Origin of the sequence: Rhodococcus sp. NPDC060090, from assembly GCF_042729855.1 — a bacterium.
In the GTDB taxonomy this organism is placed as follows: domain Bacteria; phylum Actinomycetota; class Actinomycetes; order Mycobacteriales; family Mycobacteriaceae; genus Rhodococcus.
In genome coordinates this window covers 114,639-170,753 of record NZ_JBHWXB010000010.1, presented here as the reverse complement: position 1 = coordinate 170,753, position 56,115 = coordinate 114,639, and the positions used below count along the sequence as shown (strand labels likewise).

Here is a 56,115-nt window from a genome sequence, read left to right as displayed (position 1 = left end):
TCGAACCGAGCCCCCGAATCGCCTCCATGGCCCCGATCGTCGTGATCACCGGCACCGGTGTCAGCACCCTTCCGAGTTCCTGGACGACCACGCATGTCTCGAGGAAGCTGAAGCCGCTGCCACCCAACTCTTCGGGGACGTGGATACCGGGCACCCCCATGTCGGATGCGAGCAGCCGCCAGGTTGCCGAATCGTATCCACGGGTTTCGGCCACCTCGCGTACCTTGGTTATCGGTGCGCGTTCCGACAGGAGCCTGCGCAAGGACGCGCGGAATTCTTCTTGATCCTCGTTGAATTCGAAGTACACGATTGTTCCGTTCTGCCGTAGACCGGCGGAATCTCAGATCAGGCGGTCTTTCGTCGCCCGATGTCCTGGAACGGGCCGCTGTCGAGCCTCGGTTCCTTGGGGAGACCCAGCAGCTGCTCGCCGATGATGTTGCGCTGGATCTGCGAGCTGCCGCCGTAGATCGTGGCTGCACGCGAGTAGAGGGCGATATCGTCCCAGCAGCGCGAAGAGTTCTCTGTCCCGGGCTGCGGGGTGACCAGAATTCCGTTGTTACCCTGCCCTTCCGGAGTCAACGCTTCGAGTCCGAGGATCTCGAGCCCGACCTCGGTGTAGCGCTGGAAGAACTCTGCCCAGTAGATCTTGGAGAACGAGCCGTCGGTGCCGGGGCGCCCGCCCGCGAGCAGCTTCGTCAACGCGCGGTAGCCGCGGAAGCGCATCGTCTGCACCCGCTGCCAGCACCACGTGAGTTCCTGACGGATATGCGGATCCGACGTGAGACCTCGTTCGCGGGCCAGTTCGATGAGACGGTCGATCTCGCGGCCGAACCGGACCGCGTCGGTGGTGGCACGCACCCCACGCTCGAAGCCGAGCAGGGTGTTCGTGGTATTCCAGCCTCCGTTGACCTCACCCAGCACATTCGCTGCTGCGGTGCGCGCATCGGTGAAGAACACCTCGTTGAAGGCGGTGTAGCCCGCGGCGTTGACGATCGGACGGACCTCGACACCGGGCTGATCCATCGGGACCAGCAGGAACGACAGGCCCTTGTGCTTGACGGCCGTCGCGTCTGTCCGGCAGATCGCGAAGATCCAGTTGGCGCTACTGCCCGCCGAGGTCCACGTCTTCTGACCGTTGATGACCCACTCGTCACCGTCGAGCACCGCACGTGTCCGTAGGCCCGCCAGGTCGGAGCCGGCCTCCGGCTCCGAATACCCCTGGCACCAGGAGATTTCACCGGACAGCGTCCTCGGAATGAAGTATTCCTTCTGCTCTTCGGTACCGAGGACCGCCATGGTGTTGCACAGGAGTTTGATGCCGAGCGTGTCGTTCTCGGTCCCCTCCGGAACCCCGAGGCGCATCAGTTCCTCATTGAGCACGACCTGCTCGATATCGGACAGTCCACCGCCGCCGTATTCACGCGGCAGGGACACCGCAAGCAGGTCGTTGTCCGACAGCACTTTTCGCCACGCTTCGAGGAACTGCTCCTGCTCCTCTCCGGGAAGGGCGCCGATCCCCTTCCAGTCGTCGGGGAGATTCGATTCGAGAAGTTCACGAAGCGATGCGCGATACTGCTCCGCCTCCGGCGGATAGGTGATGTCCATGGTCAGTCTTCCTTCGCTGCTGCCGTGGGCAGTGCACGATCGGACGGCAGTGCACACACGGATGCCATGAGTGAGGTCACCTCGTCGGAGGTGTAGCCGAGTTCGGTGAGAATCTCCTGCGAGTGCTCACCCAGCACCGGCGCGCCGCCCTTGAACGCTCCGGGGGTGTCGGACAGGTGCATGACCATGCCGACCTCGCGGCACCAGCCGTACTCGGGATGGTGGTGCTCGACAACTCGGTTCGAGTCGAGAGCCCATTCTTCCCAGAGCAACTCGGGCATGATCGGGTAGTCGAGCGGGATTTCTGCAGGTACGTTGTTGCTGTCGAGAGCCTTGAACGCGTCCTCGCTGCCGAGGGCGGCGAACAGGGTGGTCAGGGCCTCGGCGAGTGCGTCGGCGTTGGCCGCACGGGCGGCGTTCGTCGCGAAGCGCGCATCCGTCGCAAGCTGCGGATTGCCGAGCGCGCCGGCGAGACGCGTGAACGCCGCGTCGCCGAACACAGCGATCGCGATCCAGCCGTCCGCCGTGCGGTACAGGCGGTAGAGCGGCGACCATCCGGTCTGGTCGGCATCGAGTTCGTGTGCGGGAAGAGCTTTTCCGTCGAGGGTCACGGAATGCTCGCTGACGACGAACAGGCTCGAGTGCAGCTGCGGGCTCTCGACGGACTGCGTCTCGCCCGTGTTGAGACGGTGATTGAGAGCGAGCAGCACCGTGACGGCGCCGAGGAATCCGTTGTACAGGTCTTCGTTGCCGATGACGCGACGGATCGGCGGGTTGCCCTTGCCGGAGCCCTCGAAGTTGAGCCCGACCATGCCGGACACCATCGGCGCGAACGACTTCAGGCTCGACTTCGGTCCTGCCGAACCGAATCCCGGAAGGTACGCGTAGATGACGTCGGGGTTGATCGCCTTCAGCGTCTCGTAGCCGAGCGCGATCTTCTCCGCTTTGCCCGGCCGGTAGTTGTGCATCACCACGTCGGCGTCGGCCACGAGACGATGCGCGATCTCCTGCCCTTCGGGCGACCTCAGATCCAATGCGATGTTGCGCTTGCCGCGGTTGGCGCCTTCGAACAGGTCGCCGAGCGGGCGCATCTGGTCGCCGATGAGCGGCTCGATCTTGATGACGTCGGCGCCGAGATCGGACAGCAGGCGAGCGCCGAATCCGGTGGCGAAGTAGGAGCTGAAATCGAGGATCCTCACGCCCTGCAGCGGCCACGTCACCTGAGCGGGCTTGTCGGACAGGGGTGCCCAGACATCGGATCGAGCGATCTCGGCCGTGCGGGAGTTGTGCTCACCGACCTTCGGCGCAGGCGCCGGTGTCGCAGGCTTCGTCTTCTCGAAGCGGATCACCGGGCCGATCTGCTTGATCGTGCCGTGTTCGTCGTCGGGCAGTTCGATCGGCACGCCCGCGAACGTGACCTGGTCGTCCTCGAAGATGTCCTCGGGGTGATTGAGCGGCAGCGCAGCGATGTCCGCCGCGTGCAGCAGTTCGAGCCATTCGTCGCGGTTCCGCTGCGCGAACGTCTCGGGAACCTGGTTACGAGCGATATCGAGTTCGACGTCGTCGAGCGGCACTGCCATCTCGGGTCCGTCGATGGTCTGGGTCCGGTCACCGAATCCGAGGATGTCCATCGTGCGCTTGTACGCGCCGGGACCGCCGGTATGAACGATGAGCCACTTGCCGTCGGCGCACTTGAACGGGTCGGTGATGAGGCGTTTGTTGCCGAAGCCCTTTTGCGTACCGCTGCGGGCGAGGTACGAGATGTCCTTCTCGTTCCACCACCAGTTCATCGACGCGATCGAGAGCATGCCGTCGAGCAGGGAAGTGTCGAGTTTCTGGCCGGTGCCGTTGATCTTTCGGGCTCGCAACGCCGACAGGATGCCGATCGTCGTGATGAACGCGGTGCCGTACGACACGGTCGGGTGGCCCATGAAGATGGGGCCCTCGCGGTGCCCGGTCTGCTCGGCCATCTGGCCGAGGCGGGCGTTGAGCAGAGCCTCGTAGCCGGGACGCGCCGCGTGGGGCCCGACGTTGCCGTATCCGGTCACCGACACGTAGACGAGTTCCGGGAACTCGGCATGCAGCTCGTCGTAGCCGAGCCCGAGCGCGTCCGCCTTGCCGACACCGAACGACTCGACGAACACGTCGGCGTTCGCGATGAGGCCGCGGATCGCTGCACGTCCCGCCTCGGTGTTCGGGTCCGCTTCCACGCTCCACTTGCCGCGGTCGGTGGACTTGCGAACGTTCGCCGTGGAGTCCGGGCCCCCACCGGGGCGCTCGACCTTGATGACACGGGCTCCGTAGTCGGCCAGCATCATCGTCGAGATGGCAGCAGGCATGCCCCAACTCGCATCGATCACTACGAGTCCGTCGAGTGGACCAGCCATTGCGCGCTCCTTCTTCTCGTACGATGCCGCGTCTGACGCAGCCATGTTTCTTCGGTGTCAGCTAGTCGGACGAAGGCAGTGGCTTCGCCGTGACGAGCTCCATGGGCGTCCCGTGGCAGGTGAACTGACCCTCGCCCTTCTTGACGCAGATGATCTGGGTTTCGCAGGTGGCGCACGTGTAGCGCTTGCCGACCTCGTTCATGTGAACTCCTGGGGGTGTGGTGATGACGACCGAGACGGGGTCGGCTATCGGCCGAACGTGATCTCGAGGGCTGCGCCGCAGCAGGTCAGCGACGAGCCGCCTGCCTTGGTGACGATGGCTTCCGAGCCGCAGTTGTTGCAACGCAGACGGTTGCCGTTCGCAGCTTCAGTTCCCTCGGTGTTCCCTGCACTCATGTCCACTCCTTCGCCGTGTGATGGTTCGGGGCGGCAAATGTGCGCCTGCATCCCCGGGTGAACGTTACCTAGTTCACTATAATGATGCTCATAGATTAGGGCAAGTGTTCGCGGTGAGTACTTTCCCGAACCGACGACGACGCCCCCGCCACCGCGCCCCTACAGGGCCACCAGCGCGAGGGCGTCGACACACCCAGTGTCAGGACGACGCTCAGCCGCCACTCGAATGATCGGGCAGGAACGTCGAGATCTCCGGGAAGAAGATCAGGATCAGGACGACGACGATCGCCATCGGCAGGAACCATGCAGCGGCGACGAACACATCCTTGAGCGGAATATCCTTGCCCAGGTTCACCTTCGGATCCTTCACGATCGAATGGACGATCATCGCCAGGATGCCGACCGGCGGCGAGAGGATCGCGAGCTCACCCATGAAGACGACGAACGCACCGAACCACAGCATCGAGATGTCGAGACTCTCGAGCGTCGGGATCAGGATCGGCACGGTGAGCACCATCATCGGCAGCGGATCCATGAAGGCGCCGAGGATCAGGTAGACCACCATCATCAGCAGGAGGAATTCGACCCGCCCGAGGTTCATATCGGTGATCAGATCGGCGAATCCGTTGCTGATGCCGGTCAAGGTCATCATGCGGGAAAGCGCCTCGACGCCGACGAGCAGGAGGAAGACCGCACCGACCGTCGAGACGGTACCGATCGAACCGTCGAGGAGCGCGCGACTCGCGCCGCCGGTCTTGCGCTTCCAGATGAAGACGACACCGACCGAGCAGAGCGCGGCAACCGCGCCGGCCTCGGTGGCGGTGAAGATGCCCGAGAACATTCCACCGATGATCACCATCACCAGGACCGGAATGGGCCAGATCGACACGAGGCTCTTGAATCGCGTGCTCCACGAGACGCTCGATGCCTCGATCCGGCTTTCCTTCGTCCCCGCGACGTCCTTGGCGAAGACGGCAATCAGGATGATCGCCATCGTGAACATGAGCGAGACGAGGATGCCGGGGCCGATACCGGCGAGCAGCGCCTTACCGACGGGGACCTCGGCGATGCCCGCGTACAGAACGAGCAGGATGCTCGGCGGGATCAGCTGACCGGGTAGGCCTGCGACCAACACCGCGCCGACCGCGAGTCGTCGGTCGTATCCGGCCTTGAGCATCTCGGGAATGCCGATGCGGCCGAGAGCATAGGTGGTTCCGGTCGTGGACCCACTGACCGCAGCGAGACCGGAGCCGGCGATGTTGGTGCCCACCGCGAGACCGCCCGGAAGCCAGCCCAACCACTGACGCGCTGCGGTATAGAGCGAATCGGTCATGCCGGAGCGCCACAGCAACAGGCCCATGAGCACGAACATCGGCACGACGCTGAGGGTCCAGCTCGCCACCTCGTCGTAGGGAAGAGACGTGAGCGCACTTGTCACCGTCCGCTCGCCACGCATCGCGTAGAGGCCGGCGAACGACGGGACGATCATCGTCAGTGCCACCGGAACCCGCAGGCACAGCAGCGTAATCATCATCACCAGCGCTGCGCAGCCGATCGCGACCGGAGTCAGCGGCATGAAGATCGCGGCAGTCGACCCCAGTAGCAGCACCATCAGAGCACCGAACAACACCCATGATCGGGTCGAGAACTTCTTGCTGGGACCGACAACCGGTGGAGTGGGGCTCGAGTCCCGCGCTTCGGCAGTGGTAGTGGTAGTCATTTGCTCTCCGAATTCGGCGCGGTTGCATTCGGCGCGGTTGCAGAAGCGGCGGATACACCGGCTTCTTCATCGATCTCGTCGGTGATGCGGGCTACCTCGGCGTCGGTCGCGTCGACCGAGTCCTCCCCTCCGCGGAGGGCACGCACCCCTGCAAGGGCGAACTGCACGCACAGGACACCGAAGGCGATGGGAACGAGGAAGTACACGGGCCACGCCACGACGGTCGAAACGCCTGCAGTCTTTCCGATGTCGCGGGAGTGGAGGGCTTCTTCGAGGCCGAACCACGCAAATCCGAAGAAGACCACGACACCGAGCATGTATCCGAAGAACAGCACTGCTCGTCTGATCCGCGTGGGGAAGTAGTGCGCCACGAGGTCCGCGACGATGTGCTCTCCCCTCGCCTGTGCGGCCATGAAGCCGAGCAGGGCGATGATCGGGACATAGATGTACTGGGTAACTTCGAGCGTGTTCGGGATGGGCGACGACGCGAGCGCTCGCATGAGCGCGTTCGCCGTCACGTGGAGCATCATCACGAACAGCACGATGACTGCAGGTATCTCGATGAGCAGCAGTAGCCGACTGTTCGGCTTGCTCGAAGCGCTCGGGGATGCGCTCATGTCAACTCCGCTGATGTGAGTGGGGTGGGCGTGCGGGACGCCCGAAGGTCATGTCGTGAGTAGCTGGACAAGTGCGGTGAGTACTTCGCCGACTCGACCGAGGTCGATGTCTTCGATCCCGACCTCGGACTCGACGCTGCAATGCATCATGGTTTCGCCTACCTGTCGTGATCCACATCACTTGATGTGTCATATCATTCGCCTAGATTCGTCGAGAGTCAAGCTTTCATGCGAATGATTTGCCTGTACTGCATATCCAGCGACCCCACCTTCGAAGCGATGGAGCTTGACGGGCCGAGATCGGCATCACACAATCACAATAGATGATCACCATTATCTGCAATAGATGTCAATGTCGAACCGAGGACCGATGACTCCCACCGAGACCCCACCCAAACCCCTACCACTCGCCGACGAGACGACAGCACCCTATTGGGAGGCCGCCCGCGAGCGGCGCCTGGTGGTGCAACATTGCGACTCCTGCGCCCGCTACCAGCATCTTCCGGCAGACGCGTGCACAGCCTGCGGCGCCTCCGAGCTGTCATGGGCGGGCATGTCGGGTCGCGCGACGCTCTACTCCTACACGGTGATGCACGACGCCCCGGCTCCCGGCTTCGCCGATCACCTGCCGTACATCGTCGCGGTCGCCGAACTCGAAGAGCAGGCGAATCTGCTGATCACCACCAACCTCGTCGACGCCGACGCCGATGACCTGCGGATCGGGCTGCCCCTGGAAGTGACGTTCGAAGAACTCGCACCCGGCGACGTCGTGCCCCAGTTCCGACCCGCATCCCAACCGAGGAGTGCCTGACATGTGGGAATACCGTGACCAGGTCGCGATCGCCGGCATCGGCTACACCGAACTCATCCGACGCAATCCACGAAGTCTCCTGTCGTTGACGGTCGAAGCCACCGACGCAGCCCTCACCGATGCCGGCCTGACCCGCGCGGACGTCGACGGACTCGCAACCACCCCGACCATGCCGGTCTACGGGGGCGAGAAGGGCAACCGCGACGGGATCGACGTCGTCACCCCGGGGCACCTCGCCGGAGCGCTGAGGGTCCGAGACAACATCACGTGGCTCGGCAACACCATGCCGATGGTCACCCACGCCGCCATCGATGCAATCAACGCACTCGTCGCCGGGACCTGCACGCACGTCGTCCTCTACCGGGCCCTGCACATGCCGCAGGGCAGGTACTCGAACTTCGCCTCCGCGCGGGCAGGCGGCAAGGACCAGTTCTTCGCGCCGTACGGCTTCTCGATGCCTGCCGGCTGGGCAGCCACGGCCGCCCGCCGCTACCTCGACCTCGCAGGTGCAACGCGAGAATCGTTCGCGCGCTTCGTCGTCGACAACCGTGAACGCGCTCACCTGAACCCGAACGCGTTCTTCCGCGGCAAGACTCTGACGACGGACGAATACCTGTCGTCGCGAATGATCGCCGACCCCATCACCATGCTCGACTGCGACCTGCCAGTCGACGGCGCCGTCGCGATCGTCCTCACTCGCGCCGACCGCGCCCGCGACCTACCCAATCCCCCGGCATTGATCTCGGGGTACGCCGCGAGCAACCATATCGGGGCCACCGGGGTACCCATGACCCTCGAAGACATCCTCGCAGGATCCGAAACCACCGGCGACCGGTTGTGGAGTGCAGCCGGAATCGGCCGCGACGAAATCGACATCGCGCAGTTGTACGACGGATTCTCGATCTTCACGTACACATGGCTCGAAGGGATGGGTTTCTGCGGCCGCGGAGAGGCCGCCTCGTTCATCGACGACGGCAACGCCCGCCCCACCGGGTCACTGCCGCTCAACACGGGCGGTGGGTGCCTCGCCGAGGGCAGACTTCACGGCATGACACAGCTGACCGAAGCGGCCTACCAGGTGACCGGTCGGGCCGGGGAACGACAGATTCCGGGCGCGAAACGGTCCGTCGTCACCGTCTCCAACGGATTGGCAGGGTCGACGGCGTTCGTCATCTCGTCGGACAACTGAACCGGAAAGGGGCCGGAGCGTTCACGCTCCGGCCCCTTTCTACCGCATCAGTCTTCGAGACCCGCCAACTGCGCCGCGAACTTGCGACGCGCGAGCTCCTCGAGCTCGGGCAGGTGGTAGCTCGGGAACAGACCGTCGTGCGGTGTGGCGTCGCGCAACAGCTGCCGGGCCAGACCGACCTTGTGGATCTCGGTCGCGCCGTCGGCGAGACCCATGTGGTAGCTCTCGAACAGCCATTTGCCCAACGGAAGTTCCTTCGACACACCCAGCGACCCGTGCAGTTGCACCGCGCGGGAGGTGACGTCGAGCAGCACCTTCGGCATTGCGGCCTTGACCGCGGCGATGTCCTTGATGACCTTGCGGTAGTCCTTGTACCGGTCGATGCGCCACGCGGTGCGCAGCACCAGCAGCCGGAACTGCTCGAGCTGCAACCACGAATCGGCGATCATCTCCTGGACCATCTGCTGGTCGCCGAGACGCTTGCCACGCGTCGTACGCGACACGGCGCGCTCGAGCATCATGTCGAGTGTTGCCTGGACCAGGCCCACCGTGCGCATCGCGTGGTGGATGCGCCCGCCGCCGAGGCGGGTCTGCGCGACCTCGAATCCCTGGCCGACGCCGCCGAGGATGTGGTCCTTCGGGATCCGCACATCGGTCCACCGCGTGTAGGCGTGGGTTCCGACCTCGTAGTCGTGACCCCACACGCCGGTGTTCCGGACGATCTCGAGCCCGGGAGTGTCTGCCGGCACGATGAACTGCGACAAGCGCTTGTGCGGCTCGGCCTCAGGGTCGGTGACCGCCATGATGATGTAGAACGAAGCGAAGCGGGCGTTGCTTCCGAACCACTTCTCGCCGTTGATGACCCATTCGTCACCGTCGAGGACGGCGTTGGTCTCGAACTCGACCGGGTTCGACCCGCCCTGGGGTTCGGTCATCGCGTAGCACGAGACGATCTCGTTGTTGATCAGCGGCTTCAGGTACCGCTCTTTGAGTTCAGGCGTGCCGTAGTGGGCGAGGATCTCGGTGTTACCCGAATCCGGTGCCTGCGCACCGAACACGATCGGACCCGAGTGGGTGCGCCCCACGATCTCGTTGAGCAGCGCAAGCTTGAGCTGCCCGAATCCCTGGCCGCCGAGTTCCGGTCCGAGGTGCGTCGCCCACAGGCCCTTCTCCCGCACCTTCTCCTGCAGTGGCGGGATCAGCTTCTGACGCAGCGGGTCCTTCAGGTCCCACGCGTGGGTGATCACCTTGTCGACGGGCTCGACTTCGCTCTTCACGAATTCCTCGGCCCAGTCGAGGACCTCTTGGTACTCAGGATCTGTCTCGAAACCCCAGCTCATGCGCGTTCCTTTCTCGAAAAGTATTCGGTGCGTGCGGTTCAGCGCATCGCGGTGCGGCCGCCGTCGACCGGGATGATCGCGCCGCTGGTGAAGGTGGAGCCGGGGCCGGCGAGGTAGAGCGCGGCGCCGATGATCTCGTCGGGGTTGCCTGCGCGCTGCAGCGGAAGTGTCTTGAACTTCTCCGCGACGACGTCCATGTCCCACGACTTACTGATATCGGTCAGGAACGGACCGGCCATGATCGCGTTGACGCGCACAGTCGGCCCGTACTCCTGCGCGAAGCCCTTGGTGATGATGTTCAGTGCAGACTTGGCCGCCGCGTACGGCAGGTCGCTCGGCGTGGGTCGTTCCGACGCGATGGAACTGATGTTGATCACGGAGCCTCCGCCTGCCTCGACCATGCGCGGGGCGACCAGGGTCGTCAGACGGAACGCGCCCTTGAGGTTCACGTCGAAGACCTTGTCGAACAATGCTTCCGTGATGCTGCCGAGGGAGTCGTAGAGCGGCGACATGCCCGCGTTGTTGACGAGGATGTCGATCTTGCCGAATTCCGCGTACACCTGCTCGACGAGAGCTTCCTGTGCATCCCAGTCCCCGACATGGCATGCGATCGGAAGGGCTTTACGTCCGGTGGTCTCGGTGACCTCGGCGGCGAGCTTCTCGCAGCTGTCGATCTTGCGGCTGACGATGACGGTGTCGGCACCGGCTTTCGCGAACGCCAGCACCATCTCGCGCCCCAGGCCCCGGCTTCCGCCGGTGACGAGTGCGACTTTGCCTTCCAGTGGCAGTGCCTGGTCGGTCATCGTGTTGCCTCCTTGTAGGACGAGATGATCCCGCCGGATTCGCGTGTCTTGCGGTCCTGGTCGGCAGGATCAGCGGTGAGTGGTACTACTGCCTTGCCGGTCGCGGTGCCGTCGAGCATGCCGAGGAACGCATCCCACGCACCCTCGACACCGCCGCGGAACTCCGTGTGGACACCGCGGACCGCGCCGATGCGCAGCCACTCGGCCATCCGCTCCTCGAACTCCTCACGCGCATCGAGGTGGTCGCGGAGGAGGAAGCCCTCCATCCGTGCCCGGCGCCAGACGAGTTTGATGAGGTTGTTCGGCCCGGGCTGCGGGGTTGCGGAGTTGTAGATGCTGATCATCCCGCACAGAGCGATCCGCGCGTGGTCGTTGATCACTCGGATCGCGGCCTCGAGATGCTCACCTCCGACGTTGTCGAAGTAGACGTCGAGTCCGGTTGCTCCTACCTCGGCCATCGCCACGCGCAGGAGATCCTTGACGGAACCGTCGTGGTAGTCGAACGCGGCATCGGCCCCGAGTTCACGGACCAGAGCGACCTTCTCGGCGCTGCCTGCACTGCCGATCACGGTGGCGCCCCGCAGTTTTGCTATCTGCACGACGGTGGACCCGACGGCCCCGGCCGCGGACGACACGAACACCACGTCGCCCGCCTCGATACGTGCGATTCGCTCGCACCCCACCCACGCTGTCATTCCGGGGATCCCCATGGGTCCGAGATGGTCGGCGGGCGCCAGATCGTCGTGCGCCAGCACGGTGCACTCGCCTGCCGGCACGAGAGAGTGTTCACGCCAGCCGTACTCGTGCTTCACGAGCGAGCCGGCGGGAACCGACTCGTCGGCAGAGTCCGTGACGCGGCCGATCACGGGGGCGAGCATCGGCTCGTCCAGCGGATACGGCTCGGCGTAGTTGACCTCCCCGCCGATCCTGCCGCGCATGTACGGCTCGACGGACATCACGAGGTTCTCCACCCGCACGAACCCCGGCTCGGGAGAGCCGACAACAATATCGACGAGCTCCACATCGGATGCGCTCGGGCGACCCGACGGCCGGGAACGCAGTACCCACTGGCGGCTGGGAACAGTAGACACAGGACCTCGATCTCAGACGGATTCGGCGGTGACCTGCGCGACCAGGTCGCGGCGCACCAGCTTGCCGGTAGCGGTCTTGGGGAGTTCGTCGACGAAGACCACGTCGTCCGGGGTGCGGGATCCACGCAGTCGCTCGCGGCACCACGTGCGCACCTCTTCCGGCTCGGCATGGGTGTCGCCGACCGGCACGATGACGGCGCAGATCCGTTCGCCCCATTCGTCGTCGGGGATACCGACCACGGCGACCTCGCGGACATCGTCATGGCGGACGAGGACGTCCTCGATCTCGGCGGGTGCGATGTTCTCGCCACCGCGGATGATCGTGTCGTCCGCGCGACCACCGATGAACAGGAACTCGTCGTCGATCCGGGCGCGGTCGCGGGTGGGGAACCAGCCGTCGGCGTCGAGTACCGAGCCCTTGCCCATATATTCGCCGCTGACCTGCGCGCCGCGGACCCACAGGAGCCCGGTGTCGCCGTCGGCCAGCACGGTGATGTCGTCCTCTGCGCGGATCTGCGCCTCCATGCCGGGCACGATCCGTCCGACGGAGGACAGACGATGACGCAGGGCGGGATCGGAGAGTGCCTCGCGATGATCATCGGGTCCGAGCACAGCGATCGTCGAACTGGTCTCGGTCAGTCCGTAGGCGTTGACGAAACCGGTGTCGGGGAATGCGACGAGAGCTCGTTCGAGGACGGGCTGGGCCATCCGGGCTCCGCCGTACGCGAGCGACGCGAGCTTCGGAGCGCCCGCAGATTCTCCGCCGAGATGTTCGACGACGCGGGCGAGCATCGTGGGCACCACCATCGCGCTCGTGACCTCTTCCTGACGTACGAGATCGAGCCATCGCTGCGGCGCGAAGTCGGGCAGATACACCATGCGGCGACCCGCGTAGATGTTGCTCAGGACCGCACCCATTCCCGCGATGTGGTAGGGCGGTGTGCTGATCAGCGTCGCCTGTTCCTCACCGGCAGAACCGAATTCGACGGTGTTGAACAGGTACGACGTGAGGTGGTGATGACGGAGCAACACGCCCTTGGGCGCGGAAGTGGTGCCGGAGGTGAACAGCACGACCGCGGCGGCATCGTCGTCGGCGGGCAGGTGATCGGACGGTCCGGCCGCGCGTGCGGCGGCGAAGAATTCGTCGCTGGTCAGCAGGTGTTCGGCGGCGCCCTCGAGCTTGTCCCTGTAGGCGGGGTCCGCGACGATCAGCGGCGTGTCCAGCTGAGCGACGAGGTCGCGCAGCTGCTCGGTCGCGAGCCGGTAGTTCAGGGGCGCGATCGGGATTCCCGCTTTCGCCGCCGCGAATGTGAGGACGGGCAGGATCGGCCCGTTGACGCCCACGAAGACGAGGTGCGCTGCGCCTCGTTCTTTCAGGACGGTCGCGCCCCCCGACGCCACGTCGTCGAGCTGAGCATAGGTCAGCCCCGACTCGCGGCGGCCGATGGCCACGCGGTCCGGGACGACCGAGGTCGCCATGTCGAGAACCATTTCGATACCCATTGCACCACCTGAATTGAACGATCCGGGGTTGTCCGAGCCCTCGCCGGTCCACTTCCGCAGCAGCCGGGCGCCGTCCTCGGACTCTAACAATCATGCGCCTGAATGTGAAGCTAATCATGACAATGGTTTGCACGAATGTGTAGAGTGCGGTGAAGAGTGGCCCCGGTCACCTACCTGTACATCCGCTCCGCGGCGGGCCCGCGCCCCGGACCATGATCGAAGACGAGGTGAACCCGATGAGCGATCGGGAGATGCTGGACGTCGGCACCCTGACGTCCTGGCTCGACAGTAAGGGCGTCGGCACCGGGCCGATCACCGATACCGTCCCTCTGACCGGCGGAACCCAGAACATCCTGGTCCGCTTCGTCAGGGACGGCCGCGAGTACGTGTTCCGCAGGCCACCGCTGCACAAACGCAGCAACAGCGACGAAACCATGCGCCGGGAAGCGCGGATCCTCACCGCCCTCGGCGGCACCGACGTCCCCCACCCCCGGCTCGTCGCCGCATGTGACGATCCGGACGTCATGGGCTTCACCTTCTTCGTCATGGATGCAATCAGCGGTTTCACCGCCACCACCGACGTGCCGGAACCGCACGCGTCGTCGGTGGAGTTGCAGCACGCGATGGGCCTGGCCATGGTCGACGCCGCGGCAGCACTCGGTCGCGTCGATCCCACAGCGCTCGGACAAGCACAGGTCGATCGCGCCGACGGGTGGATCGGCCGTCAGGTCGGACGCTGGCGCAAGCAGCTCGACTCGTATCACGAGCTGGACGGCTGGCCCGGACCCGATCTCGACGGGGTCGACGAACTCGGTGCGTGGCTCGACGAACACCGCCCCGCCGAGTGGAGCAAAGGCATCATTCACGGCGATTTCCACTTCGGCAACGTCATGTTCCGGCACGAGAGCCCCGAAGTCGCCGCTGTCGTCGATTGGGAGCTCGCGACGATCGGTGACCCCCTCCTCGATCTCGGGCACCTGCTCGCGACGTGGCCGGACCCGAACGAACCCCGCACGAAAGGCCTGGCCCGCCGACTCGACGGCCTGCCGTCCCGAGCAGAACTCATCGCACGGTACGGCGAGACGAGCGGCCGCGACATGACCGGATTCGACTGGTACCAGGTTCTCGCCTGCTATCGACTCGCCATCATCCTCGAGGGCACCCACGCCCGAGCGTGCGCAGGCAAGGTCGACGAAGAACTCGGGAAGCGCTTCCACAGCGTGTCCCAGGCCCTGCTCGACCAAGCACGCGCACTCGTCTCCACATCACCGCAGGCCGTCTGAGCCTGTTTCAGGAAGGATTCCCCGTGACAACTGATCCCCGGGCAACCACCGAGTACAAGTACCTGCAGTACGAGACCCACGACGAGGGCACCATCGCCCGCATCGTCCTCGACCGCGTCAAGTACCGCAATGCCCAGAACCGCGGGCTCCTCGTCGAGCTCACGGCAGCATTTCTCCGTGCTGAGGCCGACGACGACGTGCGCGTGGTGATCCTCGCGGGCAACGGCCCGGTCTTCTCCTCCGGGCACGATCTCGGCAGCCCGGACTACCTTGCCGAGCGGAACCCCGGGCCCGACCAACACTGGTCGTACGCCTGCACCGGTGGCACGAAGGACGCCGTCGAGTCGCGGTTCCACCAGGAGTGGCACTACTTCTACGAGAACACCCGCCGCTGGAGGGATCTCCGCAAGATCACCATTGCCGAGGTGCACGGAAACGTCTTCTCCGCCGCGCTGATGCTCACGTGGGCCTGTGACCTCATCGTCGCTGCCGAGAACACGCAGTTCGCCGACGTCGTCGCAACACGACTGGGTATGTGCGGTGTCGAATACTTCGGTCATCCTTGGGAATTCGGCCCACGGAAGGCCAAGGAACTGCTCCTCACCGGCGACAGCCTCGACGCCGAGGATGCACGTGCGCTCGGCATGGTCAGCAAGGTCTTCCCCGCGGAGGATCTGACTGCGAAGACCCTCGAGTTCGCTCGCCGCATCGCCCAGGTGCCCACGATGGCAGCGCTACTCGTGAAGGAGTCGGTCAACCAGAGTCAGGACGCGATGGGCTTCTCCAACGCGCTCGACGCCTGCTTCACCATCCATCAACTCAACCACGCCCAGTGGACCCACCTGTCCGGCGGCAAGGCAGTGGTGGGGACTCCGGAACTCGGGATGCCCGACTGGAAGACGGCACCGCCGATCAAGCGGGCGGATCCGCACACTCCCTGACGCAGATCAGGATTCGGTGCGTTTCACCAGTCGCTCGTAGCGTTGTCGGGCTGCCTGCGTACTTCCCAACCCGAGTCCGAAGGCGATTTCCTGCCAGGTCATCCCCCGTTCACGGGCGATGCCGAGAACCAGCGCCTCCAGCTGGTCCATCTCGACCCTGGCCTTCGGGATGAGCCCCAGAGCGGCCGTGATGTCGGCGGCATCCACTTCGGGTTCTTCGGGCCCCGGCTGGTGGACGCCGCCGGCGAGTGCGGCGACGATGCGGATCGCGCCGAGCGGATCGAGCATCTCCGGATGAGATTGACGCGCACGCTGTTCCGCGGTGGCGCCGTGACGTTCGGCGATCCGGAACAGGCCGGCGTACTCGCGGTGAGCTCGGTCGCGACTGGGGTTCGGTGGGGTGAATTCGTCGTCTGTCATATACACAGCGTGAGCCGTGAACATCATGTTGTCAACTAAATGTTTCGCACATGATGTTCACGGCTCATCGCATGGCGCTCAGGACGGACGGTGTTCGAGCAGCACCTCGTCGAACAGGGTGTCGACGAATGCCGTGGTATCGAGCTTTTCAGGGCTGTACCACTCGGCGAATCCCGCGTAGTCGACAGCGTCGTCGTAACCCAGATCGGTCACCGTCGTCTTCCACTTCGCTGCGGCGTCGCGCACCCGCGACACGAATTCGTCGCCGCCGGGAGCCGTCTGCGCAAGCCCGTCCACGATCGCCTCGTTCTTCTCGATCAATGCGTCGCGGGCGTCGTCGGCGAACGATTCGGCCGAACCGTCGAACTGGGCGATGGTCGCCGATGCATCGACAGTGCCCTCCCAGATCTTGTTCATGCTGCCCTCGACGAACGTGTCGAGACGATCCCACATCAGCTGCTGCGCCACGAGCGGAAGCTCTTCCCACACATCGATGTTCATCGCGAGTGCACCCGAGGTGTTCACGAATCCCGCCTCGGAATCGATCACGACGTGGGGCGCGACCTCCATGATGCCCGCAATCATGCCTGCGGTGAGCGTGGTGGCCGCGCACGCCGCGACTCCGCGCTGGAGACTCTCGTAGTACTCGGTGTATCCGATCGACACGGGATTGCCGCCGAGGGCGGTGACCTGTGTACCGAGGGTCGCCGAACCGGACGCGATCGACTGGCCCTTCAACTCGGCCAGGTCGTTTCGGGCCTGCCCACAGATCAGGGCGATCGAACCCGAGTTGAACGACGGCAAGAGTACCTTCATGTCGTGGTCCTCGTACTCGGCCAAGAACTCCGGTGTCGAGAACGCCACATCGACCGGCCACGCATTGGACGACAGGCTCCCGACGACCACGCTGTTGTCCGACAACACACTTGCGTTGTTGAGCGCAAAGGTGACCGGGTACTCCTGCGGTTCGTACGCACCCATGACCTGGGCAAGGTCGAGCCGGCCGTCCTGCACCGCGTTGTCCGATTCGGTCGGTGACGCCACACCGTTCGAGTACACGACGTCGAAGGTGATCTTGCCGCCCGACCACTCGGACACAGCTTCAGCGTAGTTCTCGATGTGCTGGCCGCCCGACGCACCTTTCGCGGCAGGCGACTGAGTGTGAATGACGATCGGGTCGACGGACTCGAACGCCTCCTGGTACTCCTCGATGCTCGCCCCGTACTCGACACCGGCGCCACCGCCCTGTCCGCCCGCGCCCGTCGATTCGGCACAGGCCGTCAACACCGTCGCGCCCGCAGTGACACCTGCGATCGCACACGCAACCGATCGAAACCTCATGATCGACTCCCTCGTTTCCTGATGGTTCCCGCTGATTATGCCGAGGCCGAGCTCGACCGCGACGCGACCGGGTCGCGCAGACCGAGCTTCTCGAGCGCGGGAAGAACGTCAGAGGCGAACAGTTCGAGGCTGCGCCAACCGATTTCGGGATGGAGACCACCCATCAGCGGCTGGAACATCAGCTCCGAGTCGTTGCCCCGTTCCTGCGCGAACTCCACGCACTGTTCGGGTGTGAGTACCACGAACTGCGGCTGCTTCTTCAGATCGTCGACGGTCTCGACGTGCGTGTACCCCGTCGTCCCGACACCGCGTTCCTTGGCCCACTGCGCATTCATGTTGGTGGTGTATTTCAGGTGCGGCGCGAGCAGTTCCCAATCACGGTCGGGATCGTCCGTCACATGCAGGAAGAGCGGCCCTGCCGGAGCGGGACGCGGCGGAATCGGCAGCCCCAACCGGACACGCTCGGCGTCGTACAGTTCGTACAGCCGTTCCTTCTCCGACCCGGCGGGCATGTAGTTGTCGCCGAGCCGTGCTGCACGCGCCGCGGATGCATCTGCCGAGCCTCCGATGTAGATCGGGGGGCGTGAGGGGCCTGCGGGTGTCGGCCGCACCCGCACCGTCTTCCCCCGGAATTCGAACTGCTCACCTGTCCACGCCTGGTCGAGGACCTCGACGATCTCCTCGAGAATCCGGACACGGCGCTTCATGGGCACGTCGAACATCTCGAACTCGTCGGGCCGGTAGCCGATCCCCATCGTCATCTCGACGCGACCGCCACCACCCACCAGGTCGAGCGTCGCGAGGTCTTCGGCGAGCCGCAACGGATGGTGCAGCACCGCCACGAGCGCCGAGAAATGGACGTGGATCTGCTCGGTGCGCCCGAGCATCGCGGCACCCAGGATCATCGGGGAGGCACAGTAGCCGTCCTCGGCTCCGTGGTGCTCGGCGATGTACACGGTCTCGAACCCGAGCGAATCCGCCCAGCCGGTCTGCTCGACCGCGGCCTGGTAGAGATCGACGGCCGGAGCTCCGATTGCCGGTGCACGCATGTCGTAACGCAGTGACAGTCTCATCGCGAGTGCCTTTCTCGTTCCGGCCGGTCCCGCTCGAGCGCGAAGGTCGGCAAGGTGTGGGTATCGAAAACGGTCGGAGACAGGACCACCCGGTCGCCGATGCGTGGAGTGTCGGCGCCGTCTCCGACGAGGTCGGTCACGAGGCGCACACCCGGCGCGTCCTCGAACTCCACGAGCGCCACCGTGTACGGGGGCGTGGATCCGGACGGCAGGAATGCACGGTGCACGGTGGTGAACGAGTAGATCACTCCCCTGCCCGCGACACCCGACCATTCGAATGCCTCGTCGTGGCCGCACGGGCAACCCGGCCCCGGGTACCAATGCCACCGCCGGCACGCGCGACACCGCGGGAACGCGAGTTCACCGCGGCTCACTGCTTCCCAGAACGGCGCCAGTTCGGGAACATCGGACGGCGGCGCGAAATCCGGTACCGATGCCGCCACGGTTGCAGGATCATCCGCGGACAGTTCTTTCTCGGTCACGTTTCTCACCGGTCCTTCGTCAGGATCAAGGTCGTGTGCTCGCCGCCTGCGAGCGCAGCGACCAGTGCGGTCGACGCATCGGGTACCTGCGCCTGTCCACGTGTGCCACGAACCTGGCGCACGGCTTCGATCACGTGGACGATCCCGGGAATGTAGGCATATGCGAGATGCCCACCGTGGGTGTTGACCGGGAGCGAGCCGCCCGGCCGGGTGTGCCCGTCCCGGTGAAACTCCACGGCTTCACCGCGACCGCAGAGCCCGAGGTCTTCCATCTGGATCGCTTGCGAGATCGAGAAACAATCGTAGATCTCGGCGACATCGACGTCAGCCGGGGTGAGTCCGGCGTCAGCGAATGCGCGCGGCCCGGACACGGCGGAACCGAACGAGCACATGTCCTCGGCCTGGGTGAAGTACGAGGTCATGGACGGACCGACCGCCACGGTCGACGATCCGGCCACGACGACGGGCGCTCCCGCGAGGTCGCGCGCACGTTCCGTCGTGGTGATGACGAGCGCGCCCGCACCGTCGGAGATCACGCAGCAGTCCGCTGCCCGCAGCGGCGAGGCGATCATGGGCGAGGCCAGGTAGTCGTCCTCGGTGAGCGGCTTCGGGCGCTGCGCGTTCGGGGTCATCGTCGCCCAGACCCGGTTCGAGACAGCGATCGAGCCGAGTGCATCGGGGTCGATTCCGTAGGTGTGGCAGTAGCGCTGCGCCCACGCTGCGAAGTACACGGGTTGCCCGTACCAGCCGAAGGGCATCTCCAGGCTCGCCTTCACCGGATCTTGCGCGTGGAAGCCGTAGGGCCCCCCGGGCTTCGATCCCGCGTAGCCGTAGTACACGAGTACGGTGTGCGCACGTCCCGATTCCACTGCTGCACGGGCGGTTTCGACGGCGGCCAGCGGGCCGGCACCGGCAGGGATCCCGGGGGACGCCGTGTACATGCGATCGATGCCGAGCGCCACCGACACCTCATCCGGTCCGGGATACGCACCTGCCGCGACCACACCGTCGACGTCCGACGGGGTCAGCCCCGCGTCACTGAGTGCGTTGCGGCACGCGTCGAGGACGAGCGCCGCGATCGGACGGTCCACGGATCGGCCGAACTGCGATTCGCCGGCCCCCACGATCGCCGCAGCGGACACTCCCACGCTCATGCGCGCAACCCGCGCCATGCCGTCGTACCGCCGTCGACGGGGACCACGATTCCGGTGAGGAACGACGAATCGTCGGATGCGAGGAATGCGGCCACCTTCGCGATCTCGTCGCCGGTGCCGAAACGGGGGATGAGGTGGGCTCCCACCATCCCACGCTTCCTGGTTTCGCGGGCCTCGTCGGATTCTGCAGCGTCGAGGAAGGCACGGCTCATCGGCGTCTCGATGGAACCCGGCGCAAAGGCGTTGACGCGAACCTCCGGCGACAGCGCGATGGCAGAGGTCCGGGTGAGCTGAATGACCGCGGCCTTGCTCGACGGATACGCGGTGCTGACGTAGCCCACCATGCCGGCGACGGAGGCGGCGTTGATCACCGAGGGTCCGCGACCAGAGGCGCGGAGGTGCGGTGCCGCGAGTTTCGTGGCGAGCCACACCGACTTGACGTTGATCGCATACACCTTGTCCCAGACGTCCTCGGGAAGTTCCTCGAAGGTCGTGTGCTCGGTGAACGCGTTCTCCATGACACCGGCATTGTTGACGAGCGTGTCGAGACCACCGGCCGCGGACACGACGGTGTCTATCATGCCGGCGATAGCGGCGCTGTCCGCGAGATCCACAGTGATCGCCGCTGCGGCGACGCCCATCGCTTCGATCTCGGTAGCCACTTCTTTCGCGCCGTCACCGTTGAGGTCGGCGACACCGACGAACTCGGCACCGCGCCTGGCGTACTCGAGCGCGATATCGCGCCCCATACCCTGGGCTGCTCCGGTGACCAGCGTCCGCTTACCTGTCAACATGGTGTAATTTCCCTTCTTCGCCGACTGCGTCGACAACATCTCCATCAGGACCGGATCGCGGTTATGCGGTGCGCCCGGCTTCGAGCAACGTCACGGGTTGCTCGTATCGGCCGCTGGTGTACGGCGACCGTCCCGCGATACCCGTCATCCCGGCATCGATCGGGAACGTCACTCCCGTGACATAGGCGGCTTCGTCGCTCGCCAGGAAGAGCACACCGGCAGCGACGTCCTCCGGTGTGAGCGCGCGGTCCATCAGCGCGCTGCCCCCGAGCGCCGTGGTGGCACCGGCGAGGTCGTCGGCCCCGTCCGCGACGACGGCTGCGGTCATGGGTGAGACGACGGCTCCGGGAATCACGGTGTTGACCCTCACCCCGAACGGTCTCAACTCGGCCGCCACCGACTTCGACAGGCCCACCACTGCGGCTTTCGCCGCGCTGTACACGTGCGGCCCGACGCCACCGAGAACCCCGGCCGGGCTGGACGTCGACAGAATGACCCCCGATCCTTGCGGCTTCATCACGCGGGCAGCATGTTTGAATCCGCAGAGCACTCCGCGCAGGTTCACGGCGAGCGTCACGTCGGCCTCGTCCATCGGTGTCCGGTCGATCGGCCCCAGCGTGCCCATCACGCCGGCATTGTTGAACATCACGTCGAGCCGGCCGAAGCACTCGACCGCGAGATCCACGGCTGCCGCGATATCCGATTCGACGGTGACATCGGTGCGCGCGAAGCGAACTCGCTCGCCGAGTTCCGCGGCAAGGGCACGGCCGGTCTCCTGCACGTCGGCCACGACGACCGAGGCGCCCTCCGCATGCAACGCCCGCACCACGGCTTCGCCGATGCCGCTCGCTCCGCCGGTGACGACCGCAACGCGGCCCTCGAATCGGATGTCGCTTCTGGTCACGATCGACTCTCCCTGTCCTTCAATATCTTCTAGATGCTCTTCACGAATTTCTATCTGTTCATAGGACTTTCACTCACCTATAGTCGACCCGTCGATCCCCGCTCGTCCTAACCCAGGAGGAACCATGTCCACCGATCCACGATTGCAGGCTCTGCTCGACGATCTCATCTCCAGGGTCACCACGCTCGAATCGGAGCGGACCGCGAGCGGTCTGATGCACCGATACGCAGCACTGCTCGACCGCCCCTCCCCGGAGTCGCTCGCGTCGTTGTTCACCGGCGACGGCGCGTTGGTGACCGGTCGAGGAACTCATCGCGGACGCGGCGAGATCGCCGAGTTCTTCCGGTCGGCCCGCGCGGGAGACGATTCCGACAAACGCCACTTCATCTGCCAGCCGGAACTCCGCGCGCACACCCCCGAGCGTGTGCGTCTGGAGTGCTATTTCGGTTACACGGCCCGCGCCCGAGAAGGGTCGGGAATCGGCTGGGGTACATACACAGCCGATATCCTCACCTCCTCGGGCGAAGCACTGTTCGAGACGTTGACGATCGATGTACACATCGGAACCGATCTCGCGCGAGGCTGGGCTCGCTGATCTACCGGGTGACGGTGATCGCGTGTTCAGGGCACGCGTCCACCGACGCCTCGGCCTGGCCGACGAGTTCCTCAGGAACCGTGAAGTCCTCGCCGGCCTGCGCGACGAAACCCTCTTCGTCGTCGCTCAAGAGGTCGGGGGCGACGGAGTAGCAGCGCCCGTGTCCCATGCACTTCTCGCGTGTGATCGACATCGTCGTTCCGGATGTTCCGGCCATGTCAGACCTCCCATTCCAATTCGAGTTCCTTCAGGGTCAGCTGAGAACCGCGCTCGACCAGGCCGGCACCGTCCTTGATCCGGTACTCCGGAATCAGCTTGTGCCACTCTTCGAGCACCACGGCCAGTTCGAGCCGTGCAAGGTGCATACCTAGGCATCGATGCGGCCCGGCCCCGAACGCGAGGTGCTGGTTGATCCCGGGGCGGCCGAGGATGAACTTGTCCGGATCGTCGTACTTGCGGGGATCTCTGTTCGCGGAGCCGATTCCGAGCCAGATCACGTCTTTCGCGGCCATATCGATGTCCTCGAACTCACAGCTCTCCTGCACCTCCCGCCCCGCCTGGATCACCAGCGGATACATCCGGATGAACTCCTCGACGGCGTCGCGGGTCGACTCGGGTTCCTCGATCAACATCCGGCGATCCTCGTCGTGGGTCGCGAGGTGGGTGAAGATGTATCCGAGCGCCGACCGAGTGGTGTCGAGGCCCGCGAGCATGATCGACATGCAGGTGGTGAGAATCGTGTCGTGCGAGAGCGGTTCGCCATCGAGCTCAGCCTGCACGAGACGTGTGACCATGTCTTCTGCCGGATCCAGCGGATTCTCGCGACGCTCCTCGATGGCCCGCGTGAAGTAGTCCAGGATCTTGTTCTTCGGGGCTTCGGCACCGTCGAGATCGCCTTGGAGCATGCAGTTGAACATCTCTTCGGTCCACGGCAGGAAGAAGTCACCGTCCTCGACGGGCAGGCCCATCAGTACCAGGAACAGATCCGTGGGGTACCGGATGGCGAACTCGGCAACGAAGTTGCAGTGCCCTTTGGGTTGCAACTCTTCCAGCAGTTCCACACAGCGGGTGTGTGCCAGTTCCTCCATGCGCCGTACCGCGGCGGGCGCGAAGAAAGGATTGATGATCCGGCGGAACTTCTGATGCTCCTCGCCGTTGAGATCCTGAGGAAGCAGCGGAATCTTGCTTTCGGGGAACAACGCCGTTCGAACGTCCGTCGTCCAGTTCTTGTGATTCTGAAATCCTGCGAGGACATCTTCGTAGCGGGTCAGCATCCAGAAGCCGCGCTCGGTCGTGTCGTTGAAGTGAAACCGTGAGGCTTCACGCTCTTCGTCGAGAAGAGCGTAGTGGCCGTAGATTTCGGACTCTTTGGTGTAATCGGTGTGGCTGACGGGGCAGCCCGTTGCGTGGGTCATCTGTTTCCTCCGATGGCGGTCAGGACGGGCGGTGAGGCAGGAAGATCTCCTCGTAGACCTTCGCGCTGTAATCCTCGAGATCGAGCACATCCGGGCTGTACCAGGCGGCGAACTCGTCGTAGGTGACATCCTCGTATCCGAGCTCGGACAGAGTGGATTCCCACTTCTCGGTCGATGCGCTGATCCGGTCGACGAACGCGTTGCCGTCGTCGAAAGCGCTATTGGTGCGCTGCGCATCGAGAAGGCGTGCGTTCTCGGTGGCGAGTGCGTTGCGGGCGTCTTCTGCGTACGGGCCGACGGTGCCGTTCGCCGCGAGGACTTCCTTCATCCCCTCGGCGGTGTTGGGCAGGATCTTGTCTTCGATGTTCGACTCGACGTACACACTGAGGCTGTCCCAGATCAGCTGCTGCGCGACGAGCGGAAGCTCTTCCCAGGCACCGGTGCTCATGGCCATTCCACCCCATCCGACGGCGACGCCGGCATCCGGGTCGATCACCACCTGCGGCGTCTGCCCGAGGAATCCGCCGAGCATACCGACGGTGAAGGACGTGACCGAGCAGTCGGCGATGCCGCGCTCGAGGGCTTCGAACAGCTCGGTGTATGCGATCGAAACGGGGGTCGCTCCGAGCGACGCGACCTCGGAATTGATCGACAGGCCCGACGCAGTGACCTGGGCACCCTTGGTGGCGGCGAGATCGCGTCGTTCGGTGGCACAGAACAGCCCGTTGGAGCCGGAGTTGTACGCGGGCAAGAGCAACTTAAGGCCCTTGTCCTCGTATTCCGCGATCAGTTCCGGCGTCTCGAACGCCACCTCGTTGGCCCAGGCGTTGGACTGCAGTGGTCCGAGTACGGGCGTCTGGAGCGAGACGAAGCTCGAATCGATCAGCGCGGACGTCGCCGGATACTCCGACGGTTCGTACTGCGGGATCACGTGTCCGAGGTCGAGGCGGCCGTCGATCAACGCGTTGTCGATCTCCGCCGGGGGCGCAACAGCATTCGAGTAGGCGACATCGAATGTGATTTTGCCGCCGGACCACTCGGTGATCCGGTCGAGGTATTTCTCGACGGGAACGCCGGTGGCCGATCCCTTGGGAGCGGGCGACTGGGTGTACAGCTGAATCGGGTCGACGTTCTCGAAGGCCGCGACGTAGTCGTCCTTGGTGGCGCCGTACTCGATGCCGTCACCGCCTCCGCCGCCACCACCGGCAGATGCCGATTCGGCACATCCCGCGACAAGTACCGAGGCGAGGGCCAGAGCGACGGCCGAGCCACCGAGCGACTTGGTGCGAGCCAGGTTGCCGAGCGACTTGGAGCGAGCCAAGTTGCCGAGCGACCTCGAGCGGGTAGTGCGAGAAAGGGTCATGCGCTGCTCCGTCTCTTGGGGTGCGTAGCACGATCACGCATCCGTGATGCAAATCACGACTATCATGCGCATGATTAATTCCATTGTCAACACTTATTCATGATCCAGGTCACGGGTACCCAAGGAAAAAGAACGGCGGGACGACCATGAAGGTCGCCCCGCCGGATCAGCGGCCGTGCAGCCGTCAGCGGACAGCTCCCCAGGCTATGGGTGTCTCGAGCGCCTCCGGATAATGTTTCTCCTCGTAACGCCAGATACCGGCGATGTGCTCCTCCATCGCGGTGAGCGCAGCGTCCGGGTCGTGAGCGGCAACGGCTTCGTAGATCTTCGCGTGGATGTCGAGGGTGGCGCGACGATGCCGCTCCGAGTACTCCATGCCCATCGCCGATCCGTCCAGCATGTCGAGCAACGCGTGAATGAGGTAGCCGAACAGTGCGTTTCCCGACCCCTTCGCGACGGTGTCGTGGAAGACTCGGCTCATCTCGAGGAAGATCTCATCGTCGTCGAGGTTCTCTCGCATGTGGTCGACGGAATACTTCAGGTCGGCCAACTGCTGCTCGTTGATGCGCTCCGCGGCCAGCCTCGCCATCATCGGCTCCAGCGCGGTCCTCGCCTCGACGATGGTCCGGAACGGTGCGTTCTCGAACTGCAACAGGAGCGTGATCGAAGTCGCCAAGCCTTCACTGTCGGGCTGCTGGACGATCGGTCCGCCTCCGGGGCCAGGCTTCAGCGAGATCACACCTTGCAGTTCGAGAAACCGCAAGGACTCGCGCAAGGTGCCGCGGCCGACGTCGTATTCGTCGAGCATGACGCGCTCCGGCGGCAGCCGATCGCCGATCGTGTTGCCTCGCCGATTGATATCCTGAACGATCCGCTGCGCCACCAGCATCGCCGTCTTCTGCGGCCGCAGCCCTGCTCGTCCCATCGATGAACCTCCGCCGTCCGAACTCCCCCGGGTTCCCGGACCGAGTACCCCAGATAAAATCTATGACAATCTTTACACTATAAGGTTCCTGTGACAACGTTTTCTTGAACATTCATTCAGCACGCAGCTAGGACCCGGGCTCCGTCACCTCGTCGACCAGACCCCATCCGAGCGCGCGGTCCACTTCCAGCGGACTTGCAGTCACGAACAAGTGCATCGCCCGCCACCTCCCGATCCGCCGCGGAACGCTTGCAGTGCCGCCCGCGCCCGGTATCAGGCCCATCGATACTTCGGGGAGCCGGAAGACCGTGCCGGGTGCCGCGACCACCCGATTCGCGAATGCCGGTATCTCGATCCCCGCGCCCACGCAGTGTCCGTGCACGCGCACCTCGATCCGATCCGCGAGACGGGCCACCAGTCGTCCGGCCCCACCACGGGTGCGGATCATGTGAGCGATGGCCGTATCAGGTGTGCGGCCGAATTCGTCGAGGTCGCCGCCCGCGCAGAACGACGGACCCGCCCCATCGACCACTACATGCTCGATACTGTCGTCAAGCTCCGCAAGTCGCAGCGCCTCGACCAGCGCGTCGCGCAACTGCGTGCCGTAGGCATTGCGACGCTCGGGCCGGTTGAGCGTGATGCGCAGGGTCTGCCCGTCCCGCGTGAGGAGCACAGGGTCGGCGGGCGCCGGTGGTGGCAGAGGGCGGGATCCACGCTCGTCCAGCCAGCGCAGGAATTCGGGGCCGCCCTGCAATGTCGAGTACCCGAGCGACTCGATGTCGATCGCAGCAGCGACTCCCACGGTGTCGGCGGCACGAAGCACGTGCCGCACGACCAGCGACGCGTGCGGGTTCTGCGCGACGGCATCCGAGAATGCCGACAGACTCGCATCGAGGTCGTCGGTGCCGACCACGGTCGACGACCGCGGATCCGCCCCTGCGGCGTAAGTCAGATCGAGGGCCTCCAGTAAAGGAGCAAGCGCGGACTCGTCGATCGCCCCACCGGTGAACCTGCCGACGAGCAGATGATCGCTCGCCCTCGCATGTTCGGCTGCGCGCTCGAGCACCGAGTGCGGTGCATCGTCGAGGTCGACGATCAGCAATGGATGCACAACCGCACCATCGTCACCGAGCACCGGTACATCGGCAATGCCGTCCGCAAGCTCCACGACGGAGATCGTCTTCGTGGCCATCAGTTCCGTCCTTGTGCTCGCTGCCTGCCTATCCCGGCAATGTAGCATCACAAACGTGTTCGAATCCCTGTCCGCGGACTCCACACGCGACTGGGCCGAGAGCGGAATCGCTTGCCTGACCGGCAGGCCCGACGGCCCGCCCCTGATCCCACCCGGTCGCGCCGCGTCCGTCGCACGGGCGGCAACAACGTGGATCGAGTCCGCGACGAACGGGACGGTACGGCTCGACGGCGCACGGCTGCTGTCCGAACGCGCCGCCTTTACCGGTCACCGCCGTGCCGGTGCCATCTCCGCGGGTGGCTCGTGCAAGTTGCTGCCCACCGCCGACGGCTGGGCTGCCGTCTCGTGCGCTCGCCCGGACGATCCGCTCCTGCTCGGCGCATTGGTCGGCGCCGACGTCGGCGACGATCCGTGGCCGGCCGTCACCTCGTGGCTCGCAGAGCACACCGGCGAGGACCTACTCGACCTCGCCGAACCACTCGGCATCGCGGCGGGCCCGGTCGCGCCGATTCGCGCGGCAGTGCCGGAGTTTCTGGTTCCTCGCCCCGCCGAGGGGTTGCTGGTCGTCGACTTCAGTTCGCTGTGGGCCGGTCCGTTGTGCGCACACATTCTCGGCCTTGCCGGCGCCCGAGTGGTGAAGGTCGAGACCCCGACACGGCCCGATGGTGCCCGCTACGGCAACGCCGACTTCTACCGGTTGCTGCACGGCGGGCACGAGTCCGTGGTCCTCGATCCCGGCGACGATCTCCAGCGCCGAGAGCTCGCCGAACTGGTCGCCGCAGCCGACATCGTGATCGAAGCGTCACGTCCACGGGCCCTCGCCGGGTTCGGTCTCGACGCCGACCGTTTCGTCGCGAGCGGCGGCACCTGGATGTCGATCACCGCGCACGGCCGCGAGTCGTTCCGCATCGGTTTCGGCGACGATATAGCAGCCTCTTCCGGACTGATCGCTCATGACGCCCAAGGCCCTGTGTTCGTCGGTGATGCCCTGGCCGATCCGCTCACCGGCATCGCCGCCGCTGCTCTCGCACTGTCCGAACCGGCAGACGGCAGCGGAATCCTGCGGGATGTGTCGATGTCGGCCGTCGTTTCGTCGACGCTGGCACACGACCCACACGAATCCGAGCGAATGTATCGTTCGTCTCCTTCACCCGACACAATGTGCCATTCACTCCGAGGGCGCTGGTGGGTCGACGCACCGTCCGGCACCGTCGCAGTCGCCGAGCCGGAGCGCCGCGAACCGGCGGGTGCCGTCGCCGAATCCGGTCGCGACACCTCGAAGATTCTGTCCGAGCTGGGGATCCGATGACCGTTCTGCTCCTGCGCGATGTGGAGGTCGACGGCGTTCCCGGCATCGACGTTCTCGTGCGCGGCGGGGTGATCTCGCAGCTCGGAAAGGGCATCGAAGTGTCCGGGAGATGCAAGGTCGTCGACGGCCACGGTGGCGCACTGATCCCCGGTCTCCACGATCACCACATCCACCTGCACGCCCTGGCGGCCGATCGAGTTTCTGTGCGGTGCGGGCCACCCGACGTCACGTCGGCGGACGACCTCGCTCGGGCTCTCGACGCCGCACCGGGTGACGGCTGGATCCGCGGTGTCGGATACTTCGAATCCGTTTCGGGACTGCTCGATTCCGATTCACTGGACCGAATACACGACCGACGACCGGTGCGCATCCAGCACCGCAGTGGCGCCATGTGGGCACTGAATTCCCTCGCCGCCAAGCTCGCCCGGCTCCACACGGCCGATCACCCCGGGGTCGAGCGCGACGACGACGGACGCCCCACCGGCCGGGTCTGGCGCGCCGATACGTGGTTGCGCGACCGACTTCCCGCAACCGCACCCCCGGCACTGGACTCGATCGGAGCGGAACTCGCACGTTACGGCGTCACCGGAGTCACCGATGCGACGCCCGATCTCACGCCGAGCACGGTCGCTGCGCTCGTCGACGCGCACACCACCGGCGCACTCCCTCAGCGCCTGCACCTGCTCGGCGCGCCACACCATTTCGCTCCGGCCACGCCGGGATGCACCGTCGGTCCGTACAAGATCGTCATCGCCGACTCCGATCTCCCCGACATCGACGCCCTCACCGCATCCATCCGTCGCGTCCACGACGCACGACGCGCCGTCGCGGTGCACTGCGTCAGCCTCGAGGCGTTCGTGATCCTCCTCGCGGCCTTCGACGACGTCGGCTCCATCACGGGCGACCGGATCGAGCACGGCGCGCTCGTCCCGGCCGAATCCATCGACGACCTGCGGCGACGCGGTATCCACGTGGTGACGCAGCCCGGTTTCCTCGCCGATCGCGGCGACACGTATCTGCGCGACGTGGATACCCGCGACCTGCCCGATCTCTACCGGTGCCGCAGCCTGATCGATGGCGGGGTACCAGTGGCGTTGTCGAGCGACGCACCGTACGGACCGGTAGACCCGTGGCGGGTCATGTCGGCCGCCGTGACTCGGCGTTGCCCCACCGGAGACATTGTCGGTGCCGCGGAACGGATCACGTCGGCCGAAGCACTCGACCGCTGTCTCGCGCCTCTCGACGACCCGGGTGGGCCCGCACGCCAGGTGACTGTCGGCGCCGATGCCGACCTCGTCCTGCTGGACAGTCCGGTCGCGGAAGCGGTCGGCGATCTCGGCGCAGACAGGGTGCGTGCCACCTTGATCGGCGGGCAGTGCGCCTACGCGAAGTGCTGATCGCGCACGTGTGCGATGACCTCGCGGCCGAACCGCTCGAGTGTCTCCGGCGGCGCGAAGTCGTGGAAGCGGAGAACGAACAGTTCGACACCACGCTTGCGTTCGAGAGCAATCTGTTCGATCAGGTCGTCGCCTGTACCGATCAGTGGTGCACCCCAGCCGCTTTCCGGAAGTCTGCGTGCCACCGATGCCGTCACGTCGGGGATGTCCGCGGCCTTTTCCGCGAATCCGACCGCGTACTGCACCGAGATTCGGGCATCCCCCTTCAGCGGCGTGAGCTCCTCGAGCCGGCTTCGCGCGTGCCCTACACAGTTCCACCACTGCGCATGACGTGCGACGAGCGGCATCGTCAGCGTCTTGCCTGCACCGCCGATGTGCACCGGGATCCGGTCCTGGACGGGAGTCGGCAGACCGTAGGCGCCGCGCATCCGGAAGTGCTTTCCGTCGTAGTCGAACTGCTCGCCCGTACACATCAGGCGGAAGATCTCGAGGGTTTCGTCGAGGGCTTCCGCTCGTTCTCGGCGCGACCCGACCTGGATGCCGAAGGTCTCGAATTCTGCCTCCACCGACCCCCAGCCGAGCCCGAGGTCGAGCCTGCCGCCGCTGATGTGGTCGACGGTGGCAGCCATCTTCGCCAGCAACGCCGGGTGCCGGAACGGCGCGCATCCCACCAGGTGTCCGAGCCGAATGTCCGAGGTGGCACCGGCGAGCGCGGTGAGCAGCGTCCAGCTTTCGAGTGAGTCCGTCGGCCTGCCACCCGGTGAGTACAGGTGGTCCATGAGCCAGAACGAGTCGAATCCGGCTTGTTCCGCTGCTATCGCCCGGGCCTTCACCTCGTCGACGCCGAGGCGGAACTGTGGCACGAACACACCGAATTGTGTTGTCAACGAACATTCTCCAAGTTCGATGGGGTTGGCGTCACGATACAGTCCAGGTACTCGGGCCACTGAGCAACGACTGCAGATCGGCCGGTTCCTGGGCCGCGGCGACTGCGGCATGGGCGCGCGCCTGGTCGTCGTACGTGGGCCGCGACACCGACCGTACGATTCCGGTGACGGTGTAGGTGAGGTCCTGCGCCGACAGTCGCGACAGCGCATAGGCGTATTCGGGGTCGTCGCTGTGAGCATCGTGCACGACGATGTCGTCTCGGTCGACGTCGACGATACGTGCCACGCGAAGCCCGAACCCTCTGCGTACGACACAGAGTTCGTCGTCGGTCCCGAAGATGATCGGCTCACCGTGCCGCACATGGATGAGATGGTCCTCCGCATTGTCCTTGCGGAGCGAATCGAACGAGCCGTCGTTGAAGATCGGGCAGTCCTGCAGGATCTCGACGAATGCCGCCCCACGATGTTCTGCGGCTGCGAGCAGGACCTCGGTGAGTCCCGCACGATCGGAATCGAGCACACGGGCCACGAAACTTGCCTCGGCGCCGATCGCGAGCGACATCGTGTTGAACGGTGCGTCGATCGACCCCATCGGCGTCGACTTGGTGACCTTGCCGGTTTCCGACGTCGGCGAGTACTGCCCCTTGGTCAGCCCGTAGATACGGTTGTTGAACAACAGGATCCGCATGTTCACATTGCGCCGCAGGGAATGGATCAGGTGATTCCCGCCGATCGACAAGGCATCGCCGTCGCCGGTCACGACCCATATGGACAGGTCCGGCCTGGTGACCGCCAGGCCGGTGGCGAAGGTCGGGGCGCGGCCGTGGATCGAGTGCACGCCGTATGTGTCGAGGTAGTACGGGAACCGCGACGAGCAACCGATTCCCGAGACGAAGACGATGTTCTCACGCTCGAGACCCAACTGCGGCAGCACGGTGCGGACCGTCGCGAGGATGACGTAGTCACCGCATCCCGGGCACCACCGCACTTCCTGATCGGAGGTGAAGTCCTTCGCCTTCTGCGGGACATCGGTGCGCGGCACCCCGTCGAGGGCGCTGATCCCGAGGTCGGTTCCGACGAGTTGGTGTGCCCTGCCGTTGCGCACGTCGCCGTTCACGGTGTTGTCTCCCATCATCGATCACCTCGCCGGATGGTCACGACCGCGGAGGCCGCAGCGGGGGTCTTGGCGCCCTCGGAGTCGCGAAGGGTCCCGTCGAATTCTTCGAGGAGCGCTTCGTGCAGTTCGTCCGCGCGGAATGCCATACCCGCAACCTTGGTGACAGGTTGGATCTCCGCGTCGCACCGCGCCTTCAGCAGCAACGACAGCTGACCGAGGTTCATCTCCGGAACCAGCACGCGCCGATAGCCTTCGAGCACATCGCAGAGGTTCTTCGGCATCGGGTTGAGGTGTCGCAGGTGAGCCCGGGCGACTGCATGGCCGCCGCGCCGTGCACGTCGCACCGCCTCGCCGATCGGCCCGTACGACGACCCCCACCCCAGGACGAGAATCTCGGCGTCGCCCGCGGGGTCGTCCACTTCGAGGTCGGGGACGTCGATGCCTGCGATCCGCGCTGCGCGCACACGGGTCATCAACTCGTGATTCGCGTGGTGGTAGGAGATGTCGCCGGTGCCGTTGGCCTTCTCCAACCCGCCGATGCGGTGTTCTCGCCCTTCGGTGCCGGGGATGGCCCAGTCGCGCGCAAGTGTCGCGGGGTCGCGAGCGTACGGCTGGTAGCCCGGATCGCTGTCACCCGGCGGTGTGGCGAATCCGGGATCGATCGGGGCAAGGGTATCGACCTCCGGAATACGCCACGGCTCCGAGCCGTTGGCGATCGCGCCGTCGGACAGGAGCATCACCGGGGTCCGGTAAGTCACGGCGATGCGGGCCGCTTCGAGCGCCGCATCGAAGCAGTCGGCCGGCGATTGCGGCGCAACGATCGCGACCGGCGACTCACCGTTGCGACCGAACATCGCCTGCAACAGGTCTGCCTGCTCGGTCTTGGTGGGCAGGCCGGTGGACGGCCCGCCGCGCTGGACGTCGACGACGACGAGCGGCAGTTCGGTCATCACGGCCAGCCCGATCGCTTCGGATTTCAGCGCGACCCCCGGCCCGGATGTACTGGTGACTCCCAGCGCACCACCGTACGAGGCCCCGACCGCCGCACCGATGCCTGCGATCTCGTCCTCCGCCTGGAACGTGTACACACCGAACCGTTTGAGCTTGCTCAATTCGTGGAGAATGTCCGACGCGGGCGTGATCGGGTAGCTGCCGAGGAACACGTCCATGCCTGCGGCCCTGCCCGCAGCGACCAACCCGTAGGCGAGCGCAGTGTTGCCGGTGATCTGCCGGTAGGTGCCCGGCGGTAGGTCTGCCCGGTCCACTTCGTAGGTCGACGCGAAGGACTCGGTCGTCTCTCCGTAGTTCCAACCCGAGTGCAGAGCAAGGATGTTGGCGCGGACGATGTCGGGTTGCGACGCGAACTTGGTTTCGAGGAATGTCTCGACCGCAGCGATCGCGCGACCGTACATCCACGACAGAAGACCGAGCGCGAACATGTTCTTCGCGCGGTGGGCGTCCTTCTTGCCCACGCCGGATGGCTCGACCGCGCCGAGCGTCATGGTGCTCATGGGGACGGCGTGCACCTGGAGGTGCTCGAGTCCGTCCGATTCGAGCGGGTTGCTGCCGTACCCGGCCTTCGAGAGGTTGCGTTTGCTGAATTCGTCGCTGTTGACGATGAGGATGCCGCCGTCGGGCAGGTCGTCGACATTCGATTTCAGCGCTGCCGGATTCATCGCCACCAGCACATCGGGCCGGTCTCCGGCGGTGAGGATATCGTGGTCGGCGATCTGGATCTGGAAACTCGATACCCCAGGCAAGGTGCCCTGCGGTGCGCGGATCTCCGCGGGGAAATTCGGTTGCGTGGCGAGATCGTTTCCGAAGGCCGCGGCTTCGGCGGTGAATCGGTCTCCGGCAAGCTGCATGCCGTCGCCGGAGTCTCCGGCAATGCGGATGACGACCTGATCCAGCTTGGTCACGTGCTGGTCGAGCTCGGTCACGTGCGACGTGCGGGTGTCCTTCGACTCCATACCTGCCTCACTTCCCCCGGGCCTGCGCAGTCCGGCGCCTGCGCTCCATAGTCGTCTTCTATGGCGCGCGTGCAACCGGTTCCTGCAGTTTCTGTGGATTTTCCCGGTCAGGAGCCCAGCACGGTGTCGCCGATGAAGCGCAGTACCTGCGGCCAGGACACTGCGTACGCGGCGGCGTTGACCGGATTCGTGTGCCGGGCCCGGCTACTGAATGCGTGCTCGGCGCCGGACGAAGATCGACGGGTGGTAGGCGACCACATTCGCGACCGCGGGTCGCCTCCGCCGAAGTCTCGTCGGCGCTGTGCCAGTGCCATGGGTCCCATACCAGCGCGGTCACGCCGGTGGCTGCGATGTCCTCGGCGTACTCGCGGACCTGGCCGTTGATGCCGGATCATCCCGATCGCAGAGCCAAGGTCACCCTTTTTCCACTGTGTGAGATTTTTGAGAATGTCATTTCCCTATGCGATAGGGTCGTTATCAGTCCCGCACCGGACAGGACCGGATCAACACGCGAGACCTCGACAACACTCGGAAGGACGGTGGCCATGACTCGCACCGCACTCGTCAGCGGCGGCACCGGCGGACTCGGAGCCGCTGTGACCGCACATCTTCTCGACACCGGCTGGCGTGTCGTGGTCCCGTGGGTGGCTCCCGAAGAACTCGAACGCGTCGGCACCCACCCGAATCTGCATCTCGTCAAGGCCGACCTCTCCGACGAACAGCAACTCGAGGATGCCCTGGCGGTCGCGGCCGACGACCCCGGCGCGCCCCTGTTCGGTGTCGTCAATCTGGTCGGCGGGTTCTCTTCCGGTCCTCGTGTACACGAGACACCGATCGGCGTGCTCGATTCCCAGTTCGACCTCAACGTACGCACGGCCTACTCCGTCAGCCAGGCCGCGCTGCCCCACCTGATCCGTCGCGGCGGCGGATCGATCGTCTGCATCTCCGCCGCCGCGACTCACAATCCGTTCTCGGGCGGCGCCTCGTACATAGCCTCCAAGGCTGCGGTCTCGGCGCTCGTCGAGACCATGGCCGTCGAGTACCGCGACGACCACATCCGCGTCAACGCGCTGCTCCCCGTCGTCATCGACACCCCCGCCAACCGCGCGGCGATGCCCGATGCCGACACCAGCAGGTGGTCGCAGCCCGCCGAGGTCGCGAAGGTGATCGAATTCCTGCTGTCCGACGCCGGGTCGCCCATCACCGGCGGATTGATCCCGGTGACAAACGTCGGCTGAGCCGAAAGGTCGGGGTCTCGAATAGCATCGGCGCAGCATCACCTCGAAGATCGACTCGAGATCCGAAGGAGCGTCAATGCGTCTACGCGATACCCCGACCGTCGAAGTCGCCAGAACTTTACCCTGCAGCCCGGAACACGCCTGGGCGCTGGTCACCGACATCGAGCTGCCCACCCGTGCAGACGGTGAGCTGCAGCGAGTGGAGTGGCTGGACGGAGCATCCGGAGTGTCCGTCGGTGCCCAGTTCCGCGGGCACAATCAGAGCGACCAGATGGGTCAGTGGCACACCGAATCGGAGGTCGTCGAAGTCGAGGACGGTCGCCGTTGGGCGTGGCGCGTCGGTCCGGTCGAGGCACCGATCGCGCTCTGGGGTTTCGAGGTCGACCCAGCCGAAGACGGCGCCCTCGTCAGGCAGTGGGCCAAGATGTGCCTCGGTAGGTCGCCGCTCTCCGATTTCATCGAGCAGCACCCTGACAAAGAGAGTGCCATCGTGGCCCACCGCCTGGGTGTGTGGCGAGACGGCATCACTGCAAATCTGTCGCTGCTCGAACACCTCGCAGCCGACCGCGCCTGACCCACCCGTTCAGGCAGGTATCGGCCGGCCCAGCTTCTTCGCCCGCGCGACCGCGCGACGCTCGGAATAGTTCATCCCACCCCAGATACCGTGCGATTCGTCGTTGGCCAGCGCGTGGTCGCGGCACTCGATGATCACCGGGCACGTGCGGCAGATCTTCTTCGCATCACGCTCGGCACCGGCCACCGGGCCGCGACCCGATTCCTTCTGAGGAAAGAAGACGGAAGTCTCGAACCCGCGGCAGCGCGCGGCAAGCATCCATTCCCTGTCGTCGAGCCCGCTCATACCGGTCTCCCTCAGGCCGTGGTGATCGACGCGGCCATACCCTGGCCACCGCCGATGCACATCGTCACGAGCGCACGACCACCGCCGCGACGCTTCAGTTCGTGCAGAGCCGTTGTCGCCATCCGGACACCGGTCGCCCCGATGGGGTGGCCGAGGGAGATCCCGGAGCCGTTGACATTGAGCTTGTCCCGATCGTCCCAGCCCCACTGCGACAGCACGCCGAGGACCTGGCAGGCGAAGGCTTCGTTGAGTTCGACGAGGTCGAAATCGTCGAATCCGAGGCCCGTGCGGTCGAACAGCTTTCGGGTGGCGGCCACCGGACCGAGTCCCATGGTGGCGGGATCGCATCCTGCCGCGGTCCATCCTTCGAGGAAACCGATCGGCTCGAGTCCGTACTCGTCGAGCTTGTCCTCCGCAACCACGAGAAGCGCTGCAGCCGCATCGTTCTGCTGACTGGCGTTACCCGCGGTGACCACACCACCCGGCGTCACGGATCGCAGCTTGGCAAGGGATTCGGGAGTGCTGTCCGGACGGATACCCTCGTCCCGCGCGACCACGGTGACGTTACCCTTCCGGTCCTTGACCTCGACCCCGACGACCTCGTCGTCGAAACGCCCGGCCTCCCAGGCCGCGTGGGCGCGACGATGACTCTCCGCGGCGAGTGCGTCGGAGTCCTCGCGTGTGATTCCGCACTGCTCCGCGACGTTCTCGGCCGTCTCGATCATGCCGCTGATCTTGCCGAACCGCCATTCGGGCTGCGACCGTTCGCGGCCGCGATCGAGGCGGTCGTACAGGTTCAGGCCACCCGACCGTGCTCCCCAGCGGGCGCCCGTCGTGTAGTGCTCGATGTTGCTCATCGACTCGACGCCACCGGCAACCACGACGTTCGCGGCGCCCGTCTGCACCATCATCGCGGCGGTCACCAGCGCCTGCAGGCCGGTGCCGCAACGACGGTCGGTCTGGATGCCCGCCACCGAGATCGGCAGGCCCGCATCGAGCGCGGCCCACCGACCGATGCACGGCGCCTCCGAACTCGCATAGGACTGACCCATCGCGACTTCTTCGATGAGATCCGGGTCGATACCCGAGCGAGCGACGGCCTCTTTGATCACCGTCGTCGCGAGGGTCACCGCCGAGACGTCCTTCAGCGACCCACCGAATCGGCCGACGGCGGTACGAACGGGGGCGACGAGTGCCGCACGGGTCATGGCCTACTCCTCAGGGAACGACTATTTGTACGGCCATTTTCGAATATGTACGCAACTGACGTCAATCGCTGGGTACTGCGGTTTCAATCCGAATCACCGATACGAACAGCTCTCGATTCCTATATGGCCGGATATTTCTTCCTGGATCATCCGACGATCCCGGCCTCGCGTAGTCCCGCGACCTGCTCGTCGGTCAACCCGAGGCGAGCGAGAACGGCGTCGGTGTGTTGCCCGAGTGAAGGCACCGGACCCATGGGCAGTTCGACGTCGCGGAAGTTCATCGGCGGAAGAATGGCGCGCACTGCACCCGATTCGGTCTGCACTTCACGCCATCGATCGCGCTCCCCGAGCTGCGGATGCTCGATCAGCCCCTTCAGGTCGCGCAGACGTGCTGCCGGGATGCCGGCCGCGGCGAGCTTGTCATCCAGCTCGGCACTACCGTATGTACTGGTCGCATCGCCGACGAGCTTGTCGACCTCCTCGCGCCGCGCGACCCGTTCGACGTTGGTCGCATACCGAGGGTCGGTCGCGAGCTCCGGCATTCCGAGCACCTCGGTGAGCGTCCGCCATCCGCGGTCGTTCTGCACACCGATGAGAATCTCACCGTCGGCGGTCGGGTATTTGTCGTACGGGGTGATCGACGTGTGCGCGAGTCCCATCCGCGGGACCTGCCGATCCTGATACATCTGCAGGTACATCGGATAACCGAGCCACTCGGCGGTCGCATCGAACATGGACACGTCGATCGTCGCACCCAGTCCCGTTCGGTAGCGCCGCAGCAGCGCCGCCTGGATCGAGGTCAGCGCGTACATGCCTGCGGCGATGTCGGATGTGGGGATGCCCGTCTTGACCGCAGTCTCGGGGGTACCGGTGATCGAGCACAGTCCGGACTCCGACTGAACCAGCAGGTCGTAGGCCTTCCGGTCGCGCATCGGACCCTCGGTTCCGTACCCGGACATATTGACGACGATCAGCTCCGGATGATCGGCCCGCAGGTCGTCGGCGCCGAGTCCGAGCCGGTCGACGGCGCCGGGAGCGAGGTTCTGAAGGAACACGTCGGCGCCATCGATGAGCGACTTCACCGCATCGACACCGGCGGGAGCCTTGAGGTCCACCGCGAACGATTCCTTACCGCGGTTGAGCCACACGAAGTGCGCGGCGAGGCCGAGAACGGCGCTGTCGTAGTCGCGGGCGAAGTCGCCGTCGCCGACCCGCTCGACCTTGACGACGCGCGCGCCCAGATCGGCGAGATGCCGAGTCGCCAGAGGTGCTGCGACCGCCTGCTCGAGGCTCACCACGGTGATGCCTTCGAGCGGCAGTTCCTCCCTGCCGGAACCATTCCTGCTGGTTGCGTCGCCTGACATATCCGCCTCGCCTGTCACGTGTGTGTCTTCCTTCGAACCGCGGTCGGCTGTATGTCTACCACCAGAGGCACACACACGACGGCGAGCGACTATGTTATTCATCCGCATAAATAGGGGTGGATTCATGCATATTTCGAAACAATCACGACGCAATTAGGTATTGGACGAAGTCACTTACGAGCTGCCAACCTCGATGAGACGCACGACACATCGAGGTTGGCAGGCAGCGAAGTTGTCGGGCAGCGAAGTTGTCGGGCAGCGAATTCGACCGAGAGAAAGCGGAGTCGTATGGCACCGTCGACACCCACCGACCGAGAGATCACGAAGAAGGCGCGCAAAGCCGGAATCGCGTCCTTCATCGGCACGACCATCGAGTGGTACGACTTCTACATCTACGGAACCGCGGCGGCTCTCGTCTTCGGGGAGATCTTCTTCTCCGACGACCTTTCCCCAGGTGTCGGCACCTTGCTCGCGTTCGTCACCTTGTGGGCCGGCTTCCTCGCACGCCCTATCGGCGGTGTCATCTTCGGCCACCTCGGCGATCGCATCGGCCGCAAGAACACACTGGTCATCACACTGATCATGATGGGTATCGCGACCGTCGGCATCGGCCTGCTGCCGACCTACGCCCAGATCGGAATATGGGCGCCCATCCTGCTCGTCGGACTCCGCGTGCTGCAGGGCGTGGCCGTGGGCGGCGAGTGGGGCGGCGCAGTTCTCATCGCGTCGGAGAACGCACCCAAGGGCAAGGGCATCCTCTACTCCGCCTTCGCGCAGCAGGGGTCTCCGGCCGGAAACCTGCTCGCGACCATGGCGTTCTTCTTCCTCGCCGCGATGCCTACACCCGAATTCCTGCTCTACGGCTGGCGTATTCCCTTCCTCGTCTCTGCGCTGCTCGTCATCGTAGGCATGGTGATCCGGCTCAAGCTCGAAGAGTCGGATGCAATGAAGGCCGTCCTCGCCAAGAAGAAGGTCGTCAAGCTTCCGATCGGTGAAGTACTGCGCAAGCATTGGGTCCTGGTTCTACTCGGCGCCGGCGCCCTCCCCCTCGTTCAGGTCACCTACTTCAAGAACACGTTCGCATTATCCTGGGCAACAAATGAACTCGGATACGAGCGAGGGACGTTCCTCGCGATCATCGCCATTGCGCTCGTCGTCCAGTTCATCGTGCAGCCGTTCGGCGCGCTCCTCGTGTCGCGGATCGACATGCGCAAGGCCGTCTGCCTGATGGTGGTGCCCGAACTGTTCCTGATGCCCGCGATGTTCTACGCGATCCGCACCGAGACCTTCGCGATTGCGGCGATCGGTATGTGCATCGCCACGATCCCCCACTCGATGTTCTACGGCGCTATCGCCGGCATCCTCGCCAGGGCGTTCCCCGCGAACATCCGCTACTCGGGACTGTCTGCGGCATACCAATTGTGCTCGCTCGTCGTCGGTGGCGGCACCCCGGTACTCGCACAGTGGATCCTCAATTCGTCGGGCAACGTCACGGGTGTCGCAATCGCGGCGGCCTCATACGCGGCGGTATCTCTGGTGTGCACGCTCATGCTGCTCAATCGCACCGGCTACGACCCGAAGGCGCTGTCGCACGCGGAGCAAGCCGACGAGGACGAACTCGAACTCGCGAGCCGGGACGAAGAGGGCCCACTCCCGAGCCGAGTCGATGACGCTTCGGGTGCAGAAGCCGGGACTGTACGCACTGCCACATAATTCGAGCATCCCCGATGAGCGGTGCCGGCCGGTCCTCGCGACGGCAGGCGCCGCTCACTCGCTCGGAGTGGGCAGCGCTTCCTCGGATAGCCGGAGCACCTCCGCGAGCGCCGCACTGGTGTCGCCTTCACGCCACACGAGACGCACGTCGATCGGGCCCTGCTCGGCAAGCGGCACGAATACGACCTCCGAATTGACGACGTGCCGAGCCACCGACGACACCGTCAACGTACAACCCACTCCCGCAGAAACGAGCGCCACCAGCGACAGCGAATCGGGTGCGCTCTGCACGATTCTCGGTGTGAAGCCGTCGTCGTGCGCAAGTCGCAGCAGGAGCTCGCGCAGCATCGACCCCGGCTCGGAGGGCAACATCACCCACGCTTCACCCGCGAGGTCGGCCAGCTGCACCACGGGCTCGTCCGCCAGCCGGTGCTCTCTCGGCAATCCGACGACGAGATCTTCGCGCGCAATCACCCGGGACGCGATCCCCGGAGGGAAGAACAGCAGCCGCACGATACCGATGTCGAGCGTGCCCTCCGAGAGCCGGTTCAGCACTTCGCTCGCGTAGGCCGAACTCGCGAGCACGAACTCGATACCCGGGTGCGTACGGCGTACGAGCTTCGCCCATTGCCCGACCAGGTGGTGCGACGAGGAGCCGGCGAATCCGATTCGCACGCGGCCCGTGCGGCCGCGCCCGGCAGCAGTCACCGCCATCTCGGCCAGGCGGACCGCATCGAGGATCGCTCGAGCCGGCTCGATGAGAGCCTGTCCGGCCTCCGTCAGCTGAACGCTGCGTGTACTGCGCTCGAACAGGGTTATTCCGAGCTGCTTCTCGAGTTGCTTGATCGTCCTGCTCAGCGGCGGCTGAGCCACGTGCAGACGCTGTGCCGCCCGGCCGAAGTGCAGCTCTTCCGCCACGGCCAGAAACGCTCGGATCTGATGTATCTCCACCCGAGACATTATTGCGCAATACGCAATAATGATGGCAACACTTTGTATTGGACTATATCTATGGCTCCTGCCACAGTCGACAACAACGACAGACGCGGCAGGAGACCGGTATGCCAGCAGACAAAGTGATGACCATGCGTGATGCCATCGCGACGCACGTCCAGGACGGCATGACGATTGCCCTCGAAGGCTTTTCGCACCTGATTCCGTTCGCTGCAGCCCACGAGATCATCCGCCAGGGCCGCAAGAACCTGACGCTGTGCCGGATGACGCCGGACATCATCTCCGACCAACTCATCGCCGCCGACTGTGTCTCGACGCTCGTCGCATCGTTCTTCGCGAGCGGATCCGCGGGGTCGCTGTACGAGATCCGTCGACGCATCGAGAAGCACGACCCGGTGAAGCTGAACGTCGAGGAGTACAGCCACTACGGCATGGTGTGCCGCTATCAGGCGGGCGCGGCCGGTCTGCCGTTCTTCCCTCTGCGCTCGTACGCCGGAAGCGACCTGGCCGCACTGAATCCGAAGATCAAGCTCGTCGACGATCCGTACGGCAACGGCAGCACCTACGTGGTTCCGCCGCTGAACCCGGATGTCACGATCATCCATGCGCAGCGCGCCGATAGGGCAGGCAACATCCAGATCTGGGGTATCGCCGGGGTTCAGCAGGAAGCCGTGTACGCGGCGAAGCACGCGATCGTCGTGGTCGAGGAGATCGTCGACGACAACACCGTGCGCTCGGATCCCAGCCGCACCCTCATACCGTCGCATGCCGTCGACGCCGTGGTCGTGTCGCCCCGCGGCGCGCACCCGTCGTACGCGCAGGGCTACTACGACCGCGACTGTGCCTTCTACCGGCGCTGGACCGAGATCAGCAAGGATCCGCAGGCACTTCGCACGTGGCTGAAGGACTGGGTGTACGAACTCGCCGACCACGACGGATATCTCGCCAAGCTCGGCGACGACTACTGGAGCGATCTCGAGGTCGCGCCGCGATACTCCGAAGCGGTCAACTACGGGAGCAGACGATGACCACTACCGAGCCGTTCACCACGACCGAGCTGATCGTGTCGGTCGCCGCCCGGGCGCTCGCCGGTAAGGACCGCGTCTTCGCGGGTGTCGGCCTGCCGACCCTCGCGGTGGACCTCGCGTGCCGCACCTCGAACCCGGACATCGAACTCATCTACGAGTCCGGTGTGTGCGGCGCGCACCCCGAGGCGATGGCCGAAGGTATTGCCGACTCCGTGGTCGTGTCCGGCGCCGAATCCGTCGTCTCCATGGCATCGCTGTTCGGATACGTACTGCAGGGCGGCAATGTCGACGTCGGGTTCCTCGGCGCGGGCCAGATCGACCGCTACGGAAGCCTGAACACGAGCTTCATCGGCGACTGGGACAAGCCCACCGTGCGGCTTCCGGGTGCGGGTGGCGCTGTGGAGATCATGCCGAACGCGGGCGAGGTCTTCGTCGTCATGCGCAGGCACGACCCGAGCGCGTTTCCTGCCGAGCTCGACTTCTGCACCTCCCCGAGCCCCGTACGAGCCCGTGAGGCCGGCGTCGGCATCATGCCTCGAGGGCGCGGCGTCACCAAGGTGTTCACCAGCCTCGGCGTGCTCTCGCGCAGCGGTCCGTTCGACGAACTCGAACTCACCAGCGTCCACGCCGGTGTCACCGTCGACGAGGTGCGCGCGGCAACGGGATGGGATCTGCTCGTCTCACCCGAGTTGACGGTGACCGAACCGCCGACCGCACACGAGATCGACCTGCTGCGCAACGAGATCGACAAGGTGCGCCTCTACCTGCGGTGACAGGCAACTTTCCTCCGCCTGCATGGGTTTCCGTTGGTCGTGAACCAACGGAAACCCGCACGAGCGGAGGAAAGTTGGGTGAGCTGTCGCGTCAGGACACCGACACGGATTCGTCGTCCTGCTTCGGCGTGGGCCGGTAGCACACACCCAGCAGGGCACCGGCCGCAGCGAGTCCGCCGACCAGTGCGATGAGGACACCGGCCCACCCGTCGAGCAGGTTGTCGCCGAAGATCAGGTGGTCGAGGCTGAAGCTACCGGCACCCATGATCGCGACGGCAACGGCTCCCCCGGCGAGCACGAGGTTGTACTCCCAGCCGTTGGCGGCCACGAAGAAGCCGCTGCCCCGGTGCACGGTCCATGCGGCAACGAACATCAGCGCCACGAAACCGGCGGCAGCGAACGGGGTGAGAAGACCCAGTGCCAGCGCAAGACCCGCGCCGACCTCGGTGAGAGCCGCAAGCCACGCATGAATTCTGCCGGGACGCATGCCCATGCCGTCGAACCAACCGGCCGTACCCGGAATGCGGCCACCTCGGAAAAGTTTGCCGTACCCGTGCGCTGCCATCGTCAGCCCCAGCAGCACGCGAAGTACCAGCAGGCCGGTGTCGATCGTATCCACTTCAGCTCCGTTCCTGGACATGCCCGCGCGTGACGGATGCCCTGACGGTGCCACACCGACCGCACCAGAGGATTGTTACCTACATCACTCGGTGACCAAAGTCCACACATCCCCCGCCGCTACCGCAGCCTCGAGAAGTTCCGCATCCCACGACGCAACAGTGCCGAACTCGTTGCGCCACGACAGGACACGATTCGCGTGCCGATGCAGTTCGTGCTCCATCGTGAAGCCGATCGCACCGAGCGCCTGATGCGCATTGCGGGTGACCACAGCCGCCGCGTGACCGGTGCACGATGCTGCCGCAGCGACCGCGAAGCGGGTGGTGCTACTGCCGAAACCGTTGTCGACCGCGGCCGCCACCGCCGCGTCCGCTGCCGCCCGTGCGAGGGCCGACTCGGCGGCGATTTCGGATACGAGCGCTTGGACGGCCTGGAACTTTCCGAGTGGCCGACCGAACTGGACACGCGCCGTGACATGTTCGACGACGAGCCCCAGAATCCGATCCATCGCTCCCACCGAGGAGAGTGTCCGCGCAAGCGCACCCCGGTAGCGGAACTCCTCGGCCAGCGACGCAGGCACCTCGGCACCCGAGAGCGCAGAGACGTCGACGCGGATGTGGTCGCGCGGCTCCGACGCGAGATTCACGGCCTCCGTGAGTTCGACCTGAGCCCTGGAGATCTCCGCGACCCTCCAGGTACGTCCCGCGTCCTGCCACAGGACGACGATCGAGTCGACGTCGCGCGCCCAGGGCACGAAGCGGGCGCCACCGTCGGCATCGAGTACCGCTGCCGTGCGCACGCCGTCGCCGCCCTCGAGCCCGGCTGTCGTGAGCAGCCACCCGGCGAGCAGGTCGTTCTCCGCGACCGGCACCGCCGCAGCGCCCGCACCGGCTGCGGTGAGAAGCAGCGCCGCCTCGGTCCAGCCTGCGCCGCTGCCACCGGTCGCTTCGTCGCCGGTCAGGCGTGCGAGACCCAATTCGCTGAGCGTGGCCCACAGGCTGCGATCGAATTCGATGACGTCACCGATGCGGTGGTCGTCGCCGGAGGTGAACACTTCGGCGAGCATCCGCTCGAAGTCGCGCAATTCGGTGTTGTCCGTTGCCGTGTTGTCGGTCATCGTAGTCCCAATCCTCGTGCAATGACCCCGCGCAGGATCTCGCTGGTTCCGCCGCGCAATGTGAAGCCCGGGCGCTGCATGACGCTCGCCCGGATCAGCTGCGAAAGATGTTCGTCGGAGGTTCCGTAGCCGGCGATCTCGTCCGCCAGATCGGAGAGGTCACCCTCGGTTTTCGTGCCGAGCACCTTCACCACCGACGCGGCAAGTTCCGCGTTCTCCCCGCGTTCGAGCGATTCGGATACCGCCGTGGACATCCGGTGCAGCCCGGCCATCCGACCGATGGTCGCGCCGATCCGCGTGTCGGATTCGACGGTGCCCGACCCGACACCGCGGACCAGGCCCTCGAGGACACCGAACGTCGACAGGAATCGTTCGGGACCGCTGCGTTCGAAGCCGAGTTCGCTCGTGACCTGCTCCCAGCCCGATCCGATCGCACCGAGGACGAGATCGTCGGGGACGAAGACGTCCTCGAGCAGCACCTCGTTGAAGTGGTGGTCGCCGGACATCGACAGGATCGGGCGGATGGTCACGCCGGGCGAGTCGAGCAGCACGATGAACTGGCTCAGGCCGTCGTGGCGGTGCGCTGGGTCGAGCGGCGCGGAGCGGGCGAGACCGAAGAATGCGTCGGCGTGATGTGCACCCGAGGTCCACAGCTTGGTTCCCGTGATCTTCCAACCGCCCTCGACCTGGACGGCGCGAGTCTTGACGCTGGCCAGGTCGGAGCCGGAGTCGGGCTCGGACATGCCGATGGCCCAGCAGATCTCGCCCGCAGCGATGCCAGGGAGGAACCTCTGCTTCTGCGCTTCGGTGCCGTACTTCAGAAGAGACGGCGCGGCCTGCCGGTCCGCGACCCACTGTGCCGCGACGGGAGCACCGACCGCGAGAAGTTCTTCGGTGACGACGAAGCGCTCCATGAAAGTGCGCCCGTGCCCGCCGTATTCGGTGGGGATCGTCATGCCGACCCAGCCCTCGGCCGCGAGCGCCCGGGTGAAGTCGATGTTCCATCGGGTCAGCCAGGTATCGATACCGGGTGTGAACACCCCGGACGCGATCTGTTCCTTCAGGAAAGCCCTCACCTGCATGCGCAGTTCGGCGAGCGCCGGATCGGGTGTCCCGGCCTGCGGGACCAGTCGTGTACTCATCGTGATTCTCTTCCGTCGCGCGGGGCAGCGTTCGTCCCGCTCGGGCACAACAAATCCATTGCCATGTCGGCATAGCGTTCGGCGATATCGTCCGGCGTGTCGGGTCCGGCCGGGTCGTACCAGTTGGCGATCGCAGACACCATCGCCAGGATCGATCTGCGGCAGTCGTCGGGATATTTCGTGGTGAACAGGTCCTGGCGGACGCCCTCGTCGATGATGTCGCGCATCCGTTTGCGTCCCGCGCGTCGGCGCTCGTCGTACTGGCGTGCCCCGTCGGGCTCCAGATTGCGCACCTCGGTCGCGATCAGCTGCCCCTGCTTGGGGTACTGGGTCCGGAACTTGACGTTCCCCCGCACGAACGCGCGTAGCTGCGCGACGGGATCGTCTCCGGCATCGGCGAGCTCGGCGTCGCACACCGCGTCGTACGTGTCGACGCCGTCCAGCAGAATCGCGAGCAGCAGATCCTGCTTGTTCTTGTAGTGGTAGTACAGCGCAGACAGGCTCACGCCGGCTTCCTGCGCGATGGTCCGGATCGATGACGCTCCGTACCCGTTGCGCACGAACTCTTTACGTCCGACATCGATGAACAGTTGCTGTTTGGGAGACGGTGCCATCACGTCGTCCCCGCATCGGCATACACGTCGATGAGGTCTTGCAGAGCACCCTTGACCATCTTGCCGGTGGCGGTACGCGGCAGGTCGTCGACGAAGCGAACTCTACGCGGGCACTTGAACTTCGACAGCCTCTCATGGCAGAAGTCGATGATCTCGCGTTCGAGGTCGTCGCCCGGCGCGGCGCCCTCTGCGGGGCGCACGAACGCTTCGACGCGTTCACCGCGGTCCACGTCCGGAACACCCACCACCGCGACATCGCCGACCCCCGGGTGCAGGGCAAGGATGTTCTCGATCTCCTGCGGGTAGATGTTCACTCCACCGGAGATGATCGTGAACTTGTCGCGGCCGGTGAGGTACAGGTAATCGTCCTCGTCGAGGTAACCGAGGTCGCCGTTGGTCGCCCAGTTCTTCTCGAACGGATGTCGCGCGGACTCGGTCTTGACCGGATCCTTGTGGTACTCGACGTTCTGCACGGGTTTCTCGAAGTAGACGGTCCCTGCCTGCCCTGCAGGCAGCTCGCTGCCGTCGGCTGCACAGATGTGCGCGATCCCGCTGCTTCCGGCTCCTCCTGTGCGGCCCACACTTCCGGGCTTGCGGAGCCACTCCTGCGGTGTGATGACAGTGCTGCCGACCGCCTCGGTGGCCGAGTAGTACTCGTACACGATCTCACCCCACCACTGGATGAGGTTCGCCTTGACTTCGACGGGACACGGCGCCGCAGAGTGGATCGCGCAGCGCAGCGACAACAGGTCGTACTTGTCGCGTACCTCGTCGGGGAGTCGGAGCAGTCGCACGAAATGCGTGGGAACCCATTGACTGTGGGTGACGCGATGGCGCTCGATCAGTTCCAGCGACAGTTCCGCATCGAAGCGTTCCATGAGCACGACGCTGCCACCCAACCCCTGCGTGAGCACGCTGTAACGCAGCGGCGCCGAGTGGTAGATCGGCGCAGGCGACAGGTAGACGGTGTCCTCATCGAACCCGAAGTGCCGCAGCATGTCGATGAGGGGAGTTCCGGGATCTTCGTCGATCTGCACACCGCTGAGCCGGGGCTTGATTCCCTTGGGACGCCCGGTGGTTCCCGACGAGTACAGCATGTCGCTGCCCCGCGGCTGATCTGTGAGCGGCACCGTGGACAGGCCTTCGACCTCGGTCTCGTAGTCGAGGTGGCCCGGGATCGATCCACCGAACGCGACGCGATGCCGCACCTTCGGTGTCAGTGCGGCGATCTCTTCCGCGAGCGACATGAGGGGTGCCGATACCAGCAGGATCGTCGCGTCACAGTCGTCCACGATGTACGCGGCCTCCGCGGCCGCGAGATGCGAATTGACGAAGGTGATGTACACACCGGAACGGAGCGCACCCCAATACAGTTCGTACACAGTCGCGTCGTTGACGGTGATCACTGCGACATGATCACCGGCACCCACATCGTGCGCGCGTAGCCAGTGTGCGAACCGGACGGACGCATCCTCGAGTTCTCGATAGGTGATCGTCCGCCCGGTCGCAGCCTCGTGTACCGCGGGCCGATCCGGGTGCGTTGCAGCGTAGCGGCCCGGGTACATGACTACAGCCCCAGATCCTTGGAGATGATCGTCTTCATGACTTCGCTGGTGCCACCGTAGATCCGCGTGACCCGCGTGTCGGCGTACAGGCGGGCGATCGGGTACTCGGTGATGTAGCCGTAGCCGCCGTGCAACTGCAGGCACTTGTCGATGACCCGGCCGGCGACCTCCGTGCAGAACAGCTTGGCACGCGCCGCGTCGGCGACCGACAGTTCCTTGCGGTCCAGCAGCTCGAGGCAGTGATCGACGTAGACACGCGCCGCCTGTGTTTCGGCGGAACACTCGGCGAGCACGAACTTCGAGTTCTGGAACGAGGCGACCGGCTTCCCGAACACCTTGCGGTCCTGGGTGTATGCGATCGCGTGCGAGATCGCTGCCTCGGCGAAGCCCACCTGGTTCAGTGCGATGGCGAGACGTTCCTGCGGCAGGTTGTGCGCGAGGTAGCCGAAGCCGGCGCCTTCTTCACCGAGGAGGTTCTCGACCGGTACCTTGACGTCGCTGTAGGACAGCTCGGCGGTGTCCTGCTGATGCAGGCCGATCTTGTTGAGCTTGCGGCCCACGGCGAAGCCCTCGGTCGCGGTGGGGACGGCGATGATCGACAGGCCGCCGCGCCGGTCCTCCGGATCGAACGGCGAGGTGCGGCACACCGTGAGGATCAGATCGGCGGTGGCACCACCGGTGATGAAGGTCTTGGCGCCGTTGACGATGTAGTGCGAGCCGTCTTCCGACAGCTTCGCGGTGGTCGCGATGTTCGCGAGGTCGGAACCGGTGCCCGGCTCGGTCATCGCGATGGCCGTCATGATCGAGCCGTCCGCGAAGCCCGGCAGCCAGCGCTTCCGCTGCTCCTCGGTGGCGTACTCGAGCAGGTACGGCAGGATCAGGCACGCGTGGACGGTGTAACCACCGAACGACACACCGGCGCGCGCGACCTCTTCGAACACGATCGTGTTGTAGATGAAGCTGGATTCGCCACCGCCACCGAACTCTTCGGGCACCTGGATGCCGAGGATGCCGAGTTCGCCGAGGCGGCGGAAGAACTCGCGCGGGGGGTGTCCGAGCTCGTCCCACTCCTCACGGTGCGGTGCAACGTCGCGCTCGATGAAGTCACGCACCATCTGGCGGAACGCGTCGTGCTCTTCGGTGAGGATAGTCCTCTTCACGATATGGAATCCTTCTGTTCTGGGTTACTTGCCGGTGAAGTTGCCCGGGCGGCGTTCCATGAATGCCGCGAGCGCTTCTCGATGGTCTTCGGTGTGGTGCGAGAGCGCCTGCAGCGACGCAGACAGCTCGAGTAGGGTGTCGAGGTCGACGCGTTGTCCTTCGCGGAGCAGCTTCTTGGTCATGCGCAGTGCGTGCGGCGGGTTGACGGCGACACGGTCGGCGAGCGCGCGCGCAGTCTCGAGCAACTGCTCGGGCTCCACGACCTGCGACACCATGCCCCAGTCGAGGGCGGTGGCGGCATCGACGCGATCACCGGTGAACGCCATCTCGGCGGCGCGGGCGGCGCCGATCGCGCGCGGCAGCAGCCACGCGCCGCCGTCACCCGGGATGATGCCGAGTTTGACGAAGCTCTCGGCGAAGAACGCCTTCGTCGACGCGACCCGCATGTCGCACATCATCGCCAGGTCGCAGCCGGCGCCGACGGCGGGGCCGTTGACGGCCGCGATGATCGGCACCTCACAGTGGAAGATCGCTTTGGGCAGCCGTTGGATTCCGCGCCGGTAGCCGTCGCGGAGGGCGTGCGGTGCACCGGCGAACATGCCGGTGCGATCGACCATGTCCTTGACGTTGCCGCCCGCGGAGAACGCCGAGCCGGCGCCGGTGAGGATCACGACGCGGGTGTCGACGTCGTCGTTCGCCCGGTCCACGAGTTCGACGAGGCGTTCGACGACGTCGTCTCCGGAGATCGGGTTCCGCGCTTCGGGAAGGTTGATCGTCCACGTGACGACGTGGCCGTCCCGTTCGGCGAGTACGACGTCCTGCGATGCACTCATGGGGTCGTGATCCTTCCGTTGCGCTGCCATCGACGTGCCGAACCAACGTGCTGGGTCGAACGATCGTTAAACTACGGCGCGCGCGATGGACTGTAAAGACCTCCGACGCTTTTCGCTCAGTCGGGCAGGCTCACGCCCGATTCGGTGATTCTTATGGCTACTTCGTCAGGAAAGACATTGAGGAAGACGAACGGGTCGCGGCCCAGTACCCATCCCGGTGCGAGCGCGGTCGCATAGCGCTCGAAATAGCCGACCTGTTTGCCGAACAGCACCAGTTCCTCGGGACTCGTGGTGTTCCATCGACGCCCCAGCGACACGAGCGCACCGATCAACGCGCTGAGCCGCAACTCCGAGAGGTCTCGTCCCAGCAGCGGGCCGAAGGTCTCCGCCATCTGCCGCCCGACCTCCGCATCATCGACATCGAGATTCTCCGCGACCCCGAGCTCCCGGAGACTGCTCGCGACCGAGGAGAAGTCACCGTCGAGCAACGACGAGCGGAACAATTCGCGCAGCACCGTGCGCCACTGTTCGGGGAGCTCACCGACGATCCCGAAGTCGAGCAACGCGACACGGCCGTCGTCGAGGTGCCACAGATTCCCGGCGTGCACATCACCGTGGAACGGGCCGTGCAACAGCACCGCCTCGATCCACACCTTCACACCGCGCCGAACCAGCAGCGCGGTGTCGAGCCCCTCCTCCCCCGACACGACGCGGTCGAGGGGTGTGCCCGTCAGGCGTTCCATGCAGATCACTCTCGGCCCGCACCAATTCCAGTAGACCTCGGGCACGGTGACGAACCGGTTGTCGCCGAACGCCCCGATGTTGTTGCGGAAGCGATCCTGCCGGTCGGCCTCGACCGCGGCGTTGAGTTCGGTCATCGTTGCGTTGTAGAGGTCGCGGATGATCGCAGGAGTGTTGGCGATCCGGAAGAACTCGAAGATCTGCAGCATCTTGGCACCGACGTACGCCGCGCGCAGATCGACGAGCATCCGTCGTGCGATCCCGGGGCGTTGCACCTTGATCACGGCTTCGCGTCCGTCGAGGAGCACGCATCCGTGGACCTGCGCGACCGAGGCCGCTGCGAGCGGCACATCGTCGAATGACGAGAACATCTCGCCGATCGGGTGCCCGAGGTCTTCCTCGATGACCGCGCGCGCCTGTTCGGACGGGAAGGTGGGCACGTCGTCGAGCATGCGCAGGCAAGCGTCGGCGAGCGGGGCAGGGAACAGACCCGGCGACGATGCGACGAGCTGACCGAGTTTCACGAATGTGGGTCCGAGATGTTCGAATGCGTCGACGGTGCCGTGCGCGGCCGCATCGACGACACTGCGACGGGGTGCGCGCCCGACGATGCTCATCGCGGCCCATCGCACCACCGCCCACGTCACGAACGCGACGAGCGCGAAGGCGACGACAACGGCGCGACCGAGTTCGGCGGTCCCGAACCTGTCGAGCGGCGGAGTCTCGACGTGCAATGCATCGAGTGGCGGCCCACCCGCGAACGGCCCCACGGGGCCCGCCCCACCCGACGCATCGTTCCGCCCGAAGTGTTCCTGCAACACCGGCCCCAATCCTTCCCTCCGCGACCCCCACCAGGACACGGCTTCGTCACGCTACCCGCATAACAGGCGTAATCGAAGCGTTCGTGACCTCCGCGGGAAGCACCTCTGCGGACTGTTGCCTGTCGGTCCCCCGGACTACTCTCGGGCAGGTAGTTGTTCAGGCAGTCGGACGAGGGCGGAGACCCATGGCAGAACAGCTCCTTGACACCCCATCGAGTGACCTCGGCGATACCACATTCATGGATGCCGCCGAACCGTACCGGCGCGAACTTCTCGCGCACTGCTACCGCATGAGCGGTTCCCTCCACGACGCCGAAGACCTGGTGCAGGAAACGTACCTGCGGGCGTGGCGAGGATACGACAATTTCGGCGGACGCTCGTCGTTGCGCACGTGGCTGCATCGCATCGCCACCAACGTGTGCCTCACGGCGCTCGAGGGTCGCAAACGCAGACCCTTGCCCACCGGGCTGGGTGCACCGAGTTCCGATCCGACGGACGACCTCGTGACGCGTCAGGAAGTCCCCTGGCTCGAGCCGATCCCCGGCAGCTACACCGACGACGGGCACACCGACGACCCGAGCGATCCCGCAACGATCGTCGCGTCACGCGATTCGATCCGGCTCGCGTTCGTCGCCGCGCTGCAGCACCTGTCGGCGCGGCAACGCGCAGTGCTCCTGTTGCGCGATGTACTGCAATGGCGGGCAAGCGAAGTCGCCGCCGCACTCGATACCACCACCGCCGCAGTGAACAGCCTGCTGCAACGCGCCCGCGCGCAGCTACGCGACTCCCAGGCCTCGAACGTCGAACTCAGCGAACCCGACAGCGCCGAAACCCGCGCGCTCGTGAAGCGGTGGGTCGAGGGGTTCGAGAAATACGACATCGATTCGCTCGTCACGATGCTCACGGAGGACGCCATCTGGGAAATGCCGCCGTTCGACGGCTGGTATCAAGGCGCCGACGCCATCGTGACTCTGATCAAGTGCAACTGCCCGGCAAAAGGCCCGGGCGATCAGATCCTGCTCCCCACGGTGGCGAACGGACAGCCGGCCCTCGGACTCTATATGCGTGGTGAAGACGGGCAGCACCGTCCTTTTCAACTCCAGGTCCTCGACATCGTCGAGGGCAAGGTTGCGCACGCGACGGTCTTCTTCAGCGACGACCTCGTCAGACTGTTCGCGCGCTTCGGGCTACCGGCTCACCCCTGAGCCGCACCTTCGCCCTCGGGTGCCCACTGCGCACGGCAGCCTCGATATCCATCCACATGGCCTCCCACACGTGGTTGTCGAGGTCGCGGAACGCGCGGCTGTGTGAATAGTCGGCTCGAATAGACAGACACGCGTTCGACGAATAACCCATCGCGTCCGGTCACGCTTTGCTCAGGACCCACACCGGGCCGGTGATCAACCAGATCGCGGTGATGATGCCGAGCATCGGGAACACGGCGTTGAGAGCAGCGCTCTGTGCGTCGGTCGCGACGGTCGCACCGAGTCCCAGGATCGCGGCGCCGCTGACCCCGGCCGCGATGAGCCAGCGCCCGAAGCTCGCGCACTCGTACCGGAACGCCTCCGACCCTTCCTTCGGCGGTCGCGCGGGCTTCTCACCACCGGCGAACAGGTAGGCGAAACGACTATCGGCCCAGCGGATGATGCTGGGGCCGAACGCGACACTCACCCCCAGGTAGATCCCGGCGATTCTGTGGATGTAGCCGACTTCCGTGCCGTTCCGCAGATCGAGTGCCACCGCAGCGAGCAATACCACGTCGATCACCGGGATCAGTGCGAGCGCAACTGCGCCGACCTTCGGTAGACGCAGCGGATATCGGAGCACGAGGCCGAGTGCAAGAACAACCCAGAACCCGACCTCGCTGGCGATGATGAATGCGGTGATGTGGCTGGTGAACATGATTGGAGCATGTCGTCGGGAGACTCGTCGCCGCGTCCGCCGATCGGGTCGCAGAGCGTCATCACTTCGGATGACGCCGGTCTGTTCGGGCAGGTCGTTGTGATCGAATGGCATCGTGATCGACCGATACGCAGCCGCGCTCATCGCACTCGCATATTTCGTGTGCGGCGCGGTGCTGTATCTGCTGGACCTCGGTGCCCTGGTTGCCCACGACGAGACGTCGGTGCAGGTGCGGCTGGCGCTTCTCGCTGCCGTGTGCGTACCGATGCTCCTGCGCCGTTCGCACCCACTACTCGGTCTGGCGCTGGCCTCGGTGCCCGTCGCCGTCGACTTCGCACTCGGTATGTCCCTGCCGGTGTGGATCGCGTACGGCGATCTGCTGTTCGCGGCCGCGTTGTACGGCACTGCCCGGACGAGTGTGTTCCTGGAGCGGGCACCGATCGCACCGATCGCGATACTCGCCGTCGGAGCCGGAATCTACACCGGCGAGCTGAGACCGGCGGTGTTCGTCGCGGCCATGGGCGCACTCCTCATCTCACTGCCTGTGTGGTGGGCCCGGTCGGTGCGCACCCACCGCGACGCAGCCGAGGCCGAGCGCGTCAAGGCGCAGGCACTCGCCCAGGTCGCCGAACTCGACCGCGCCGCCGCAATCACCGCTGAACGGCAACACCTCGCGCGCGACCTGCACGACATCGTCGCCGGGCACCTGTCGGCGATCGCGATCCAGAGCGAAGCGGCGCTGCGGCTGCGCGAACGCGATCCGCAGAAAGCGATGACGGTCCTCGAGTCGGTTCGCACCAACAGCGTCGAAGCGCTCAGGGAGATGCAGTCGATGGTGACGTTGCTGCGCAGCGAGGACACGCGCGACGACACCGCCACCGCCGGACGTCTCGCCGACCTGTCCGGCCTCGTCTCGTCGGCCGAGGCGAGCGGCAACACCGTCACGATCGATGCGCGCGGGCTTCCCGAACTCGACGCCGAAGTCGACGTGACCGCCTACCGCATCATCCAAGAAGCCCTGACGAATGCCACCAAGCACGCACCCGGACAGCCCGTAGTCGTGTGCCTCGCGGCTGATCGTCGCGAACTGACGATCCGGATCTCGAACCCGCTCGGGACCAGCATCGGAGCTATCGGCGCATCTCCCGACAGTGATGCATTTCCCGACGGTGAGGAACGGCAGGGGCTGCGCAATATCGCGGAGCGCGCCGCCGCGATCGGTGGTGGTGCCCGCTCCCGGATCGTCGACGATCAGTGGCGAACAGAAGTACACCTGCCTTTGCGAAACGGAGCCGCCCGGTGACCATCACAGTCCTGCTGGCCGACGATCACACCGCGATCCGCAGCGGCCTGCGGATGATCCTCGAGTCCGACCCCGATATCGAGGTGGTCGGTGAGGCCGCCGACGGCGCCGTCGCCGTGTCCCAGGTACGCGCACTGCAACCCGATGTGGTGCTGATGGATATCCGGATGCCGGGAACCGACGGCATCGCCGCCACGCGCATCATCACCTCGGAAACCGGTAGCCGGGTGCTCGTACTCACCAGCTTCGAGATCGACGAGTACGTGTTCGACAGCTTGCGGGCCGGTGCGGGGGGCTACCTCCTCAAGACCGCATCGGCCGATGCTCTGCTGCACGCGATCCGGTCCGTGCACGCGGGCGACGGAGTGCTCGCGCCGGAGGTCACCCGAACGGTGATCGACGCGTTCGCCGCCGTGCGCGACCGCACGCCCGCGCCGGTCCCCGCCCTCGAGACCCTCACCGGCAGGGAACGCGAGGTGTTCGACCTCATCGGCGAAGGCCTGTCGAACAGACAGATCGCCACCCGCCTCGGGGTCAGCGAAACCACCGTGAAGACGCATGTCGCGCGGGTTCTGCACAAGCTGGATCTGCAGTCACGGATCCAGGCCGCGATCCTCGCGCACGAGTCCCGCTGAGTCCTCCACCGCTGCCTGAGCGAGAATCGAGGCATGACGCTCGATATTTCCACGTTCCCGATCGACCGACCCGCCACCTACACGGGGGTCGGGGTGAACGTGTGCTCGCCCGACTCTGTCTCGGTGACGCAGACAGTCGGCCCCACCTTCTTCGACCACCGCGGACAGGTCACGATCTCGGCGCTCGGCGCCTTGTCCGACATTGTCGGAGCCGCCCCCGCCGGTGTCGCCAGGGAACACGCCACCGGGCTCCGTGCGCAAGGCGTGCTCGCGCAACTCACAGCGTCGACCGCACATCCGTTCCCGCACGCCGGCCGAGTGTCCGGAGTCGGACGCAGCATGCATTTCGACGACACCTCGGGTCTGTCGTCCGCAGAAATCCTCGATGAGCACGGCAACCTCGTCCTGCACCTGACCGGACGGACCATCGTCGTCGGACGCGCACCCGTCGACGGCGGCGGCGCACCGACCGACGCCTTCCCCACCGCCCCGGACGAGCACG

Annotated in this window: 56 protein-coding genes (2 of these 56 running past the window's edge); 16 read left to right on the top strand and 40 right to left on the bottom strand. The window is 65.4% G+C overall.

Annotated features, from left to right (window positions below):
* The 7 genes from ACFWCF_RS15715 to ACFWCF_RS15685 form a co-directional block, all read right to left on the bottom strand.
* A protein-coding gene (locus ACFWCF_RS15715) for an acyl-CoA dehydrogenase family protein (RefSeq protein ID WP_378562946.1) crosses the window boundary here: on the bottom strand, positions 1-307 show its beginning. 797 nt of this gene lie to the left of the window's left edge; only the first 307 of its 1,104 coding nucleotides appear in the window; its start codon is at positions 305-307; its stop codon lies off the left edge, out of view.
* Between the two features lie 38 nt (positions 308-345).
* Entirely contained in the window at positions 346-1,605 is a 1,260-nt protein-coding gene (locus ACFWCF_RS15710; RefSeq protein WP_378562943.1) for an acyl-CoA dehydrogenase family protein, read from the bottom strand.
* A gap of 2 nt (positions 1,606-1,607) precedes the next feature.
* Positions 1,608-3,992 carry a CaiB/BaiF CoA transferase family protein gene (locus tag ACFWCF_RS15705; RefSeq protein ID WP_378562940.1) on the bottom strand — a complete coding sequence of 795 codons (2,385 nt, stop codon included), beginning with the start codon at positions 3,990-3,992 and terminating at the stop codon, positions 1,608-1,610.
* A 61-nt stretch (positions 3,993-4,053) separates the two neighbouring features.
* Complete coding sequence (locus ACFWCF_RS15700; RefSeq protein ID WP_378562937.1) at positions 4,054-4,194, bottom strand: hypothetical protein; 141 nt, start codon at positions 4,192-4,194, stop codon at positions 4,054-4,056.
* A gap of 44 nt (positions 4,195-4,238) precedes the next feature.
* The gene (locus ACFWCF_RS15695) at positions 4,239-4,388 is read right to left on the bottom strand and encodes a hypothetical protein (protein ID WP_378488383.1); all 150 of its coding nucleotides are present in this window, start codon (positions 4,386-4,388) and stop codon (positions 4,239-4,241) included.
* Positions 4,389-4,599: 211 nt separating this feature from the next.
* The gene (locus ACFWCF_RS15690) at positions 4,600-6,108 is read right to left on the bottom strand and encodes a TRAP transporter large permease (protein WP_378488384.1); all 1,509 of its coding nucleotides are present in this window, start codon (positions 6,106-6,108) and stop codon (positions 4,600-4,602) included.
* Positions 6,105-6,725, bottom strand: a complete 621-nt coding sequence (locus ACFWCF_RS15685; RefSeq protein ID WP_378562934.1) for a TRAP transporter small permease — start codon at positions 6,723-6,725, stop codon at positions 6,105-6,107. Before ACFWCF_RS15685 ends, ACFWCF_RS15690 begins: the two co-directional genes overlap by 4 nt.
* A 370-nt stretch (positions 6,726-7,095) precedes the next feature.
* Here ACFWCF_RS15685 and ACFWCF_RS15680 point away from each other — a divergent pair, with 370 nt between their 5' ends.
* Complete coding sequence (locus ACFWCF_RS15680; RefSeq protein WP_378562931.1) at positions 7,096-7,536, top strand: Zn-ribbon domain-containing OB-fold protein; 441 nt, start codon at positions 7,096-7,098, stop codon at positions 7,534-7,536.
* A 1-nt stretch (position 7,537) separates the two neighbouring features.
* Positions 7,538-8,725 carry a hypothetical protein gene (locus ACFWCF_RS15675; RefSeq protein WP_378562928.1) on the top strand — a complete coding sequence of 396 codons (1,188 nt, stop codon included), beginning with the start codon at positions 7,538-7,540 and terminating at the stop codon, positions 8,723-8,725.
* A 47-nt stretch (positions 8,726-8,772) separates the two neighbouring features.
* Here ACFWCF_RS15675 and ACFWCF_RS15670 read toward each other — a convergent pair whose 3' ends face one another.
* Genes ACFWCF_RS15670 through ACFWCF_RS15655 form a run of 4 tightly spaced genes read right to left on the bottom strand, consistent with a single transcriptional unit; the run spans position 8,773 to position 13,462 of the window.
* Positions 8,773-10,065, bottom strand: coding sequence for an acyl-CoA dehydrogenase family protein (locus ACFWCF_RS15670; protein ID WP_378562925.1), 1,293 nt, complete (start codon positions 10,063-10,065; stop codon positions 8,773-8,775).
* Positions 10,066-10,103: 38 nt separating this feature from the next.
* Positions 10,104-10,868 (bottom strand): SDR family NAD(P)-dependent oxidoreductase, encoded by a 765-nt coding sequence (locus ACFWCF_RS15665; protein WP_378562922.1) that lies wholly within the window; start codon positions 10,866-10,868, stop codon positions 10,104-10,106.
* Positions 10,865-11,959, bottom strand: coding sequence for an NADP-dependent oxidoreductase (locus ACFWCF_RS15660; RefSeq protein WP_378562919.1), 1,095 nt, complete (start codon positions 11,957-11,959; stop codon positions 10,865-10,867). The genes ACFWCF_RS15665 and ACFWCF_RS15660 overlap by 4 nt, the downstream gene beginning before the upstream one ends.
* Positions 11,960-11,971: 12 nt before the next feature.
* Positions 11,972-13,462, bottom strand: coding sequence for a class I adenylate-forming enzyme family protein (locus ACFWCF_RS15655; protein WP_378562916.1), 1,491 nt, complete (start codon positions 13,460-13,462; stop codon positions 11,972-11,974).
* A gap of 236 nt (positions 13,463-13,698) precedes the next feature.
* On the opposite strand from ACFWCF_RS15655, the gene ACFWCF_RS15650 reads away from it, so the two are divergent.
* Positions 13,699-14,745, top strand: coding sequence for a phosphotransferase family protein (locus tag ACFWCF_RS15650; RefSeq protein ID WP_378562913.1), 1,047 nt, complete (start codon positions 13,699-13,701; stop codon positions 14,743-14,745).
* A 23-nt stretch (positions 14,746-14,768) separates the two neighbouring features.
* Positions 14,769-15,686: an enoyl-CoA hydratase gene (locus tag ACFWCF_RS15645; protein WP_378488392.1), complete on the top strand. Its 918-nt coding sequence runs from the start codon at positions 14,769-14,771 to the stop codon at positions 15,684-15,686.
* A 6-nt stretch (positions 15,687-15,692) separates the two neighbouring features.
* Here the strand turns inward: ACFWCF_RS15645 and ACFWCF_RS15640 are convergent, their stop codons facing one another.
* The 7 genes from ACFWCF_RS15640 to ACFWCF_RS15610 all read right to left on the bottom strand — a co-directional run bounded on the left by ACFWCF_RS15640 (position 15,693) and on the right by ACFWCF_RS15610 (position 21,854).
* On the bottom strand, positions 15,693-16,106 hold the full coding sequence (locus tag ACFWCF_RS15640) for a DNA-binding protein (protein ID WP_378562911.1): 414 nt from the start codon (positions 16,104-16,106) through the stop codon (positions 15,693-15,695).
* A gap of 78 nt (positions 16,107-16,184) precedes the next feature.
* Positions 16,185-17,447 carry a TRAP transporter substrate-binding protein DctP gene (gene dctP / locus ACFWCF_RS15635; RefSeq protein WP_378562908.1) on the bottom strand — a complete coding sequence of 421 codons (1,263 nt, stop codon included), beginning with the start codon at positions 17,445-17,447 and terminating at the stop codon, positions 16,185-16,187.
* Positions 17,448-17,482: 35 nt separating this feature from the next.
* A complete protein-coding gene (locus ACFWCF_RS15630) occupies positions 17,483-18,520 on the bottom strand; it encodes an LLM class flavin-dependent oxidoreductase (RefSeq protein ID WP_378562906.1) in 1,038 nt (345 codons plus the stop codon).
* Positions 18,517-19,002, bottom strand: a complete 486-nt coding sequence (locus ACFWCF_RS15625) for a Zn-ribbon domain-containing OB-fold protein (protein WP_378562903.1) — start codon at positions 19,000-19,002, stop codon at positions 18,517-18,519. The genes ACFWCF_RS15630 and ACFWCF_RS15625 overlap by 4 nt, the downstream gene beginning before the upstream one ends.
* Before the next feature lie 5 nt (positions 19,003-19,007).
* On the bottom strand, positions 19,008-20,156 hold the full coding sequence (locus ACFWCF_RS15620; protein ID WP_378562901.1) for a thiolase family protein: 1,149 nt from the start codon (positions 20,154-20,156) through the stop codon (positions 19,008-19,010).
* Positions 20,153-20,950: an SDR family NAD(P)-dependent oxidoreductase gene (locus tag ACFWCF_RS15615; protein WP_378562899.1), complete on the bottom strand. Its 798-nt coding sequence runs from the start codon at positions 20,948-20,950 to the stop codon at positions 20,153-20,155. The genes ACFWCF_RS15620 and ACFWCF_RS15615 overlap by 4 nt, the downstream gene beginning before the upstream one ends.
* 61 nt (positions 20,951-21,011) lie before the next feature.
* Entirely contained in the window at positions 21,012-21,854 is an 843-nt protein-coding gene (locus ACFWCF_RS15610; RefSeq protein WP_378562896.1) for an SDR family oxidoreductase, read from the bottom strand.
* Between the two features lie 124 nt (positions 21,855-21,978).
* Here ACFWCF_RS15610 and ACFWCF_RS15605 point away from each other — a divergent pair, with 124 nt between their 5' ends.
* On the top strand, positions 21,979-22,449 hold the full coding sequence (locus ACFWCF_RS15605) for a nuclear transport factor 2 family protein (RefSeq protein WP_378562894.1): 471 nt from the start codon (positions 21,979-21,981) through the stop codon (positions 22,447-22,449).
* Between the two features lies 1 nt (position 22,450).
* On the opposite strand, the gene ACFWCF_RS15600 is transcribed toward ACFWCF_RS15605, so the two are convergent.
* From ACFWCF_RS15600 to ACFWCF_RS15580, 5 genes are all read right to left on the bottom strand, one after another.
* Complete coding sequence (locus tag ACFWCF_RS15600; protein WP_378562891.1) at positions 22,451-22,666, bottom strand: ferredoxin; 216 nt, start codon at positions 22,664-22,666, stop codon at positions 22,451-22,453.
* Position 22,667: 1 nt separating this feature from the next.
* On the bottom strand, positions 22,668-23,864 hold the full coding sequence (locus ACFWCF_RS15595) for a cytochrome P450 (RefSeq protein ID WP_378562889.1): 1,197 nt from the start codon (positions 23,862-23,864) through the stop codon (positions 22,668-22,670).
* 19 nt (positions 23,865-23,883) lie between these two features.
* On the bottom strand, positions 23,884-25,227 hold the full coding sequence (locus tag ACFWCF_RS15590) for a C4-dicarboxylate ABC transporter substrate-binding protein (protein WP_378562887.1): 1,344 nt from the start codon (positions 25,225-25,227) through the stop codon (positions 23,884-23,886).
* Between the two features lie 184 nt (positions 25,228-25,411).
* Positions 25,412-26,152 carry a FadR/GntR family transcriptional regulator gene (locus ACFWCF_RS15585; protein ID WP_378562885.1) on the bottom strand — a complete coding sequence of 247 codons (741 nt, stop codon included), beginning with the start codon at positions 26,150-26,152 and terminating at the stop codon, positions 25,412-25,414.
* Positions 26,153-26,279: 127 nt separating this feature from the next.
* Positions 26,280-27,344, bottom strand: a complete 1,065-nt coding sequence (locus ACFWCF_RS15580; protein WP_378562883.1) for an enoyl-CoA hydratase/isomerase family protein — start codon at positions 27,342-27,344, stop codon at positions 26,280-26,282.
* Positions 27,345-27,399: 55 nt separating this feature from the next.
* Here ACFWCF_RS15580 and ACFWCF_RS15575 point away from each other — a divergent pair, with 55 nt between their 5' ends.
* Both ACFWCF_RS15575 and ACFWCF_RS15570 read left to right on the top strand, forming a co-directional pair.
* Positions 27,400-28,653 carry a CoA transferase gene (locus ACFWCF_RS15575; protein ID WP_378562880.1) on the top strand — a complete coding sequence of 418 codons (1,254 nt, stop codon included), beginning with the start codon at positions 27,400-27,402 and terminating at the stop codon, positions 28,651-28,653.
* The gene (locus tag ACFWCF_RS15570; RefSeq protein WP_378562877.1) at positions 28,650-30,050 is read left to right on the top strand and encodes an amidohydrolase family protein; all 1,401 of its coding nucleotides are present in this window, start codon (positions 28,650-28,652) and stop codon (positions 30,048-30,050) included. The genes ACFWCF_RS15575 and ACFWCF_RS15570 overlap by 4 nt, the downstream gene beginning before the upstream one ends.
* Here the strand turns inward: ACFWCF_RS15570 and ACFWCF_RS15565 are convergent.
* The 4 genes from ACFWCF_RS15565 to ACFWCF_RS15550 form a co-directional block, all read right to left on the bottom strand.
* A complete protein-coding gene (locus ACFWCF_RS15565) occupies positions 30,035-30,919 on the bottom strand; it encodes an LLM class flavin-dependent oxidoreductase (protein WP_378563085.1) in 885 nt (294 codons plus the stop codon). The genes ACFWCF_RS15570 and ACFWCF_RS15565 overlap by 16 nt on opposite strands.
* Positions 30,920-30,968: 49 nt before the next feature.
* Positions 30,969-32,069, bottom strand: a complete 1,101-nt coding sequence (locus ACFWCF_RS15560; RefSeq protein ID WP_378563083.1) for a 2-oxoacid:ferredoxin oxidoreductase subunit beta — start codon at positions 32,067-32,069, stop codon at positions 30,969-30,971.
* Positions 32,069-34,024: a 2-oxoacid:acceptor oxidoreductase subunit alpha gene (locus ACFWCF_RS15555; RefSeq protein WP_378562874.1), complete on the bottom strand. Its 1,956-nt coding sequence runs from the start codon at positions 34,022-34,024 to the stop codon at positions 32,069-32,071. Before ACFWCF_RS15555 ends, ACFWCF_RS15560 begins: the two co-directional genes overlap by 1 nt.
* A gap of 107 nt (positions 34,025-34,131) precedes the next feature.
* A complete protein-coding gene (locus tag ACFWCF_RS15550; protein WP_378562871.1) occupies positions 34,132-34,338 on the bottom strand; it encodes a hypothetical protein in 207 nt (68 codons plus the stop codon).
* 231 nt (positions 34,339-34,569) lie between these two features.
* Here ACFWCF_RS15550 and ACFWCF_RS15545 point away from each other — a divergent pair, with 231 nt between their 5' ends.
* Positions 34,570-35,262 (top strand): SDR family NAD(P)-dependent oxidoreductase, encoded by a 693-nt coding sequence (locus ACFWCF_RS15545; RefSeq protein WP_378488409.1) that lies wholly within the window; start codon positions 34,570-34,572, stop codon positions 35,260-35,262.
* Positions 35,263-35,338: 76 nt separating this feature from the next.
* The gene (locus ACFWCF_RS15540) at positions 35,339-35,836 is read left to right on the top strand and encodes an SRPBCC family protein (RefSeq protein ID WP_378562868.1); all 498 of its coding nucleotides are present in this window, start codon (positions 35,339-35,341) and stop codon (positions 35,834-35,836) included.
* Positions 35,837-35,845: 9 nt separating this feature from the next.
* On the opposite strand, the gene ACFWCF_RS15535 is transcribed toward ACFWCF_RS15540, so the two are convergent.
* From ACFWCF_RS15535 to ACFWCF_RS15525, 3 genes are all read right to left on the bottom strand, one after another.
* A complete protein-coding gene (locus ACFWCF_RS15535) occupies positions 35,846-36,121 on the bottom strand; it encodes a WhiB family transcriptional regulator (protein ID WP_378488410.1) in 276 nt (91 codons plus the stop codon).
* An 11-nt stretch (positions 36,122-36,132) separates the two neighbouring features.
* Positions 36,133-37,329 (bottom strand): acetyl-CoA C-acetyltransferase, encoded by a 1,197-nt coding sequence (locus tag ACFWCF_RS15530; protein WP_378562857.1) that lies wholly within the window; start codon positions 37,327-37,329, stop codon positions 36,133-36,135.
* 146 nt (positions 37,330-37,475) lie between these two features.
* Positions 37,476-38,693 carry a CaiB/BaiF CoA transferase family protein gene (locus tag ACFWCF_RS15525; protein WP_378563080.1) on the bottom strand — a complete coding sequence of 406 codons (1,218 nt, stop codon included), beginning with the start codon at positions 38,691-38,693 and terminating at the stop codon, positions 37,476-37,478.
* Between the two features lie 288 nt (positions 38,694-38,981).
* On the opposite strand from ACFWCF_RS15525, the gene ACFWCF_RS15520 reads away from it, so the two are divergent.
* The gene (locus tag ACFWCF_RS15520; protein ID WP_378562854.1) at positions 38,982-40,406 is read left to right on the top strand and encodes an MFS transporter; all 1,425 of its coding nucleotides are present in this window, start codon (positions 38,982-38,984) and stop codon (positions 40,404-40,406) included.
* 54 nt (positions 40,407-40,460) lie between these two features.
* On the opposite strand, the gene ACFWCF_RS15515 is transcribed toward ACFWCF_RS15520, so the two are convergent.
* A complete protein-coding gene (locus ACFWCF_RS15515) occupies positions 40,461-41,357 on the bottom strand; it encodes a LysR substrate-binding domain-containing protein (protein ID WP_378562851.1) in 897 nt (298 codons plus the stop codon).
* Between the two features lie 110 nt (positions 41,358-41,467).
* Here ACFWCF_RS15515 and ACFWCF_RS15510 point away from each other — a divergent pair, with 110 nt between their 5' ends.
* A complete protein-coding gene (locus ACFWCF_RS15510) occupies positions 41,468-42,388 on the top strand; it encodes a CoA transferase subunit A (RefSeq protein WP_378562848.1) in 921 nt (306 codons plus the stop codon).
* On the top strand, positions 42,385-43,161 hold the full coding sequence (locus tag ACFWCF_RS15505) for a CoA-transferase subunit beta (protein WP_378488415.1): 777 nt from the start codon (positions 42,385-42,387) through the stop codon (positions 43,159-43,161). Before ACFWCF_RS15510 ends, ACFWCF_RS15505 begins: the two co-directional genes overlap by 4 nt.
* Positions 43,162-43,252: 91 nt before the next feature.
* Here the strand turns inward: ACFWCF_RS15505 and ACFWCF_RS15500 are convergent, their stop codons facing one another.
* The 8 genes from ACFWCF_RS15500 to ACFWCF_RS15465 all read right to left on the bottom strand — a co-directional run bounded on the left by ACFWCF_RS15500 (position 43,253) and on the right by ACFWCF_RS15465 (position 51,773).
* Positions 43,253-43,801 carry a DoxX family protein gene (locus tag ACFWCF_RS15500; protein WP_378488416.1) on the bottom strand — a complete coding sequence of 183 codons (549 nt, stop codon included), beginning with the start codon at positions 43,799-43,801 and terminating at the stop codon, positions 43,253-43,255.
* A 63-nt stretch (positions 43,802-43,864) separates the two neighbouring features.
* Positions 43,865-44,896 carry an acyl-CoA dehydrogenase family protein gene (locus ACFWCF_RS15495; RefSeq protein WP_378562845.1) on the bottom strand — a complete coding sequence of 344 codons (1,032 nt, stop codon included), beginning with the start codon at positions 44,894-44,896 and terminating at the stop codon, positions 43,865-43,867.
* The gene (locus ACFWCF_RS15490) at positions 44,893-46,038 is read right to left on the bottom strand and encodes an acyl-CoA dehydrogenase family protein (protein ID WP_378562842.1); all 1,146 of its coding nucleotides are present in this window, start codon (positions 46,036-46,038) and stop codon (positions 44,893-44,895) included. The genes ACFWCF_RS15495 and ACFWCF_RS15490 overlap by 4 nt, the downstream gene beginning before the upstream one ends.
* Positions 46,035-46,652: a TetR/AcrR family transcriptional regulator gene (locus ACFWCF_RS15485; protein ID WP_378488419.1), complete on the bottom strand. Its 618-nt coding sequence runs from the start codon at positions 46,650-46,652 to the stop codon at positions 46,035-46,037. Before ACFWCF_RS15485 ends, ACFWCF_RS15490 begins: the two co-directional genes overlap by 4 nt.
* The gene (locus tag ACFWCF_RS15480) at positions 46,652-48,217 is read right to left on the bottom strand and encodes an AMP-binding protein (protein WP_378562839.1); all 1,566 of its coding nucleotides are present in this window, start codon (positions 48,215-48,217) and stop codon (positions 46,652-46,654) included. Before ACFWCF_RS15480 ends, ACFWCF_RS15485 begins: the two co-directional genes overlap by 1 nt.
* 2 nt (positions 48,218-48,219) lie before the next feature.
* Positions 48,220-49,377 (bottom strand): acyl-CoA dehydrogenase family protein, encoded by a 1,158-nt coding sequence (locus ACFWCF_RS15475; RefSeq protein ID WP_054807450.1) that lies wholly within the window; start codon positions 49,375-49,377, stop codon positions 48,220-48,222.
* Positions 49,378-49,401: 24 nt separating this feature from the next.
* Positions 49,402-50,211 (bottom strand): crotonase/enoyl-CoA hydratase family protein, encoded by an 810-nt coding sequence (locus ACFWCF_RS15470; RefSeq protein ID WP_378488421.1) that lies wholly within the window; start codon positions 50,209-50,211, stop codon positions 49,402-49,404.
* 116 nt (positions 50,212-50,327) lie between these two features.
* Positions 50,328-51,773: an ABC1 kinase family protein gene (locus ACFWCF_RS15465; RefSeq protein ID WP_378562835.1), complete on the bottom strand. Its 1,446-nt coding sequence runs from the start codon at positions 51,771-51,773 to the stop codon at positions 50,328-50,330.
* A 185-nt stretch (positions 51,774-51,958) separates the two neighbouring features.
* On the opposite strand from ACFWCF_RS15465, the gene ACFWCF_RS15460 reads away from it, so the two are divergent.
* Positions 51,959-52,978 carry a sigma-70 family RNA polymerase sigma factor gene (locus tag ACFWCF_RS15460; protein WP_378562832.1) on the top strand — a complete coding sequence of 340 codons (1,020 nt, stop codon included), beginning with the start codon at positions 51,959-51,961 and terminating at the stop codon, positions 52,976-52,978.
* A gap of 160 nt (positions 52,979-53,138) precedes the next feature.
* Here the strand turns inward: ACFWCF_RS15460 and ACFWCF_RS15455 are convergent, their stop codons facing one another.
* Complete coding sequence (locus ACFWCF_RS15455; protein ID WP_378562829.1) at positions 53,139-53,675, bottom strand: hypothetical protein; 537 nt, start codon at positions 53,673-53,675, stop codon at positions 53,139-53,141.
* 115 nt (positions 53,676-53,790) lie between these two features.
* On the opposite strand from ACFWCF_RS15455, the gene ACFWCF_RS15450 reads away from it, so the two are divergent.
* The 3 genes in view from ACFWCF_RS15450 to ACFWCF_RS15440 are tightly spaced (at most 33 nt apart) and all read left to right on the top strand, a layout consistent with a single transcriptional unit that may run on beyond the window.
* Positions 53,791-54,978, top strand: a complete 1,188-nt coding sequence (locus ACFWCF_RS15450) for a sensor histidine kinase (RefSeq protein ID WP_378562826.1) — start codon at positions 53,791-53,793, stop codon at positions 54,976-54,978.
* Positions 54,975-55,613, top strand: a complete 639-nt coding sequence (locus ACFWCF_RS15445) for a response regulator (protein ID WP_378562823.1) — start codon at positions 54,975-54,977, stop codon at positions 55,611-55,613. Before ACFWCF_RS15450 ends, ACFWCF_RS15445 begins: the two co-directional genes overlap by 4 nt.
* A gap of 33 nt (positions 55,614-55,646) precedes the next feature.
* A protein-coding gene (locus ACFWCF_RS15440) for a PaaI family thioesterase (RefSeq protein ID WP_378488427.1) crosses the window boundary here: on the top strand, positions 55,647-56,115 show its 5' end (the start). The gene runs 470 nt beyond the window's last position; 469 of the gene's 939 nt are visible here — the first part of the coding sequence; the start codon lies at positions 55,647-55,649; its stop codon lies off the right edge, out of view.

Excerpts from the sequence above, each read along its gene's own strand:
- ACFWCF_RS15585 (WP_378562885.1), bottom strand. The coding sequence starts at position 26,152 with ATGGGACGAGCAGGGCTGCGGCCGCAGAAGACGGCGATGCTGGTGGCG.
- ACFWCF_RS15550 (WP_378562871.1), bottom strand. The coding sequence starts at position 34,338 with ATGGCACTGGCACAGCGCCGACGAGACTTCGGCGGAGGCGACCCGCGG.
- ACFWCF_RS15560 (WP_378563083.1), bottom strand. The coding sequence starts at position 32,069 with ATGGGAGACAACACCGTGAACGGCGACGTGCGCAACGGCAGGGCACAC.
- ACFWCF_RS15555 (WP_378562874.1), bottom strand. The coding sequence starts at position 34,024 with ATGGAGTCGAAGGACACCCGCACGTCGCACGTGACCGAGCTCGACCAG.
- ACFWCF_RS15545 (WP_378488409.1), top strand. The coding sequence starts at position 34,570 with ATGACTCGCACCGCACTCGTCAGCGGCGGCACCGGCGGACTCGGAGCC.
- ACFWCF_RS15495 (WP_378562845.1), bottom strand. The coding sequence starts at position 44,896 with ATGACCGACAACACGGCAACGGACAACACCGAATTGCGCGACTTCGAG.
- ACFWCF_RS15705 (WP_378562940.1), bottom strand. The coding sequence starts at position 3,992 with ATGGCTGGTCCACTCGACGGACTCGTAGTGATCGATGCGAGTTGGGGC.
- ACFWCF_RS15480 (WP_378562839.1), bottom strand. The coding sequence starts at position 48,217 with ATGTACCCGGGCCGCTACGCTGCAACGCACCCGGATCGGCCCGCGGTA.
- ACFWCF_RS15620 (WP_378562901.1), bottom strand. The coding sequence starts at position 20,156 with ATGAGCGTGGGAGTGTCCGCTGCGGCGATCGTGGGGGCCGGCGAATCG.
- ACFWCF_RS15710 (WP_378562943.1), bottom strand. The coding sequence starts at position 1,605 with ATGGACATCACCTATCCGCCGGAGGCGGAGCAGTATCGCGCATCGCTT.
- ACFWCF_RS15640 (WP_378562911.1), bottom strand. The coding sequence starts at position 16,106 with ATGACAGACGACGAATTCACCCCACCGAACCCCAGTCGCGACCGAGCT.
- ACFWCF_RS15530 (WP_378562857.1), bottom strand. The coding sequence starts at position 37,329 with ATGACCCGTGCGGCACTCGTCGCCCCCGTTCGTACCGCCGTCGGCCGA.
- ACFWCF_RS15525 (WP_378563080.1), bottom strand. The coding sequence starts at position 38,693 with ATGTCAGGCGACGCAACCAGCAGGAATGGTTCCGGCAGGGAGGAACTG.
- ACFWCF_RS15485 (WP_378488419.1), bottom strand. The coding sequence starts at position 46,652 with ATGGCACCGTCTCCCAAACAGCAACTGTTCATCGATGTCGGACGTAAA.
- dctP (WP_378562908.1), bottom strand. The coding sequence starts at position 17,447 with ATGAGGTTTCGATCGGTTGCGTGTGCGATCGCAGGTGTCACTGCGGGC.
- ACFWCF_RS15510 (WP_378562848.1), top strand. The coding sequence starts at position 41,468 with ATGCCAGCAGACAAAGTGATGACCATGCGTGATGCCATCGCGACGCAC.
- ACFWCF_RS15500 (WP_378488416.1), bottom strand. The coding sequence starts at position 43,801 with ATGTCCAGGAACGGAGCTGAAGTGGATACGATCGACACCGGCCTGCTG.
- ACFWCF_RS15460 (WP_378562832.1), top strand. The coding sequence starts at position 51,959 with ATGGCAGAACAGCTCCTTGACACCCCATCGAGTGACCTCGGCGATACC.
- ACFWCF_RS15570 (WP_378562877.1), top strand. The coding sequence starts at position 28,650 with ATGACCGTTCTGCTCCTGCGCGATGTGGAGGTCGACGGCGTTCCCGGC.
- ACFWCF_RS15520 (WP_378562854.1), top strand. The coding sequence starts at position 38,982 with ATGGCACCGTCGACACCCACCGACCGAGAGATCACGAAGAAGGCGCGC.
- ACFWCF_RS15655 (WP_378562916.1), bottom strand. The coding sequence starts at position 13,462 with ATGGGTATCGAAATGGTTCTCGACATGGCGACCTCGGTCGTCCCGGAC.
- ACFWCF_RS15695 (WP_378488383.1), bottom strand. The coding sequence starts at position 4,388 with ATGAGTGCAGGGAACACCGAGGGAACTGAAGCTGCGAACGGCAACCGT.
- ACFWCF_RS15505 (WP_378488415.1), top strand. The coding sequence starts at position 42,385 with ATGACCACTACCGAGCCGTTCACCACGACCGAGCTGATCGTGTCGGTC.
- ACFWCF_RS15680 (WP_378562931.1), top strand. The coding sequence starts at position 7,096 with ATGACTCCCACCGAGACCCCACCCAAACCCCTACCACTCGCCGACGAG.
- ACFWCF_RS15535 (WP_378488410.1), bottom strand. The coding sequence starts at position 36,121 with ATGAGCGGGCTCGACGACAGGGAATGGATGCTTGCCGCGCGCTGCCGC.
- ACFWCF_RS15650 (WP_378562913.1), top strand. The coding sequence starts at position 13,699 with ATGAGCGATCGGGAGATGCTGGACGTCGGCACCCTGACGTCCTGGCTC.
- ACFWCF_RS15580 (WP_378562883.1), bottom strand. The coding sequence starts at position 27,344 with ATGGCCACGAAGACGATCTCCGTCGTGGAGCTTGCGGACGGCATTGCC.
- ACFWCF_RS15615 (WP_378562899.1), bottom strand. The coding sequence starts at position 20,950 with ATGTTGACAGGTAAGCGGACGCTGGTCACCGGAGCAGCCCAGGGTATG.
- ACFWCF_RS15595 (WP_378562889.1), bottom strand. The coding sequence starts at position 23,864 with ATGACCCACGCAACGGGCTGCCCCGTCAGCCACACCGATTACACCAAA.
- ACFWCF_RS15685 (WP_378562934.1), bottom strand. The coding sequence starts at position 6,725 with ATGAGCGCATCCCCGAGCGCTTCGAGCAAGCCGAACAGTCGGCTACTG.
- ACFWCF_RS15490 (WP_378562842.1), bottom strand. The coding sequence starts at position 46,038 with ATGAGTACACGACTGGTCCCGCAGGCCGGGACACCCGATCCGGCGCTC.
- ACFWCF_RS15540 (WP_378562868.1), top strand. The coding sequence starts at position 35,339 with ATGCGTCTACGCGATACCCCGACCGTCGAAGTCGCCAGAACTTTACCC.
- ACFWCF_RS15470 (WP_378488421.1), bottom strand. The coding sequence starts at position 50,211 with ATGAGTGCATCGCAGGACGTCGTACTCGCCGAACGGGACGGCCACGTC.
- ACFWCF_RS15600 (WP_378562891.1), bottom strand. The coding sequence starts at position 22,666 with ATGGCCGGAACATCCGGAACGACGATGTCGATCACACGCGAGAAGTGC.
- ACFWCF_RS15670 (WP_378562925.1), bottom strand. The coding sequence starts at position 10,065 with ATGAGCTGGGGTTTCGAGACAGATCCTGAGTACCAAGAGGTCCTCGAC.
- ACFWCF_RS15690 (WP_378488384.1), bottom strand. The coding sequence starts at position 6,108 with ATGACTACCACTACCACTGCCGAAGCGCGGGACTCGAGCCCCACTCCA.
- ACFWCF_RS15590 (WP_378562887.1), bottom strand. The coding sequence starts at position 25,227 with ATGACCCTTTCTCGCACTACCCGCTCGAGGTCGCTCGGCAACTTGGCT.
- ACFWCF_RS15605 (WP_378562894.1), top strand. The coding sequence starts at position 21,979 with ATGTCCACCGATCCACGATTGCAGGCTCTGCTCGACGATCTCATCTCC.
- ACFWCF_RS15700 (WP_378562937.1), bottom strand. The coding sequence starts at position 4,194 with ATGAACGAGGTCGGCAAGCGCTACACGTGCGCCACCTGCGAAACCCAG.
- ACFWCF_RS15675 (WP_378562928.1), top strand. The coding sequence starts at position 7,538 with ATGTGGGAATACCGTGACCAGGTCGCGATCGCCGGCATCGGCTACACC.
- ACFWCF_RS15455 (WP_378562829.1), bottom strand. The coding sequence starts at position 53,675 with ATGTTCACCAGCCACATCACCGCATTCATCATCGCCAGCGAGGTCGGG.
- ACFWCF_RS15630 (WP_378562906.1), bottom strand. The coding sequence starts at position 18,520 with ATGAGACTGTCACTGCGTTACGACATGCGTGCACCGGCAATCGGAGCT.
- ACFWCF_RS15665 (WP_378562922.1), bottom strand. The coding sequence starts at position 10,868 with ATGACCGACCAGGCACTGCCACTGGAAGGCAAAGTCGCACTCGTCACC.